The organism is Nonomuraea sp. B19D2 (assembly GCF_040137845.1).
In the GTDB taxonomy this organism is placed as follows: domain Bacteria; phylum Actinomycetota; class Actinomycetes; order Streptosporangiales; family Streptosporangiaceae; genus Nonomuraea.
The window spans coordinates 1-53,964 of record NZ_JBEFAK010000061.1 but is presented as its reverse complement, the minus strand read 5'-3'; the positions used below and the strand labels follow the sequence as shown (position 1 = coordinate 53,964).

Here is a 53,964-nt window from a genome sequence, read left to right as displayed (position 1 = left end):
CACCGGGTCCAAGACCACCGTCAGCCGCCCTCCATCGACTCCGAACAGAGGACAGTAGCTTTGCAGTAACGCTGTGTTACCGCATCAAGAACGGTGCATTCTCATCCGTACGCGCTGGCGCACGTTCACTTGTACGCCGACACCGCGCCGTTCGCCAAGCTCCAGGAGCACCTGGAGGCCGCGGTCAAGCTCACCTTCGAGGTCGCGGCCCAGCACCGGCGGCAGCGTCACGAGCTGCCCGCCGCCCGCAAGGCCGCCGCTGAGGCCAGGCAGGAGGCTGCCGCGCTCAGCCGTGGAACCGCCACCCCCCGCCGGTTGAGCGGCGGGGGGCAGCCGTACCCGAAGCCCCGCCCGGCGGCCCCGGCCGCTGACGAGGACGGCAGCTTCCTGGACATGGTCCGCCGTGACCGGCCGGCATGACCGCACGATCCGCCGCCGTCCTGGCCCCCGCCGGGGCGGCGGCACCCGGCCCCGACCCGATGCGAGCTCCAGGAGGCGTAGTGAACCGGCCGATGACCAAGGAAGAGCGACGCGCCTACAACCAGCGGCGGCACGCCGAAGAGCGCCAGGCGTGGCTCGGCGGGCGTGGCCCTCAGGGGACCGCCGAGCTGTGGTGGGACCAGGCCCGAAGGGTGGCCCGGGAGCGGGCCGCCGCCGGCGACGACCTGGCGTGGGCCGATCTTGCTCGGACGCTCAGCAACTTCTGCGACCGCTACAGCCAGTGACGACTCGGAGGTTCATCTTCATGTTCATCTTCACCCCGAGCGTGCGGTCGACGGCCCCCTATGCGGACGCGTGGACGCGCGGACGCGCGGGCGCGCGAGAGTACGCCATCCCGTCACTGTCCGTCAACGCCTGAAAGGAGCGCACACCGTGGCTGACGACCCCACCAAGGACGGCACGGACGCCAAGATCGTGTCCTTCCGGCCGCGGTCCGACAGCTCCGTTTCGCCGCCGCCGCTGCCGCCTCTGCCTCCCGCGCCCAAGCCGTCGGTCCTGGCGGACGCTCCCGCCCGCGACACGTCGGTCCCGGCCGCCTTCCTGTCCGAGGGCCTGCCGCGCGCTGGGACGATGGGCCCGCCGCTGGCCCTGATGATGCCGCCGCCTCCGGCCCTCCCGGACGCCAAGACCGGCGACGACCCTGGCGGCGATGAGGATGGCGAGGGCGAGTTCGCGCCGCTGGCCCCGGCCGACCCGGACAACCCCACCGCCCAGGAGATCCTGCAGACCTGCATGACGCTGGTGACCGCGCTGGGCGTGGCCGCCGCCAAGGGCATGTGGCACCGGGCCCGGCACCGCCAGGCGCTCGCGGACCAGGCCCGCGCCGACGCCGACAAGGCCAAGGCCAAGGCGGCGGCCAACGGCCACCATGGCGGCCACGGGGGCGGCCATGGCGGCTCTCGGGGGGCCGCCGGCAAGGGCGGCGGTCTGCTGACCGGCTCCCGCCAGGAGGGCACGCACCGAAAGCACCGTGGTGGCCACGGTCCCGGAGGTGGGCCGGGCGGCGGCAGGAAGGACCCCCACGGCGGGGACCGCAAGTCCCGGCCCCACAGCAAGGGCCCTGGCGGCCCACACGGCGACTCGCACAAGGCGCCCAAGACCAAGAACGGTAAGCACCGCGGCGGCGCCGACACGGGCGGACTCGGCACGAAGTCCTGCATCAAGAACCGCAAGCCGCGCAAAGCGATCGACGACAAGACGACCAAGGACGGCAAGGCGCCCAAGGCGACCAAGGACGGCAAGAAGCAGCACGACAAGGACACCCCGAAGCCGAAGGGGCCAGCGCCGCTGAAGTGGAAGGCACCGCGCAAGTCCCGTCCGGGACCGGGCGGGGACAAGGCGCTGCCGCCCGGCCGCAAGCGCTGGGCCCGTCCCCCGGCCGGCTCCGGGGCGGGCAAGCAGGACGGCAAGACCACCAAGACCACCAAGGGCGGCACGAAGCGCACGCGCCGGACCTGGAAGGCCACCACCAGGTGGCTCAAGCGCTGGCGCACGCGCCACGCGGCCGCCACCGCGGCGCCCGGCGCGACCACAACCGGCGCGACGGGCACGTCAGGCGCGGGCGGCGGGCAGCAGGCAGGCCGGGCGCGCCGGGAATCGTGGAAGCGGCCGACGCCGCCCCCGCCTCCTCCTCGGGGAGCCGAGTGGATGCGGCCGCCGCCCGGGGCCGACCGCTCCCCCCGGATCACCGTCGAGCGCGTCGACACCCAGCCCCGGCCGCGCCGACGGAGCGCACTCGCCCCGGTGGCGGGCGCACCGGCCGCCGGGCGGCCCGCGCTGGCCCTGGCCGCCGCCGCCAGCTCGACCACCACCCCGACCACCGCGACCACGAGCGACGAAAGCCCGACCGTCCAGGCCGCTGCAAGCCAGGCCACTGGAGGCCAGATGAACCGACCCGCGATCCCGGCCAGGGCCGTGCCCGCACCGCGCCCGGCCGCCGTAGCGGCCGCCGTGGCGGCCATGCCGACCCACGGCGTGCAGTACGACGACGACGCCGAGCTGACCATCCGGGACGTGATCGAGGCCGCCGAGGACGCGGCAGAGGAGATCACCGAGGGCGTGGACGCGGCTCGCGCCACCGCGATCGGCGCCGAGCGCATGGCGGGCCGGCTGGATGCCCTGCACGCCGAGATCGTCGAGTTGAAGGTGCCCGGCTGGCTGGCGGCCATCTGGGTCCGGCTGGTCGACAAGGCCCTGCATGTCAAGGCGTGCGCTGAGGGCCTGGCCGAAGCGTTGCCCGCCGCGTCCGAGGCGATCGCCACGGCGGCCGGCAATGCCGCCGCCCGCCACGTGATCGTGGCCGACACGACCCGCGACTACGGCCACATCCGGCCCGCCGAGCGCGAATACCACGACGAGTAGGGAGACCCCGGTGAACGAACTGACCAGCAGCTCGACCGGCGAGGCGCTGGAGGAGGGCGGCAGCGTCCTGCCCCGGTTGGTCCGGTACGGCGTCCTCCTGGTCCAGCTCGGCTACGCCGCCGTGCGGCTGAGCGGCCTGAGTGAGCGGATCCGCGCCACCTACGCCTACGTGGAGGGGTGCGCGGCGAGCGTCGACCAGACGGCTGACCAGATGGCGGGCCTGGACGTCGACGTCGACACCGTGGGCGAGTTCCGCGACGCGGCTGCGGTCATGCGCGGCGCGCTGGACGACGCCGCCGCGATGGCGGAGGCGACGCAGGAGATGGCGGTCCTGTTCGAGGAGGTCCGCGACGCCCACCAGAGCGACTACGGCGGCGTGGTCGAGGCCGTCCACTCGATGCCCGTCCCGATGGCTCAGGCCAGCTTCTACAGCAACCGCTGACCCTGCGAGAGGAGAGCACGCCCATGGCCACGACCAAGACGACCAGCCGGGCCGCGAAGGTGCCCGCCCTGCCGCCCGTCGATGTCGAGCTGCCGCGCTGGCCCGCCCTGGACCGGGCGCGTCGCCGCCTGCAGGTCGTGCGCAGCGCGACGGGCCGCGTGGCCACCCTTGCCGGGGCGTGCGCGGGCGCGTGCGGCCTGTTCACCGGCACCCTGACCGGGGCGGGCCTGCTGGCCGACGCCGCGCTCACGCTCGGCGGCCTGGCCACGCTGCGGCTGTGGAAGCCGGAAGGGCAGCAGCGGGCGGTCGCCACGGCGCTGTATCTGACGCCCGGCGTCAGCCTGGCCGCCCTGCTGATCGGTGAGCAGCTGACGCCCGGCATCCACCCCGTGGCCACGACCTTCGAGGCCGCCGCGCTGACGGCCTGGACGGTCGGGGTGTGGGTGGCGCGCCCGGCCGAAGTCGGCCGGCGCATGCTCACGCCGCCGCTGCCCGAGCCTGCCGCCGCCGAGCTGGTCCCGGCCGGGCCGCTCGTGAGCGACCACCCGGCCGCCCAATGGTGGGCGGCCAAGGCCGCCGTCAAGGGCGGGCCGGCCCCGGACACCGTCCTGGACGACGTCGAGCCGACCGGACCGAAGTCCATGCGGGCCATCATCCGGGCCGCCGCCCCGGGCGAGCCGGTCCCGGACATCTCCATCCGCCGTCTGTCGGCGCTCATGGACGTGCCCGAGGACGAAATCGCGGTTGACCCGGTGCCCGGACGGGGCGCGGGCGTGCGCCTGCTCAAGGTCGGCAACCCCGACGAGACCGACGACCTGGCGACCCGGTGGGTCAAGCACGTCGCCCCCAAGGGCATGCCCGGCACGGTGCTGACGGAGATTCAGGTCGGCACCCCGGGCGGCCCGGTCCGCACCATCCCCGTCACCAGCACCAGCATCACGAAGAGCGCCGCCAGGGAGGACACGTGAGCGCCACCATCACCCGCCCCGCCGCGGCGGCGGGCGACGAGCTGACCGTCTTCAAGGTCGAGCACCCCGAGGGCACGGCCATCTCCTATGACCTGGAGGTGCTGTGCAAGAAGCTCGGTGTCGACGACCCGGGCCGCCTGGTCGTGGAGACGCAGGGCCGTCACGGGCTGATCATGGTCTACCCGCGCAACCCGCTCGCCGAGATCCGGGCCGTGACCCGCGCAGATCTGGTGATGGACCAGCACGGGCGGTTCATCACCGGGCTCTTCCACAACGGGCAGCCGGTCAGAAAGCGGCTGTTCGACCCCACGACTGGTAGCGCCCAGCGGTTCGCGCTGTTCGGCACGACCGGCGCCGGCAAGAGCAAGGCGTTGCAGCTCCAGCTGATCGCCGAGAAGGTCAACAAGATCTGCACATGGCTGGCCGACCTGAAGGAAGGCCAGTCCGTCCCCGAGGCCGAGGGCAACGTGGACTGGCGGGCCACCACCCAGGAGGGCGCCCTCCTCGTGCTGATCGCGGCGGTGAAGGTGGCCCTGGCCCGCATGCGCCGCTACAGCGCCATGGGCCGCAACGCGTTCGTGCTCGGCGAGGACCCGCTGCTGCATGTGTGGATTGACGAGGCGAACCGGTTGCTGGAGCGCGGGGCACCCTATCGAGCGCTGGCCACGCGGTTGATCAAGGAGCTGGGGCGGACCGGCCGGTCCGTGGGCGTGGGCATCGGCATCGCCGCCCAGGCGTCCCACCTGGAAGAGCTCGGCGGCAGCGACACCCTGCGGGCGATGATCAAGGAAGGGGAGGTGACCCTGCTCCGCTGGACGGCGTCGATGATGCGTCAGCTGGTCGCCGACGGCATCCTGCCGGTTGGGGCGCAACTCGTGCCCATCCCCAAGACGCTGGCCCCGACCGTGTTGCGCTCGCCCTTCGATGTCGCCGAGGACGACGGCGACGCCCCGGGCACGCAGGGCATGGCCTACTACCTGTCCGGGGCGCGGCCGACCGCCCTCATGCGCCACCTGCGGCTGGGGTCCATCGCCCCGTTGAAGGGCAAGGACCCGGAGATCTTGGCCCTGTACGGCGATGAGGAGCCCCGCCGCCTGGAGGACGCGTCGGTGCAGGCGATCGGCGGCGAGGACGCGATCGAACACATCGCGTACGCGCTGCGCGACGACGGCCCCGCCTTCGACGCCCTGTGCGAGCAGTTCCGCAAGACGCAGCAGCAGCGCAGCGCGGCCAAGACCGGACGGCGGGGCGCGGCGGCCCCGGCCGACGCCGACGACCACGCCGGCGACGACTACGACGACGGCGAGGACGGCGAGGACGGCGAGGAAGACGACGTCACCCTGCCGCCCGCGTCCCTGGAGGACCGCATCCTGGCCGTCCTGGAGGACGCCGAGGCCCCGATGACCGCCGGCGCCATCTGGGAGGCCGTCAACGCCGACGGCGGCCGCCAGATCAAGGCGCTCAACTCCGTCCGCAACGCCCTCAAGCGGCTCTCGACCGAGGACGGCCCGGTCGCCAAGCACGAGCGTGGCCAGTACGCCCTCGCCACGTAGACGCCCGCCTGAACTCCCCCGCGAACACCCGGTTCGTCAAGCCCACCACCAAGGAGGACCCGCTCATGCCCCAGCCCACCGCCGTCGAGATCACCTCGTTTGGCTACGGCCACGCCGCCCCGCCGGAGGCCGACATCGTCGTCGACGCCCGCCGCCGCTTCCGCAACCCGCACGCCGACCCGGCGATGCGCGAGCTGACCGGCCTGCAGGAGAGCGTGCGCTCGCACGTCCTGGCCACCCCTGGTGTGGCCGCCGTCGTCCGCCACACCGCCCAGCTCGCCGCCGAGCTGACCAACGCCACCGCCGCAGGCGGGCTGGTGACCATCGCGGTCGGGTGCGTCGGCGGCCGCCACCGCTCGGTGGCCATAGCCCAGGCGATCGCTGCCGAGCTCGCCGACGTCGGCCTGCCCGTCGCCCTGGTCCACCGCGACGTCGACCGGCCCGTTATCCAGCGCTGACCCACAAGCAGACGGGCGCGCATCACCGCGGTCTTTCCGCCAAGACCGGCCGCGGCGGGCGCGCCCGCACAACCCCATCCATCCCAGACAGATCAGAAAGGGCTGATCTCCATCATGACGCAAACCACCGACACCGCGGAGCCCCAGGTCATCCTCTACGAGGCGTGGGACGCCGGTTTGGATTGGGAGCTGGAGCTTGCGGAGGCCGTGCTCGGTAACGAGCGCAACAGCCTCACGCGTGAGCAGGCCGCCCACATCCTGGCCGAGGCCGATCGCCTGGTCGCCCGGGTCGACGAGGGCCTGGCCGCCATGCGCGCCATCCTCAACCAGACGCCGTGGGGGCGCAGCTGATGAGCGGCATGACCATGAACTCCGCCGCCCCAGCTCCGGCCGCTGCCAGCGAGCAAGCCGTGACGGTGCTGCTGGCCGAGTACGACGCCCTCAAGGCCGAACAACGCTCGCGGATCGGCACCCGAGACAACCTGCTGTACGCCGTGCTCACCGCGGCGGCCGCGATCGCCGCCGTCACCGCCACGGCCGGGCGGCTGGAGCTGCTGCTGGTGCTCCCCCTGGCGGGGGTGGTGTTGGGCTGGACGCACCTGCACAACGACCACATGATCACGGCAATCGGCACCTACCTGCGCGACCGGCTGGGGCCGCGCCTGCACGCGCTGGTCGACGACGCCACCGACATCCCGATGTTCGAGTGGGAAACCGAGCGCCCCAGCGACCGCCTCCGCCTCTCGCGCAAGTGGCTGCAGCTGGCCGTGAACCTGGCCGCGTTCTGCGTGCCGCCGCTGGCCGCCCTGATCGTCGTGTGGGCCGTCGGCCCGCACACGCCGGCGGTGCTGGCCGTCTCCGCCCTGGAGGCGGCCGCGCTGGCGGTCCTGGCCACGCAGACCACCCGCAACGCCGACCTGGCCAGCGTGCGGCAGGTGACGCGATGACCGCCTTCCCCGGCGCGCTGGCGGTGCTGGCGCGCGAAACCGACGCGGTGCGCGCCGAGCTCGCCCGCATCGACGCCAAGGCCAACACGCTGCTGGCCTTCACGCTCGGCTGGCTGACGGCCATCGTCGCGCTGGCCGCCACCGGCCCGCGCACGACGCCGTTGGGCGCGATCGCGCTGTGGCTGGCCGGGCTGGTCCTGGCCGTGGTCGCGGTCGTGCTGCTGCTCACCGTGCGGCCGCGCCTGCCCCGCATCGGCGGGACCGGCTTTGTCGCCCACGCCCGCGCCCACGACGGCGCCGACCTGCTGGCCGTCCTGGCCGGCCAGGGCACCGGCGCTCTGGAGGCCGCCGACAACCTGCACCTGCTGTCGACGATCGCCCGGGCCAAGAACGGCCTGATCCGCGTGGCCGTCGACCTCATGCTCGCCGACCTGGTCCTCCTGGTCGTCACGCTGCCCTTGATCCTCACCGGGAGGACCGCATGACCGAGCACGTTCACCACGCCAGCCGAGAGTTGGACGGCCGCGTCTGGGATCAGCTCCCTGCCCGGGAGGTGATCCTGGCCGGCACCATGTCCGCGCCCTGCTGGGTGCTGACCAACAGCGACGGCGAAGACTTCGACGACGCCGACGGCGTGCCGCACTTCCCGACCATGGAGAAAGCGGCCGACCGGGCGGCGATCCTCGCCGATGCCTGGAAGCCGCGCCAGCTCGACCACGGGTGTGTGACGGTCACCTGCATCTGCTGCGCGTACACCTACGACGAGGAGGAAGACGGGCTGACGCACTTCGCCGACGTGGCGGAGGCGGAGAAGCTGCTGGCCAACTTCTGGAGTTTCGCCAGCGGTCAGGCGAAGTGCGACGCGTGCACGGCCGGGCCGTGCGACCCGGAGCGAGGCGACCATGGCTGAGACCCCCACCATGGCCGCGACGCTCAGCGAGGTTGAGGCGATCGGCGCGCTGCTGGAGCGCCTGCCCCACGCCAGCGCGGCGGAGGTGCTGGAGCTGGGCCGCAGCTGCCCGCACCGCCACGTCGCTCACCAGGCCGACCGCCTCCACACCCGTCTCGGGGCGGTCAGCGGGCAACGGCCCGCCGACCGGTGGATGGCCGACCTGGAGAAGCTACGCACCCGCCTGGTCGGCCTGATCACCGCCGCGTATGAGCAGGCGGCCGCCGCCGAGGCGTGGCTGCGCGACCTCGAAGAGGCCGTGGCCGCGGATGACGAAGCGCCCACCCCGCAGGCCGCCCAACCGTCCTCGACGGGTGCGCCGGCGAGGCCTCGCGGCCGCCGCGACGCCACCGGCCCGAACGAGCCGGCCCGACCGCGCCGGGCACCGCGACATGTGCAGTTCGAGATCGGGTCCACGCAGCCCGTCCCGGCCGATGAGGAGGCGCTCGTCCGGCGGCTGTGCCACCGCATGGCCACCAGCCCGGCGGAGGCGGATGAGCTGATCGCCATGCTCGGGGTGGGCTGATGGGGCGCCGCGTTTTCTGGGATCCCACAGGGCGTCGCTTTGGCGGTCTGCCGACCTACCCATGGCGGATGGCGCCCGACGGGCTGGCCACGCGCCGGCAGCTGCGCGCGGCCGGGCTGCGGCCCGGCGGCCAGCCGCCGGTCGCTCAGCTCATGTGGCGCTCGCGCCGCTACTGGTCGCGCTACCGCGGGGTGCGGGTGGCCTACCTGTACGAGATCGCCAAGGCCAAAGCGCGCCGCACCCCCTCCGCCGCCCAGCTGCAGGCCCTGGACAAGGCGCTGGCCGCCCGCCGCATCTGCCCCGAGTGCGGCATCGAACAGCCGTACTGCATCCCCACCCGCTACGGCGCCTGCCTGCCTTGCCACGGCTGGGAGCTGGCCACATAGCCCGGCGCTGGCGTTGCGGATGCCGCCCGGCCCTTCACCCGGGCCGGGCGGATGTCCGGAGCCGCCAACTCCAACCGCACACAACCCGACGAAAAGGAGCACCACGTGTCCGACAAGCAGACGGACGACGTCCCCGCCACCCTCAAGGCCGACATCGAGGACTCCCTCGCCACCGGCGAGGACATCCACAGCATGGCCAACTCCGTCAAGAATGCCTACGCGGCCTGGCCTGCCGGGACCCGGATGTTCGACCACATCCCAGGCTTTCTCGCCGGTGTCTTCATGGCCGGCGTCGAGGAGGAATTCCTGGAGATGGAGGAGCTTCCGGCGTTCGTCCACGACGTGTTCGAGGAAGCCGGTCTGGCCGGTCACCTGCACGTCGCCGAGATCCTCTACATCGCCGCCGAGGCGGCCGACTTGGACAACGCGGCATGACCGCTGAGCCGGTGCCGCCGTTGCGGGTCCTCGCCTGGCCGTGTGCCGGGCGGGGTGCCCGGGGCGTCCGCCCCGACACGACAAAGCCCCAGGCGTTCATCCGACCAAGAACGCACGCCCGGGGCCCCTCGATGAGGAGTTCCCACGATGCCACTCACTGTCCGCCGTGGCCAGCCCCGGCCCACCGACGCCAGCAGCACCCCGAGCAAGCCGCTGAACTGGTGCTCTGTTCATTCGGTGCAGTACAGCAGCGCCTCCTGCCCGCGCTGCAGCAAGTAGCCGGCACCGGCCCGACACTTACGGGGCCACGGGTCGTCCGTGGCCCTGTAGGTCGCCCGTCCGCCGGGATCTCGGTCGCTCCGCCCGCCTCCTCGTGCGCCGAGCTTGGCGCAGTTTGGACTGTCAAGCCCGTAAAGGGGCCCCTTAGCAGGGTTTCTGACAAGAAATCACGACGAATTGTCAGAAAGTCTGGTAGAGATCTCCTCATATCGGTGCCGTGCGTGGCCGACCAGGTCGACCGTCCCGTGGCGGTGCCCGGTCTGCGCCTCTCACGTCCGGTTTGCGCTTGCGATGTGCGACACGCCGGGCGAGGCCTTGCCGCGTACGGTGCCGCGCACGGCGTGTTCATGGAAGGATGCGGACTTGACTACTCACTGTCGATCTTCACAGGAGTCGCCCTAGGCAAAGAAAAACGCCCCGCGGTTGCGGGGCGTGGACAACAACTTCATCTTGATCACGTTTCGGAACGATCAGCTCAGAAGCTTTGGCGGGCAGAAAAGCGGATCGATCTCGACGGGATTTCGCACGTCTGGAGACGACCATAGCAGGCAGCCAGGCGGTTGTCCCACTGCGCCCTGAAGACACGCCGGGGCGCGGGGACACCCCCTTCCCGATCCACCCCGCAGCCGACGAGGCCGACGTGGTCGGCGGCCCGTTCCGCCGCCCCGGCGAGCGCGTCTACCGCGCACCGGGACCCTCGCGGCCGCCGTGCCCAGAGCATGGGGCCGGCCACGACGCGGCCTGCACGGCATGCCGGTTGTACAAGCGCGAGCTCATCGCGATCGCGATTGAGGTGACGGCGTGGGCCGTTGGCGGCGCTGTTTCGGCGCGTTCCCAGGCGGGATGGATGCGCGCGGTGCGCACCCATCCCGACGTCGACGAGCTGCGCTGCGACGCCTACACCAACCTGCTTTCGGTGGCCCGGGTGGCCATGTGGCGGGCGAGCCGATCGACGGTCGACCCGTCCGTGTGGACCTCGATCCCGACCCGCAAACTCATCATGGAGCGCACCGGCCTGCGCCTCAGCGCGGTCAAAAAGTGGATCCGCTGGCTGCGCGAGCGCGGCTTCCTGGCCACCGTGGTCGAGGGCTCCACACCGCGGTTTAGGCCCGGCACCCGATGCGGGACCGACGACGACGGCGCCGCGAACCTGGGCGCTGAGTACGCGCTCCTCATCCCCCTGGCGACCACCCAGACCCCCGCCAAGGACACCACCGGGGCATCCGCCTGCCCTTCGCCTGTGGAGGAAACGCGACCCCCCTCGGTTGTTCTCTCTGATGAGAGAACAACCGAGGACGGAACCCCTAACGCAGGCGCGCGAACAAACGCCCAAACCGGGCAAAGCGCCCACAGCAGCGACACCGCCCGGACGTGGCCGCTGTCCGCAACGCCGGGCACCAAAGTCGAGATGCTCCAAGCCGCCCAGGCGCTGCGCGCCCACAGCCCAATCCTGCGCAAGATCACCGCCAAGCACCTGCGCTCCCTGCTGCGGGAGTACTTCCGCGCCGGCTGGACCGCCGGTGACGTCCTGCACGGCCTGGACCACACCCCCTACGGCACCAGCTGGACCTACACCCACCCACCCCAGTGGATCCCCGGCTGGATCCGCCACCGCCTGATCCTCTGGCACACCCCCGACGGCACCATCCGCCCCTCACCGTCCCAGCAAGCCGCCGCCCGCCAGCAAGTGGCCGCCCAAGCCCGCCAGGCCGCCCGCGCCGAACACGAACGCCGCCTCGCCCACAGCGTCGACGCCGCCGCCCCCGCGGCCGCCGCCCGCGCCGCCCTGGCCGCCGCCAGCCCCACCGCCGCCAAGCGGATACACCGCCGCGACGCGGACTCGCCACAGCCGAGCGGATCCACCGGCCATGATCTTTACATTGTAAAGATCATGGCTCCGGACGCCACACCGGCCACTTCCACCCCAACCGGAGAACCCAACGAGCGGCGCAAGCCCACAGGGGGCCACAGGACGCCCGTAGCCCCCTCCCGAGCCCCTGATGCCAGCCGAGACGCGTTCGCGGCCCTGGAGGCCACACGGCGGCTCGTCGAGCCGGAAGCGATCTTCCAGCGTGAGGTCATCGACCGCCACCGCCTCCCCGGCGAACCCGGCGAGGACGCGGGCGCCATGCCGAACACCCAACGGGCCTGGCTGGCCCGGGTGTTCGCGGCTCAGCGCATGACCGACAACAGCTGAGGCCGGGCTAGCGTCGGACGATCAAGAACGGCGGTCACTTGTGTACACAAAGGAACTCCGCGAGGCGCGCTGGGGCAGTCCGGCCGGAGCTCCAGGCGGTACGAGGGTTCCCGTCCGGTCCGCGCCGGGTTGTGTACACAATGTGGATCATGAAGAAGATCGGGATCCGGGACGCCCGCGCCCGCCTGGCCGGACTCATCGAAGCGGCCGGCGGCGGCGACCCGGTCGTGTTGACCCGGCGCGGCCCCGGCCGCAACGAGGCCGTGCTGCTGCCGGTCGAGGCGGCCGCGGTGTGGCAGCGCCACCTCGCCGAGCAGGAAGCCGAGCGCGAGCGGCGCGCGCAGGAGAAGGCCTTGGGCGAGCGGTTGCCGGCGACCAAGCGGGTGCCGGTCTGCCCGTACTGCAGGTCGTCCTTCCTGCAGGTCGCCTACACCGGCCCGGTGGTCAACGCCCTGGTCAACACCGCCGACCCCGGCAGCGGCGTGCAGGACGTCGTCGTCGACACCGACGTCGGCCAGCTCGACAAGGTCGCGTGGGTGAAGTGCGCCTCCTGCTGGGAACCCCTGGCCGACGGCCCCCGCCAGCACGGCTCCCCCGCCCACCGTGCGGCCGTCGAGATCGCCGAGAACGCCTCCTGGGCCGACGTTCCCTGGGAAGCGACCGACCCGTGGGTGGTCAAAGAGGAGGAGATGGGCCGCTCGTCGCGGATCGTGCTGCAGCACGATCTGGCCCGGGGCAAGGTCCAGCGGGTCAGCCTGTGGGAGTACATCACCGGCATCACCGACGCCGAACGCGAACAGATGCGCGCCGAACGGCTGGCTCGTGGCGAGCCCTACGACTACGACCTGTGGGACGACGACGAAGCAGGCGAAACACACGCTTAGTAATCGCTTGACCACTAGCATGCGGATGGGGGCCTGGCCTTTTGGAGGGGGCGCCAGGCCCACTTTGACCGAGGCGGCGGACGGCCTTAATCGGGGTGCCGGTAAGAAACGTGTCATGAGCCCCAAACGAGCGGCTTCTCAGGCCGACGCCCCATTTGATCTTGTGCGAAATCGATCATTTCTGAGACACGGAGTGACCGCCGCCCCGTTCCCGACGTTCACGCTCGTGAGCATGTCTCAAAATCCGCGTACGAAAACTATGTTTCACTACTCCTCGATTCAGCCGTTTATGAGACACTGACGCGATGAGCAGGATTGGCTATGGACGCGTTTCCACCCGCGACCAGAACCCCGATAGCCAGCGCGACGCCCTGACAGCGGCCGGATGCGATCGGATCTTCATCGACAAGGCGTCCGGAAAGATCGACCACCGCCCTGAGCTCAACAAGGCGCTGGACTACCTCCGGCCCGGCGACACCTTCGTCATCACTCGCCTGTCACGCGCCGCACGATCCCTGCGGCATCTGCTCGACCTGGCCGCGCAACTCCGTGAGCGCGACGTCGACCTGCTGGTGCTCAAGCAGGGCATCGACACTTCCACACCCTCCGGGCGCCTGCAGTTCCACATGTTCGGCGCCTTCGACGAGTTCCTGCGCGAGCTCATCGTCGAGGGCACGCTCGAAGGTCTTGCGTCAGCCCGCGCGCGGGGCCGCGTCGGCGGGCGGCCTCCCTCGTTGGACCCGCACGGGGTGGAGATGGCCCGCGCGCTGTACGACATGAAGGGATCGGACGGTAAGCGACGCTACACCGTCCAGCAGATTGCTGATCGGCTCGGCGTCAGCCGCGCCACGATCTATCGGCACCTGGATCGTAGCCTGCGGTGAGCATGCTCCATAGGTGATCCGGGAACCGTGAACCTTCTTGGCTTCTCGCCCGACTGTGCAAGATGACGGGAGGACGAGATGACCGATGAGCTGCTGGTGCTGCGTGCTCAGCTGGGAGAGCGCGCGGCGCTGGCCGAGTTGCTGGCTCGGTGGCGGATGCCGGTGTGGATCTATGTGCGCCGCATGCTGGATGCTGACCGGGCCGACGACGTGACGCAGGAGATCTGGCTGGCCGTCGTCCGCGGCTTGCCCCGGCTGAGGGACCCGGGCCGGTTCGCGCCGTGGCTGTTCACGATCGCCCGGAGGTCGGTCACCGACCGGCTGCGCGGCGAGTACGCCCGCGAGCAGGAGACGCTCGCGGCCGACGACGTGGCCACCGAAGACCCGGTTGAGGCCATGGTGGATCGCGCCGCGCTCGTGAGCGTGCTGTCGGCTCTACCGGTGCTGGAACGGGAGATCCTTGTCCTGTTCTACCTGGAGGACCTGCCGGTGGAGGAGTGCGCGTACATCTGCCAGATCCCGGCCGGAACGGTCAAGTCCCGGCTCAGCCGCGCCCGTCGTCTGCTGCGTGAACACCTGGAGGAGAAGGGATACCGGCCATGACAGACGAACCGCGCCTGTCGGCGCAGGACATCATTGAGCACCTGACGCCGGTGCTGTCGCTGAGAGTCCGGATCCGGGCGGTGACGACACTGCTGGCCGGTGTGGCCGGCGCGGTGTTCGTGGGAACGTTGTGGTGGTCCGAGCCCGGGCCGCTGCCCGGCCGCACGCATCTGGCGTTCGCGTTGTTCGCCGTGTTCTGCCTGGCCTGGGCAGCCTACGGCGGGTGGCTGCTGACGCGCCGGGTTCCGCTGTTCGCCACCGATCGGGTGATCGCCGCCTGGATTGGCCTGGCCGCCTCGCTGGCCACCATGGCGGTCGTGACCGTTGTGGTCGTGCAGCGCGGCACGGGGGTGGGGCTTGCCCTGGTGGTCGGGGGCCTGTTCGTCGCGATGACTCTGGCGTTGGTGGTGCGCGCCCATGCCCGGCGCGCAGCGCTGCTGCGCCGCATGCACGAGCTGACTGGCAGGGAGGAGCGGTGAACGCGCTGGAGACCAGTGGGCTGGGCAAGCGGTACCGGCAGCGGTGGGCGCTGCGCGAGGCCACCATCGCGGTGCCCGCCGGGGCCAGGGCCGCGTTGGTCGGGCCGAACGGGGCAGGCAAGTCCACGCTGCTGAACCTGATATCAGGCCTGCTGGCGCCCACCACGGGACATGCGGAGGTCTTCGGCTGTCCGCTGGAGAGGGCCGCGGTCGCGTTCGTCGCCCAGGACAAGCCGCTGTATCGCCGGTGGAGCGTCGCCGACCTGCTGCGCTTCGGCTCCGCGACCAACCCCCGATGGGATCGCGCGGCCGCGCAGTCTCTGCTGTCCGGGCACGACATCGGCCCGCGCGAGCGGGTGGACCGATTGTCCGGCGGCCAGCGCACGCTGGTCGCGCTCGCGCTTGCCGTCGGCAAGCGCGCCGACCTGGTGGTGCTGGACGAGCCGCTGGCCGAGCTCGATCCGCTGGCCCGCCTGCAGGTGATGGACGTGGTACGCGAGTTGGAAGCCACCGTGCTGCTGTCCTCCCACATCCTGGCCGACCTGGCCGAGGTGTGCGATCACCTGATCCTGCTCGGCGCCGGCCGGGTCCGGCTGTGCGGCAGCTTCGCCGACCTGCTGAGCAGCCACCCCGCCACCGATCTGGAGGATCTCGTTCTGCACTACCTGCGCAATCCCGAGGCGGTTCGATGAGCGGCCCGCTGTGGGTGGCCTGGCGCGGACAGCGCGCCCAGGCCGCCGCCATCGCCGCGCTGCTCCTGCTGTACGGTGCCACCGCCGCGGTCGAGCGGCTGGAGCCGGACTTGAGCGGACTCACCTTCCAGCTGGCCGGTTTCCTGGCCGGCGCAATCTGCCTGATCTGGGGCGCTCCCCTCATTGCCCGGGAGTTCGAGGCCGGCACTCACAAACTTGCCTGGGCCCAGAGCCTGTCGCGGGGCCGCTGGCTGGTCGCTGTCCTCGCCGTCGCGGCGGCCGGCGCCCTGACCGCGACCGCCGCCCTCGCCGCGGTGCTGACCTGGTTCCTGCCGGACACTGGGGGTAATCCGATGGCTTGGCCGTACTACGAAAGCCACGGCCCGGTCCCCTATGGCAGGTCGCTATTCGCACTGGCACTCGGCGTCGCGCTCGGCGCGGTCACCCGGCACACCCGCATCGCCATGCCGCTGTCGGTGCTCCTGGTCGGTGCCGGCCAACTCGCCGGCCGGGCCCTGCGCGGGCGATTCGATCTGTCCTTTTGGGCCATGCAGTGGACCGAAACGGCCGCCTACCTGGCACTCACCCTCGCCCTGACCGGTATCGCCTACCTGGCGATCCGACACCGAGCCTAGCCATGAAGGAGATCACGATGGCCCACAACCCGAAATTCGTCCGCCGCCGCCTTGGCACGACGGTCCTGGTCGTGGTGGCCGTGCTCGTCGCCGCGATACTCCTGGCTGGTGTGATTACGCTGCTGGGCTGAAGCGCCTGCGTGGTGAGCTGGCCTCAGTTACGGTCTGAAGAACCCAGAGCCAGACGTTTGGCCACGTCCAGCCGTACCTCGCCGTATGGCTGGACGTGCTGCCAGAACAGCGGGGTCAGTCCGCGCCGGTCGGCGGGGTTGAGCAGCTTGGCCCACTCCGGATCGGCGAGGACGTCCTGCAGCATCAGGGTGTTGATGTACACGAGCGCGGCCTGCAGGATGCGCAGGCACAACACGCTCATCTCCAGCTCCTCGCGCCGGTTGGTGGAGATGTCGCCGCCCTTGCCGTAGAAGATCACCGAGTTTGCTCCGTTGGACGACTCCACCACGTTGAGCCCTTCCTGGATCTCCCGCTGCAGCTCGCGCAGGCGCAGGTAGCGGGCCACAAAGATGGTCTTCTGCGCACGGCCGACCTCCAGCATGGCCTGGTAGGTCGGGTGGGAGGCGGACTCGGTGAAGCGGCGCAGGATCGCCTCGGTGGAGGCGGTGCCCTGCTTGATCGCCGTCGCATATTTGATCATCTGGTCGTAGTTCTGCTCGATCAGATCCCAGCGGATCGGCCGGGTCATCGCCGACGTCAGCTGCGGGTACAGGTCGCTCTCACCGCTCTCGACCCGATACAGCTTGACCTTGTTGATCTGCTTGATGCGCGGCAGCAGGTCAAAGCCCAAGAGCCTGGTCACGCCGAACCCGATTTCCGTCTGGCCATGGGAGTCGACATAGTTCCCTTCGACCTTCATGGTGGTGCCGTGCCGGACCGCGCCCTCGATCATCGCGTGCACCTCCGAGGCCGAGGCGCGCAAGGTCTGGGAGTGCACGACCATGGAGCCGCGCTCGATGTGCCAGTAGATGAGGATGCCGCGACCTCCATACCTGGAGTGCCACTCGGTGAAAATATTCTGATCGTAGGCACGCACGTGCGTGGAGTCGGAGGCGACGGTGGTTGTGCCCTCGCCCCACAACTCCACGTCCCGGGCGGTGAAGGTCGCGTTCGCGATGGCGATCGCGATGTCGGTGGCGACCTGCGGGGTCAGGTAGCGGCGCCGGACGTAGCGGATGTCATCCTCGCTGTGGGCGTGGCCACCGGAGGCGACCGCCCGGATCCCGGTGTTGGTGCCGTACCCGAAGATCGCGAGCATCAGGCGTTCGGCCAGGACCTCGGGCTTGAGGCTGGAGCTGCCCGCCACCGAGGTGACGGCGTTCAGGCAGCCGGTGCGTAGCACCGCCTCCTTGAGCATGTCGATCAAGGGGACCGAGCCCCAGCGTCGGCTCACCTCGTTCTTGATCTTGCGCAAGTTTCGCGGCTCCTCCGCCGGGCCGAGCTTCGTCAGCTTGATCGCGCCGGACTTGCGCTCGGAGATTGCCACCCAGTCCAGCTTGGGCAGCGCGGTGTCGAGCGCCTCCAGTTCCGCGCGCATCTCGGCCTTCAACTGGGCGATGAAGTCCTGGGGGTCCAGCGGTTTGCGCAGCTCGGCGTAGTTCTCCACGCGGCGGGCGGCAAAATCCTTGGGCAGGTCCTCCTCCGGGTCGCGGAAGGAGTGGGCGCCGGCCACCCAGATCTCCTTGCATCGCAGGGCGTCGCGCAGCGCCTGGAAGGTGACGATCTCGTACACCATCCGTACCACCCGCCGACGGCCGCGCTTGTCGTTCCTGAACACCAGGTTCTCCCAGTCGCCGGCGGTGCCGCGGTGCTCGGGTACCACCTCGCCGCGCGGGTAGTAGGTGGTGTTGCCCGCCTTGGCGCAGCGGCGGATCAGCTTCAGCGCCTCGATCACCGGCTGGTAGGCAGTGTTGTTGCTCTTGAACTCCAGGGTGTCCAGCAGCGCGATCAGGCCGCGCCGGTAGTGATTGGTGTAGGAGGCACGCAGCGTGGTCTGCACCGTGGTGCGGTAGGCCGGGCCCTTGGTCTTGAACTCGTGCACCAGATCGCGCAGCGTCTGCTTGTGACGTGCCACGGTTAGCGTCGCTATTCCTGCCACGCTTTCGTCGTGTTGGGTGCCCGTGCTTTGGCGGGCGTTGCCGGGCTGGTTACGGCGCGACGCGGTGTTCTACAGCGCGGCATGCGGCACTGGCGGTGGGTGCGGCGCAGCAGGATCCGGGCGGCTTCGATCCTGGCTGGCTGGCGGCCCGGTCGCGGTGCGCCGAGTGCGGGACGGCGGGGAGGTGGGCGTTGAGTTATCCGGCCGGGGCGATCTACTCCCCCGCCGGTGCGGCCCGGGTCACGGCCGGAGGACTCGGCCGTCCACACCTGAACCCGCGCTGCGGCCGGGTTGAGGGTTCGCCCGACCCGACGACGATCAGACGCTGCGGGTGTGGCTGGATGTTCCTCGGGGTTGAAGAACCCAGGAACAGCCGTTGGCGATGAGAATGATCTTGCACGAAGAGTGACGCCCAACGCCGGTGTTTGATCGCTTGGAGCGGGGCGAAGATCCTGCGTTCTACGTGGAGGTTTCTGGCCCGTGGATGATGCGGTGGATGGTGGAGCGTCCGACGCTGTACTCGGTGGCCAGGTCGGCCAGGGACACCTCGCCCTCGGCGTATCGCCGGCGGATGGAGCGCCGGGCGGGTTCGGGCAGTTTGGGCTGCTTGCCCTTGAGCTTGCCGTTCTTCTTGGCCAGGGCCATGCCTTCGCGGGTGCGCATGTGTCCGAGGTTGGCTTCGAATTCGGCGACCATGGCGAGGGTCTGGAGGAACAGGCGGCCGAAGGGGTCGTTCCAGTCGTAGACGGATGCGCCCAGGCCGAACAGGACGCCGCGTTCGGACAGGTCGGTGAGGATCTGGTTGGCCTCGGCCATGTTGCGGGCGAACCGGTCGAACTTGGTCACGGTGAAGACGCTGCCGTCCCAGACTGCGGCGAGGGCCTGGTCGAGGCCGGCGCGGTTGCGGCGGGTGGTGCCGGAGAAGCCGCGGTCGACGTAGATCCGGTCTTCGGGGACGCCGAGGGTCAGGAGTCGCTCGGTCTGGATGGTCACGTCTTGCTCATCGGTCGAGCAGCGGGCGTAGCCGACGCGGGTTCCGTTCACGCGCTCAAGTGTTCCGGATAGGGGGCCTTCACCGGAACAGTTCGCGGAACACCTATACGGAACGCCTTGACCTGGGGGGCTGTCTCGGCTGGTGGGTGTTCCGGTTGAGGATCCCCTTACGGAACAGCCGAGGGTGACCATCACAACACGCGCCAGAGGAAGGCACTGCAGGCAAAGTCCCGCCACCTGCATCTGGCCAGGCCTCGGACGCTACGTCCGCCTTGGCCAGGAGACCTCCGCGCGCCTGACCGCCGATCGCAGGAATATCGGCGAGTCCCCCTGTAGCTGGGAGTTCGGCCCTGGCTGAGCGAAGCAGGCGGCGAAGGTCGCCGTCAGAGTGTCCAAGGCCGAGATGTAGGCGTGGTCGGGGGGACGGCCGTAGCCGATGATGACGCCCTGGCGGGTGGAGGGCAGTTCGCTGCGCTCCGACAGGTATCCGAGGGCGAGTCCGTGGGCCTGCGCGGCGGTTCGGATGTCGGTCTCGGTGGGGCCGTCCGGGGGGAGGAGGGCCAGGGCGTGCAGGCCGGCGGCGATGCCGGTCAGCGCAATCGGAAGGCCTGCGAGGTGGTGGCGGAGTTGGTCGCGGCGGCGGAGGTATCGCTGGCGGGACGTGCGGATGTGGCGGTCGTAGCCGTGGCGGGTGATCAGGTCGGTCAGGGTCAGTTGACCGAGGTGCTCGGTGTGGTGGTCGGTGTGCAGTCTGGCGTCGGCGACTGGGGCGATCAGGCGGGGCGGCAGGACCATCCAGCCGATCCGCAGCGCCGGGCCGAGTGTCTTGGACGTTGTGCCCAGATAGGCCACGTGGTCGGGGGCGGCGCCCTGCAGCGCGCCGACAGGCTTGCGGTCGTAGCGGAATTCGGCGTCGTAGTCGTTCTCGACGATCAGGCCACCGGACGAGCGCGCCCAGTCCAGCAAGGCACGCCGCCGGTCGGGGTGGAGGGTCCGCCCGGTCGGGTACTGGTGAGCCGGGGTGACCTCCACCGCGTCCGCGCCGAGGCCGCCGAGGAGATCGGTACGGGCGCCGAGATCGTCGACCGGTAGCGGGATCACCCGTGCGCCGGTGCGGCGAACCGCCTCGCGGTGCATCGGGACACCTGGGTCCTCCATCGCGAACGTCCCGCCGATGACCGCGGCGAGCAGCGTCAGTCCCTGCAGGTACCCGTTGGTGATCAAGATCGAGTCTGGGTGGGCCGACACGCCGCGGACCCGTCCCAGGTATCCGGCGAGCGCGGCCCGCAGCTCCGGGCGGCCCCGCGGATCGCCGTAGCCGAAGGCGTCAGCCGGAGCCGATCCCAGGGCGCGCCGCGATGACTCGAGCCACGTCGCCACCGGGAACGCCGATGCGTCCGCGCTCCCTGGACGCAGATCGTGCCGCGGCTGCTCTGCCGCCGGCGTGGCGGAGGGCACCGGCGCGATCTGCGGTTGCAGCGCCACCACGGTGCCCGAACCCTGCCGCGCGGCCAGGTACCCCTCGGCGATCAGCTGGTCGTAGGCCGCTCGCACCGTGCCTCGCGCCAGCCCCAGATCCTCCGCGAGCCGGCGGGTCGCCGGCAGCCGTGTTCCGGTCGCCAGGCGCCCCGACCGCACCGCCTCCCGCAGCGCCCGCTCCAGCCCTGTCCGCCGCCCCTCGGCGACGTCCAATTCCAGATGCAGATCCATCCCCGGATTGGGCCACTCATCCGCCATAAAATTGGATCTTACCAGCGGCCCAATCGTGTCCTTAGGGTCGTCCGAGTGACCACGGTTCGACCTCCGCGGGCCGTCTCCCGCAAGACCGTCCGGCTACTCGCGACGGCCTATGGGCTGACGATCGCGAACCTCTACTACTGCCAGCCCTTACTGCCGGAGATAACCCGATCCCTCGGCCCGCACGCCGCGGACCACTTGGTCGCCGTCGGCCAGCTCGGCTACGCCCTCGCCCTGATCCTCATCGTCCCACTCGGTGACATCGTCCCCCGCCGTCCCTTCTTGGCGGTCCTGCTCTGCTGCGACGCCGCGGCCCTGGCCCTGACCGCCACCGCCCCCACCGCCGGCCTCCTCCTGGCAGCCGGGGCACTCATCGGGCTCACCGCTGCCGCCGTCGTCAACACCCTCATCCCCTACGCCGCCGCCCTGGCCGCACCCGACGAACGCGGACGCGCCATAGGGACGATGCTCACCGGCGGCCTCACCGGCATTCTGCTGTCCCGTACGGTCGCGGGTCTGGTCTCGCAGGTCGCCGGCTGGAGGGCCCTGTTCGCGGGGGCGGCGGTCGTCACCCTGCTCCTGGCCGTCGTCCTCACCCGCGTCATGCCGCTCGCCCCGCCCGACCTGGCTCTCCCTTACCGGGCCCAGCTACGCGCCACCGTCCGGCTGGCGGCCACCCACCGTCTGCTGCGACGGCGCTCCTTCATCGGGGCCTGTTCCTTCGCCGCCTTCGGCGTGTTCTGGTCGACGGCCGCCTTCCGCCTCACCGAGCCTCCCTACGAGTACGGCCCTGCCCAGATCGGATTGCTGGCCCTGGCCGGCGCCGCCGGAGCAGTCGTAGCCCGCCCGCTCGGCCGCATCGCCGACCGAGCGGACCGCGTTCGGCTCACTAGGGCGACGCTGGCCCTCGGCGCCGTGTCCTTCGCCGCCCTGTGGGCTGGCGGACACCACGTCGCCTGGCTCCTTGTCGGGCTCGTGGCCATGGACACCGCCGTCAACGCCGTCCACCTGCTGAACATGAGCGTCGTCTACAGCATCGACGACGCCCGCGCCCGCCTCGCCTCGGTCTACATGACCGTCTACACCCTCGGCGGCGTCGCCGGCGCGGCCATCGGCCCCTCCGCCTACGCGGTCGGCGGCTGGAGCGCGACCTGCCTCCTCGGCGCCGCATTCCTCGCGATCGCCCTCGTCCTGACGTTCACCCGAACGGAGAACCCATGAAACCCAAGCTGGTCATCTTCGACAACGACGGCGTCCTCGTCGACAGCGAACCCACCGCACACCGCGTACTGTCCGAATACCTAACGGAACTGGGCTTCCCCTTCACCCTGGAAGAGTCCTACCGGTACTTCCTCGGCAACGCCGCCCGCAACATCGACACGGTCGTCGCCGACCGATACGGCGGCACGCTCCCCGCCGACTTCACCGCACGCTGCCACGAGCGGGTCTTCACCGCCTTCAAGCAAGGACTGGACGCCGTCCAGGGCGCTTCCACCGTCCTGACCGACCTGCGGCGCCGTGGCATCCCCTACTGCCTGGCATCCTCCTCCGATCACGCCTGGATCGACCTCACCCTTGACCGGACGGGCCTGCGCCCCCTGCTGCCGCCCGGCGTGGTCTTTAGCGCCCAGGACGTCGGCGGCGTCGGCAAACCCGCCCCCGACCTTTTCCTCCATGCCGCCGCCGCGTTCGGTACCGACCCGCGCGACTGCCTGGTCGTCGAGGACAGCCCCAGCGGCGTCCGCGCCGCGAAGGCCGCCGGCATGCCCGTCGTCGGCTACACCGCCCTGACCCCTGCGAGCAGGCTCACCGGAGCCACATCCCTTATCACGCACCTGACTGAAATCCTCGACCGCCTCGACCACGACCGTTGAACTGGGGCCACAGACATCCGCACCAGTCAGCAACTGAACACCCCCGCTGAGCCTCGAGGGAGCTATCTGGCGGCTTTCCACGTCTACCGCGGCGATCCCGAGATCGAGACGCGACTCCATATCGAGCATGACCCCGACGCGATCCGAAAGGAAGATCGTGATACCTGCCTTCTGACGTCAGGGACAGGCACCACGAGATAATCACCCCTATGGCGGATGTGGTTTTCTTCGATCTGGACGGCACCCTGGTCGATCATCGAAGCGCGGTCTGGGAAGCGATCGGCCAGATCGTCCAGGCCGCGCCGAACGCGACGGCTGCGCCGGAGGAACTGGTGACGTTGTGGTGGACGCTGGAGGGGCGCCACATGCGGGAATACCTGGCCGGTCAGTGCTCCTTCGCTGAGCACCACCGACGCAGGCTCCGTTCCTTCCTGCCGATGCTCGGCGAGCCGGTTCCGGAAAGTCCCGGCCTTCTGGATGCCTGGATCGCCGAGCGCTACCTCACCGTGTTCGAGGAGTGTTGGCGGTGCTATCCCGATGTCCAGCCCTGCCTGGAGAACCTGAAACGGCTTCCCCGAGGACCGCGTCTGGCCGTTCTCACCAACGGGGACCCCGAGCAGCAGCGCGCCAAGCTCGCCCGCTTCGGCCTCCTGGAATACTTCGAAGCCGTCCTGACCCCGACCGAGCTCGGTGTGGCCAAGCCCGTCGCCTACGCCACCGCCTGCCGGTGGATGCGGACGGACCCCGCGCAGGCGGTCAACGTGGGCGACATGCTGGAAAGCGACGTGAACGCGGCCGCCCTCGCCGGGCTCACCGGCATCTGGCTGGACCGCGGCGTCGACTTCATCACCGGTGGACCATCGCCGACGGCAGACGAGACGGTGTTCCGCATCGAACGGCTCACCGACCTCCCCGACCACCTATCACGCACGAACGCCTGACCGGCTCTCCCGGCCGTCGTAAGTGAGCGACCCGGGTACCGCTGCCCGCAACGGCGACCTCATCTAGTACGTCCCGTGGGGCAACCTCGGTTTCTTCTACAACGCCGACCCCAACGGCGGCACCAGTGACGACGTCTGAGCGCGGCGGCTGGCATCTTCTGGGCCAGACGACGGGTCTACGGGTGATCGAAGACTGGCCGATTGCCGGCTGCGGTCCTCTTTTTCCGTGCCGCCTGCTGGTGACGTGCCGTTCCTGACATGGCTCTGGCTCGGCTCGGGCCCTTGCCGGTTAGACGCCACCACCTACCACGCGGAGGTTGGCGTGAGCGTGGCCTTCACCGGTGTGGTGGGCGCCCATTGTGGGGACGGACGATAACAGGGTGAGTACTGCCAGCGAACAACACGCACAGGCCCGGCTGGGCAGCGGGCGCTCCGGCGGCGCGCCCGGCCACGCTGCCGGGCGTGCCTTGGCCATGAGCCGGTACGAGATGCTCGCGCCGCACCTGCACGAGGGAGTACCGCTGGCGCAGCTGGCCGCTGCTCAGGACGAGGGTGGCGTCTGCTATCGGACGCTGCAGCGGTGGCTGGCCGACTACCGGCGAGGCGGTCTTGACGCATTGACCCGGCCGGGCCGCCGCGACAAGGGGCTGCGTCGGTTCCCCGACGAGCTCGTGGTGTTCATCGAGGGGCTCGCGTTGCGCAGGCCTCGCCCCAGCGCGGCCGCCATCCACCGGCAGGCCGTAAGCATCGCCAAGGCGCGCGGCTGGCCGTCGCCCGCCTACCGGACCGTGGCCCGCATCGTCGCGGACCTGGACCCCGCGCTGGTCACTCTCGGCCTTGAGGGCACCAAGAAGTACCGGGAGACCTACGATCTGGTCTACCGGCGCGAAGCCAAGGCTCCGAACGAGATCTGGCAGGCCGACCACACCGAGCTCGACATCTGGGTGCTCGACGACAAAGGGAAACCGGCCCGGCCGTGGCTGACCGCCATCGAGGACGACCACTCCCGCGCCATCGCCGGATACGCCGTCAACCTGGAAGCGCCCTCGGCGTTGACCACCGCGCTGGCCTTCCGGCACGCGATCTGGCGCAAGGTCGAACCGGACTGGCACGTGTGCGGCATCCCGTCGGTCTTCCACCTCGACCACGGATCCGACTTCACCTCGGCGCATCTGGAACAGGTCATGGCAGATCTGAGGGTCCAGCCCGTCTTCTCGCTCAAGGGCCAGCCGCACGGCCACGGGAAAATCGAGCGACTGATCGAGACGATCAACCAGATGTGTCTGGCCCACCTGCCCGGCTACGCGCCCCGCGGCACCCCTGAGCGCGCCGGCCAGGCCAAACTGACCCTGGCCGAACTCGATGCCGCGGTCGGCCGGTTCATCCGCGAGGTCTACAACCTGCGCACCCACAGCGAGACCAAGACGCCCCCGCAGGCCCGCTGGGAGGCCGGCGGGTTCATCCCGCGCATGCCCGACTCCCTCGAACAACTCGACCTGCTGCTGCTCACCGTCGCCAAACCCCGCGTCATCCACACCGACGGGATCCACTTCCTGAACCTGCGCTATCTCGACCCCGTCCTGGCCTTCTACACCCGTGAACAGGCCACCATCCGCTACGACCCCCGAGACATCACCGAGATCCGCGTCTACCTCCGATTGTCCGACGGCGTCGAGGAATTCCTGTGCCGGGCGATCTGCCCCGAACTCTCGGGCACCACCATCAGCCTCAAAGAGATCACCGCCGCCCGCAATGCCCGCCGCAAACAGCTACGCGGACACCTGACCAGCCGCGACTCCGTGGTCGACCGGCTGCTGGCCGCCCACAGCGAACCCCTGCCCGCCTCTCTGGCCGGCACCGATCTGGCCAACTGGGCAACCCTCACCCGACCCAACGGTGACGGCGATGGTGACGGCGTCATCACCCAGGACAACTCCGGCCCCAGCACCGGACCGCTGACCGGCACGGACAGCTCCACTACCCACAGTGACAGTCCGCCACTCAAACGCTACTGGAATGAGTGAGCCGTCCGAGCCCCGGATAGACACCCGGCGTGGCGAAAGCAGACGACACCCCCGAGCCAGCCCCCGAGCCAGCAACGCCCTCCGACGCCCCGAGCGACGACACCCCCGATCCCGAGGGTGGCCCGATCGCCGAGGCCCGCCCTGACGATCCCGACGGCCAAGGCCGCCTCCACGGTCGTCCCGACGTTAACGACCGGCCTGCACCCCCCGGCCATGGCTCTTTGCCCGGCCAGCTGGCGGGCGGCAACGGGCACAGGCCCGTCGCCACCCCCATCGTGATCACCAAAGAGCACCGGCTCTTCATCGAATTCGCCGACGCCGTACGGCGCGAACGCTACGTCGGCCTCTGCTTCGGCGCCCCGGGTGTGGGCAAGACCCAGTCAGCCCGCTACTACTCCCAATGGGACCAGCTCGCCGGCCACCTCGACGGCACCCGCCCCGTCGGCTCCGACGGTGAGGCCTCGGCCGGGCAGATCCTGGCCGCCCGCGCCGTCATGTACACCCCCAAGGTCCACAACACCCCGCACAATCTAGACAAAGAGATCTCGTTCCTGTGCGATCGGCTCGGCTGGAACGTCGAACTCATGCTCAACCCCGGCCGCGGCGTCGACGAACACGGCAGGCTCAACACCAGCACCCACGCCGAACTTCTCATCGTGGACGAAGCCGACAGACCGAAAGTCGGGGCACTGGAACAGCTGCGCGACCACCACGACCGCACCGGCATCGGCCTCATCCTGATCGGCATGCCCGGCATCGAAAAGCGCCTCGCCCGCTACCCCCAGCTCTACTCCCGCGTCGGGTTCGTCCACCACTACAAACCGATGTCCGCCGACGAACAAGCCTTCGTCCTGGCCAGATCCTGGCCCCCATCTCAGCCTCGGCGACGCCGACGACTACGCCAACCCGCGCCTCCCGACTTCACCAGCGCCGCCATCTCATCACTTCTGTGACAGAAGCTTCACGGAGAGTGAAGCTACTTCAGGGCGTGCTGATCGATCTGGCAAACGGGAGAAGACGCAGTTCGCACGCAGTGAGCGTGCAGGGTGAGGAGGATTCGGCGCCCTCAACTCAAGAACTGTTGCTTACCCTAATCGACTCGCCAGGCCAGACGCCCGCAGCAGCCTCTGCGGGCGTCCACATCGAGCATTTACAGGTTGAATGAGCCGCTCTCGACCACGACCCGCCCCTTCGATACCTCCAGCTTGCAATTGATCTTGTAACGGTCGCCGTTCGTGCCGCTCTTCGTGGCCGGCCCCACCGACAAGCCCCTCGTGGTCCGCGGGCCGTTTTGGATGATGTCGCCGGTGTGAGAGTGCCAGCTGAAACTGTGACGATGCACCGGGAAGCACCACAGCTTCATGCTGCGCCGGGCACCGCATGAGGCCCTGCCGGTATAGGTGTAGGTGTTGGCGCTGCTGTTCCAGCTCACCTTGGCGGTGACGGTACAGCCGTAGCCGCTCTTGCTTTCCGTGCTGGTGCCCGCCCAGGCAGGCGAAGCGAGCAGGGCCAGCGTTGCTACTGCACCGCCTGCGAGGGCGAGGGTTGCGCGTAAGGGCTTCACGGAAGGACCCCCCATTGGTTGTCGGCGTACAGAGGTAGAACTGCTACACCTCTATGACGAAACAGCCCGGCAAGATGTGACAGCGCCTCATGACGAAGCGTCAGAAGCCGCGGGAAGTCCACCCGGTCGCACCAGGGGTCCCCCCTTTCAGGGTCCGATATGGGCGAGCAGCTGGAGCAGGCCGTAGGCGGCCGTCATGTCCTCAGCAGCGAACGTCACGGTGCGTCCGGTCCTGGCGATGCCGGGAATGAGGGCGGCCAGATCGGCCGTGCGCGGCTGATGCAGGTCGACCTCGATGTCGAGCGGGCGCGAGGCGGCAACAGGCCGATGCTCGTCACGCCTACTGACTGCCTGGCTGGCGCCCTGCCGCAGGCGATCGCAGGCCTCCTGCGGGTGCAGGGTGTCGGCCGCGTATTGGCCGAGCCCTCGTTTGACCGGCACGGTGAGGCCGTCGGGCACCAGGGCGGTGAACTCTTCGCACGCGGCATCGTCGCCGCTGGCCAGCACGACGGGCACGCCGTAGGAGCCCGCCAACAGGGTGTTGATCCCGATCTCACCGTGGGAACGGCCGGCGATGCGCACGTCGAGGATGGCGTCGGCGATGGTGTGGGCGAGCACGGCGCCGCTCGCGCCGGCGCGGGCGTGGTACCCCACGAACATCGCCGCCTGGGCGCCAGCCTGCAGGCCGGCGAGCATGCCGAGCTCGCGGGGTTTGCCGCGGATCAGCCGGGCTCGCCGGTCGAGGTCCTCGGGCAGGATGTTGCGGTAGGGGCCGTGGGAGTCGGCCACCAGCACCTCGGCCGCCGGCGCGGCATCGAGCACGCCCGCCACCACGGCGTTGGCCGCCGCGGTCATCAGGGCTCGGCCGCGTTCGTAGTCGCCGCCCGTGGGGGTGGTCTCGGCGGGATGCACGATGCCGGCGATGCCCTCCATGTCCACCGAGATCAGGACCTTGATGGCAGCCATGGGCGTCACCGGGCCTGGCGCATGCGCACGGCGATGCCGCGGCCGCCGAAGAAGGCCTCGAAGGTGTCGATGGGCAGGCTGGCCCGGCGTGTGTCGGGGGTGTGGCCGGAGGGGTTGTGGAAGTGGATCAGGCCGTGGTCGTGGCCGGTGAGCAGGACCAGGTGTCCGCCGCGGCCGGGGGCGGGCAGGTCCGGGCGGCGGATTTCCCGATGGACCGAGGCCATGACTAGGTTCCCGTCGGCGAGCAGGCCGGGGAGCTCAGCGGCGGCCAGGTGCGGGTGCACGTCGGCGTGCAGGCCGTGCTCGGCGCGTACGTAGTCGGCGAACGGGGCGTAGTACAGGCCCTTGATCTGGCCGTCGTCGGTTTCGACGTAGCCGCCGTGGGCGCGGCAGCCGCGCAGGAGCTCCAGGAGTGGTGGGGCGTGTCCGTCGCGGTGATCGAGCACCATCTGCAGGCACGCCATGCCGCAGCAGTGCCGGCACCAGCGGCCGTACTCGGCCCGCGTGCGCGCCCCCGAGACGTGCCATCGTGGATCGTCGGCGGGATCGGCGCCGTCGTAGACGATGGCGCCGATCCGCTCTGTGCTCATGTACTGGGTGAACAAGGCGACACTGTCATGCAGTGCCTGCTGGCTGCTGCCCGCCCCGGGCGTGCAGGCCAGGCACCCCACCATCTCCCCCAGCAGCGGCTGTGCGGTCGATCAGCGACCGGAACGTGGTCCAGGAGATGTTGCCCCCGGAAAGGATCACGCCCATTGTGCCGGATGTGATCTCGATTCGCCCGCATATCGCCGCGGCGAGGGCGCACGCGCCGCTGGGTTCGATGACGGCTTTCAGGTCGGTGAAGCCGATCGCCATGGCTTCGGTGATCTCGGTGTCGCTGACGGTGACCACCTGGTCGAGCAGGGCCCGGTTGATGGCGAACGGTAGCGGCGCCGGCGTGCGGTGGGTGAGCCCGTCGGCGATCGTGGCCGGCGTCGGGATGCTCACACGGCGGCCCTCGCGCAGCGACAGCGCGGTGTCTGCGCCGTACTCCGGCTCCACGCCGATCACCCGCACGGCGGGGTTGAGGGCCTTGGCCGCCACGGCGCAGCCGGCCGCCAGCCCGCCCCCGCCGACCGGTACCACGAGCGTGCTCACCTGATTGGCCTGGGCGAGGATCTCGGCGGCGACGGTGCCGCCGCCCGCGATCACCTGTTCGGAGTTCGCCGATGGCACGATCGCCAGCCCGCGCTCGCGTGCGATCTCGGTCACGATGGCGTCGCGGTCATCGCCGCCTCGGGCGTAGTGGTACACCTCGGCCCCCAGCGCCCGGGCGGCCTGCACCTTGGCCTGCGGGGCGTCGGCGGGAACCACCACGACCGCGTACGTGCCGACCAGACGGGCGGCCCAGGCGATCGCCTGGGCGTGGTTGCCGGAGGAGGCGGCGATGATTCCTGCGGCGCGTTCGTCCCTGGTGAGGCTGAGCACGTGGTTGAGTGCGCCGCGCACTTTGAACGAGCCGGTCCGCTGGAGGTTTTCGGCCTTGCACAGCACCGGGGCGCCGCACAGGTCGTCCAGCGCGGGCGAGGCCAGCAGCGGCGTGGCGGTGATGTACCCGTACAGGCGGGTGGCGGCGGCGCGCACGTCGTCGATGCCGATCATGACGTTCTCCTGTTGCGGGCTCATGGCCGGTAGCCGTGCGGCGTGAGCGCGGTGGACAGGATGAAGGCGATCAGCGCGTCGTAGCCGATGCCGCCGGCTGCCGCCATGGTGGCCATGTTCCCAGTGGCTGACAGGCCCGGCAGGGTGTTGGTCTCCAGCCACCACACCTGGGGGCCATCACCGGCCAGGTCGGCGCCGACGACGAAGTCGCTGCGCGAGTAGCCCGAGCAGCCCAGCGCGCGGTGCGCGGCCTGGGCGTGCTCGCGCACCAGCGCCTCGGTGGCCGGGGGCAGGATGGTGGGGCAGTGGTTGGTGAAGGCGGCCGGGTCGTTCTTGGTGGCGTAGTCGTAGAAGTCGCCGCCCTTCGGCCGGGTCTCCAGCAGCGGCAGCACCCGCAGCTGCTCGCCGTCGTCGAGCACGGCGGCGGTGATGGAGTGGCCGGGCCAGAACCGTTCGGCGAACAGCGCCTGCCCGCCCTGGCGCAGCTCTTCCACCGCGGCGGCCAGGTCGTGCTCGCCGCGGGCCAGGCGCATGTCGATGGAGCCGCCTTCGGAGACCGGCTTGATGATGACCGGCAGCGGGAGGGCCTTGGCCAGGTCCTTGGCGACCACCTCGGCGGGGGTCTCGCCGTCGATGACGCGGCCGGGCAGGACGTTGACGCCGTGCGCGGCGACCATGGTCTTGGCGGCCGTCTTGTGCATCGCCACGGCGCTGGCCAGCACGCCGGATCCGGTGTAGGGGATGCCGAGATGCTCCAACAGGCCCTGCAGCTTGCCGTCCTCGGCGTACTGCCCGGCAATGGCCAGGAAGGCGACGTCGACCTCGGCCAGCGCCTGCAGCAGGCCGGGCTCGGCGGTGTCGATGAGCACCGCAGACAGGCCTTGGCGCAGCAGCCTGTCGCAGGCGGTGTTGCCGGACAGCAGGGAGCGGGCGCGTTCGCGGGACCGGCCGCCGGTCAGCACGCCGATGCGGCCCTGGCCGGGCAGGGCGAGCTGACGGGCATCGGTGGACAGGGCGTCGATGAGCGGGGTCACGAGGACCTCCACAGAGGTTGGGGAACGACGGTCGCCTGCAGCACACCCCGGCCCCTGCCGATGAGGTCACCGTGAAGGCGGCTCATTCACCTTTCACGCACGTGTTCACGCCCGGCTCAGGAGAAGATAGAGGGCGTGGCGGACACCCCCGAGCGCACCCAGCCCGAGCACAGCCCGCAGCCCTTCGGCGAGGTCTTGACGTTGTGGCGCAAGCGCCGCGGCATGTCGAAGAGAGCGTTGGCCGAAGCGATGCGCTTCGACCCGTCCTACATCAGCCACATCGAATCCGGGCGGCACCAGGCCAGCGAGGACTTCGCCCGCCGCGCCGATGCCGTGCTGTCGGCGGGCGGCGAAATCTGGCGGGCCTGGCAGACCGGCCAGGCGAACAAGGCCGCGCCCGCCGCGTCGGCCCTGGCCACGGTGGATGGCCTGCTGGTCGAAGACGACCACGCCGAACTGAGCTACGTCGATGGCCTCTACACGGCGACCATGCGCCGCCGGCTGCGCAACCTCGGTGCCGACCCGGTTACCCGCTATCTGGTCCGCATCAGCGTGGACCGCTACCCCGGCGAGCCCGCGCGATCCAACGCCCACTACCGGCGCGATCCGCTCACCTGGGCCGAGCTTGGCCTGACGGCCGACTGCGACGGCGAGCCGATGGACGTCGAGCCCAAGCACGATCGGGACTCCTTCAAAGAGGTCTGGTTGTGCTTCGCCAACGACCGCGGCAAATTCCCGCTGTATCCGGGCGAGCGAGCCACGATCACCTACGCCTACACCGTCCCCGACACCAAATGGGGGCCATGGTTCCAGCGCGCGGTCCGGCTGCCCACCCGCCACCTCGGCGTGACGCTGACCTTCCCGGCCGACCTGCAGCCGAAGGTATGGGGTACCGAGACCTCCACCACCGCCGAAGCCGTTCCTCTCCACAACCCCATCACCCGCACTCAGCGCGACGAAGAGACGGTGTTCGCCTGGGGTACCGCCGACCCGCCGATGGGCGCCCGCTACCGGCTGGAATGGCGCTTCCGCGCCCGGCCCGACGCCGCCGACGCGCAGCCGAGCCTGCGCACCAGCAGCGACCGGATGAAGGCCGCCGGGATCGTCCAGGTCGGGGATCCCATCCTGGCCGCCACAGCGGAGCCCTTCGACCTGCCCGACGACGCCGCCCAGGCCGGCGAGGTGATCGACGCGCTGTTCGCCGCGCTGCAGCGGGTCCGCGAACAGCACGTGTTCGGCAAGGGCATGGGCCTGGCCGCGCCGCAGATCGGCATCGGCCGGGCCGCCGCCATCGTCATCCCGCCCGACCCCGACGCCGAGGCGATCGTGCTGCTCAACCCCCGCATCACCGAGGCCTCCACCGAGACCGACGAGCAGTACGAGGGCTGCCTGTCCTTCTTCGATGTGCGCGGCATGGTGCCCCGGCCGCTCACCCTGGAAGTCGAGCACACCACCCTGGGCGGACACACCAAGATCACCGCATTCCCGTACGGGCTGGCCCGCCTGGTCGCCCACGAGATCGACCACCTCGCGGGCCGCCTGTACACCAGCCGCATGAGCGAGGGCGTCACACCCATCCCCGTCGAGGAGTACCGCGGCATCGGCCAGCCCTGGAAGCGTTCCTGACGACGAAAGGCCCCCAGCCCCCGCAGGACTACAGACGATTGATCAGATGGATGGGGCTGACCATCTTCCTTGCGCGTGATGACGATGGCGAGTGTTTGCCCAGGGGAGTGCACCGCGCAGCAGGAGCAGGCGGTCGACGGCAGGCCCTGGCCACGTCCTGGACGGCGGCGTACCGTGACGGGCGTGACCGTCGACAGCGATGCGTGGGATGCCCAGCACCAGCAGAATCTGATCGACCTGGCCGACGACCTGGCCGAGTTGGACGCGGCGCTGCTGGCGCAGCTGGACCCGGTCGACCGGGCCCGCCAGGTGCGCGCCCGGGAGGCGCTGTGGGTCTACGCCGACGCGATGTGGGATGCGGTCAAGGCCACCAAGCCCGGTGAGGGCAGCCCCGCGACGCGTAACCCCTACAACTGCGTGGCCGCGCTGCGCGACTTCGCCGGTGAGCTCCACGCCGCCGCGGTGCAGGCGCAGCAGGCGGCCGGCGATCCGGAGCCCGACGACGATGACCCGGGCGATGTGGACATGTGGGCGGAGTACCAGACTGGCACCGGCTTTGGCCGCCCCCGCTACACCCTGCCGGACCGCGCACCCGACGCCTGAGCTTGCTACTGGCCGGTAACGCTACAGTGCATGCATTCTGCCTGATTACCGATCGGTAACTTATGGCGCGGACAACGCGCTGACCAGCGCAAACGCGAACGCCCGTCGGCGGCGCTCCATGCACCCCCCAAGATGTGCCCGTTTTGTGGCGATTTGTCGCCCGGTTATGCGGCCTGCCTGCATGATCATGCAGGCAGGCCCGGGCGTTTTAGGCATGGATCGAGACGCTGTCCGAAGCATCCTCCGCGCGGACCCTCAGCCGACCATCCGGCAGTTGCTCGGAGGCCGCTCGCAGGCGCGCCTCCCACTCACCTGTGGGCCACAGGGTCCCCTCACTCCAGACCACACCGACGAAATTGGTGCGATAAAGATCCGCGCGGGTGAGGTCCGCTTCGGTCAGGTTCGCGCGGGTCAGGTTCGCGTCGGTCAGGTTCGCTCGGGTCAGGTCCGCGCGGGTGAGGTCCGCTTCGGTCAGGTCCGCTCGGGTCAGGTTCGCGCCGGCCGAGTCCGCGCCGGTCAGGTTCGCGCCGATCAGGCCCGCGTTGATTAGGGTCGCGCCCATCAGGGTCGCGTCGGTCAGGTCCGCACCGAACAGGGTCGCGCTGGTCAGGACCGCGTCGTCCAGGTTCGCGCAGAACAGGGTTGCGCGGGTCAGGTCCGCGCCGGTTAGATTGGCGCCGGTCGCGTACGCTTCGTCCAGGTTCGCGCTGGGCAACTGCGCTTCGGTCAGGTTCGCGCGGGTGAGCTCCGCGCCGGTCAGGTTCGCGCGGGTGAGGTTCGCGCGGGTGAGGTTCGCTTCGGTCAGGTCCGCTCGAGTCAGGTTCGCGCTGGCCAAGTCCGCGTCGACCAGGTTCGCGTCGGTCAGGTTCACGTGGGTCAAGCCCGCGTTGATCAGGTCCGCGCCGCCCAGGTTCGCACGGGTCAGGTTCGCGCGGGTGAGGTTCACGTAGGCCAGGCTCGCTTCGCTCAGGTCCGCGCGGGTCAGGTCCACGCCGAACATGAGCGCGCCGGGCCACATCGGGGGCCACGAGGGTGCGAATGCCGGGGTGGTGCGGGTCCAGGCTCGCCACCACGACCGTCCGGGCTTTCGGTCGCCGGTCGGGCGGAAAACGGGCGAGGTGCGGGCGAAGGCCGTGATGATCCGGCCCGCGAGCGAGTCAGCGCGCAGCATCGCTTTCTCCTACCTGCCTGGTGACCGGATCGGCCGATGACTCAGGCCCAGACTCGGCAATGATGCCCGGCCTAGACTGATCGGGCTGACCGGGAGCCGCAGCGGCCGGATCTTGAACCTCTGCCGGCCTCGTCACACCGCCGACGGTGGGGAGGTCGGCCTGCACAGGGATCTGCTGGCTGAGCTTTTCCAGGATGAGCGGTGCGGCCGCCCCCAGCGCCAGGGCGATGAGGGGCGTCATGCCGTTGACCGACGCGCCGGCGGCGCCGGCCACCACCGCGCTGGCGGCCGCGCGGCCCAGCACCGAGACCAGATAGGGGCCGCCGCCCGGTCCGTACGGATAGCGCCAGGGCCAGCCGTGGCCCACCCGCCGCACCGCCTTGATGAAGTCGAGCGCCTCGATGGCCAGCCCACCGCCCAGCCCCCACAGCGCGAACATCCAGCCCATGCTCTCGACCGTAGACGTGTCGTTCGGGAACGCCCACCTTCTCGGGCATCTCCATCGTTTCTATCCGCATACCCGCTGAGTGGGGACGCGTTGTCGTCGTCATCGTGATCGTCGTGGCGATCGCGCTGGGTGCGGACGTGGCTGGCCTGCCGTTCCGCGTCTGACGCTGGACAACGTAACGCCCCGCTAGAAGGGAGGGCCTCCTGGTCAGCGGGGCGTTCTCCTGCTGGTCCCGAAGACGGTTCCTGGTGATCGCTCGTTGTGATCGGCTGGCCAGCCTCCGCGGCCTCAGAGCTCGTTCTGCATCCAGTACTCGATGGTGTGCTTGCGCCCCTTGAGACTGAAGTTGACCCTGTAGTTCGTGCCCCTCTTGGCCTTGATCTTCAGGTAGTGCTTCCGGCCGTTGCCGCAGGAGCGCCAGCCCGAACTCCCCGCTGGCCAGCTTATGTCGCCTTTGATGACCCGTCGCAGCTCGGCCGAAATCTTGGTTTTGTCGCCGCCGTCCCAGCAGCGGAAGACAACCTGCAGAGTCTTGGACCGGGACTTGTACTTCCGCTTGACCGACCAGAACTTGGTAGGGGTGTGAGAGTCGTGGCCAATAGTGATCCAGCGGCCCTGGGCCTGGGCCGGTGCCAGCAGACCGACCGTGGCAGCCGCGTCGATGGAATGGGCGCCCACTGTCGCTTGGGCCGCGCTCGCGGGCGTCGGGAAGGAGACGAGACCCAGCGTGAGTGCTGCCGCACAGGCCAGGCCCGGTAGCGGGACCTTGATCGCGTGGGTGATGCGCATAGCCGCTCTCCTCAGTGGATCGAAGTTGTAACGCGTCGAACGTCGCACCGAGTCTGGGGCCCGCCATGTTGAAGATTCGTTGAGGACTTGTTGGGGCGGCCTGCCACTTTTTCAAGGCCGTTTGAGGTGCCGTGAGCACCGTCCCGAAAACGGTCGTTAGAGGGACGGTCGTGCAGGGGCTTCGGACGCCTGCGTTCCCGCAGGAACGACCGTCCCGAAACCCGTCCCGAAACATCAGGTGGAGGGATTGAGTTTCGGGACCGTTTTCGGGACGATCAGGGGATGGACAACTCCACCACAGCCGCCGTCGCGTCGACCGGGTCCTCGCCCGTGGCGCCGGCCAACGCCATCCGCGTTGGCTACGCCCGCATCTCCACCCGGGCCCAGGACCACCTGTCGCAGATGGAGGCCCTGGCCGCGGCGCACTGCCGCGAGATCGTGGAGGAGACCGCCAGCACCCGAAAAGACCGGCCCAAGCTCCAGGCGGCCGTGGCGGCGATGAAGGCTGGCGACACCCTGGTCATCTACAAGCCCGACCGCGTCGCCCGCTCCGTCAAGGAGCTGCTGGTCTTCCTCGAAGACGGGCTCGCCCCGCGCGGCATCAACCTGGAGATCCTGTCCGGCATCTGCGCCGGCCTGCACCGACCCAACGGGCAGACCATCGCCGACAAGATGCTGTTCCTGGTTGCCGCCATGGCCGCTGAGATGGAGCGCGACCTGATCTCCGAGCGCACCCTGGACGGCCTGGCCGCCGCCCGCGCCCAGGGCCGCGTCGGCGGGCGTCCCGCCGCCGTCACCGACGACCTGCTTGCCGCCGCCCGGGCCCGCCGCGGACGCGGGCAGTCCGTCACCCAGATCGCCCGCGAGCTCGGCATCGGCCGCTCCACGCTGTATCGCGCCCTGGAAGACGACGAACCACCTGTCGGCCAGCCCGAGGCCGCGGCCCCCGTCACGTCCACCGCCGCCGCCGCGCCGAGCTCGGCACACCCAGAGCCGAGCCAACCGGCGGCCGTCCAGCAGGACGACACCGACGCCAGACGGCACAGCCGACCCGGCGCCGAATGGGACGACACGGACGTGTGCCTGGCCCGCGCCGACGGCCAATGGCACCTGTACGGCCCGGACGGTGAGATCGACGTGGACGGGTTCGGCTTCGCCGGCGCCATCGGACCGAAGAACGAGAAGTGGGCGAAGGAAGCGGCGTCCGACGCCGTTGCCGCGTTGACCGGCCGCGCCGTCACCGGATGGGACCGCGATGCCTGGAGCCGCTCCATCTACGGCGAATCCACCTGGTACGCCTGCCTGTCCGAACCGTCCGCCCGGCCTGCCATCCCAGGTCAGGACAGCCACGACGACAGCCACCAGGATCACGGCCACGAGGACCAGGAGGCCGCACGCGTGCCGCAGTTGCGTGCTGCCCCCCAGCTCGGCGAGGACTACCAGACCGCCCGCTGGCCCTACCAGAGCGACCGGCTCCACCTCCTCCACCACGGCCAGCCCATCGGCTACGTCACCGGCTACACCGGCCGCTGGCGTGCTCTGACCCCCGGCCACGACCCGATCACCCTGGACGCGGTTGGCCCCGACGCCACCCACCGCACCCAAGCCCAGGCCCTGGCCGCCATCGCCCTGCACGCCCGCTACCAGGAGACCCGGCACACCGCACCGGCAGGCATGGCGGTCGTCGACGACGGGCAGGCCCTCACCGAGGCGTCCGGCGAAGGCCCCGCCGGGCAGGGCGCGTCAGCCGTACCAGCAGCCCCTGAGCAGGCCCAACCGGTCGACCAGCAGGCCCCGGCCACGCCAGCGGCGGAGCTGTACCTGGTCCGGCTTGATGGCGAGAACGTCGTCGTCCTGGCCGACGGGCAGCGGGTGGGATGGCTGCAGGCTGCACCCGACGGCTGGCACGTTCACGGCAGCGACGGCCAGCTCGTCACCACGCTGCCCGCCGACGACACGCACGGGCGCGACGTGCTGCACGTCGCCCGGATCGCGGCGGCCGCGCTGGGCATCCCCGGCGCCGAGCTCGCGGCGGTGACGGTCGGCCCGCTCACCGACCGCCGCGGCCGAATCATCGACACCTCGCCGACGAGCCTGGCGTCCTGGAGCCTGCTCAAAGGCCGCGAGCCCGGCCGCACCGACGTGATTGTGCGAGGCCGCTGCGTCGGCTGGCTCCAACGCGACGATCGCGGCCGTGACGTCGCCTGCACGCTGGACGGGCCCGTGCCCGGATCGGCCAGCACCAACCGCGTGCAGGCCGTGACCGCGCTGCTGGCCGCGCAGGTTGCCCCCGCGCCCCTGCCCGACCTCGGGCCCGAGGCCCGTACTCCCCGCAGGCCGCGCGCTCGCTCGCCGCGGGAACGGCCGATCTGTCCCTTCACTCCGGCGCAACTTGCCGCTGCCGCGCTGGCCGACAACCTGCCGCGCCTGCCCGATGGCTCCTACCGCGTGCACATCCACGACGGCTACGACGACACCGAGCTGGGCCGCGTCTTCCGATCCGGCCGCCGCTGGCAGGCCCTCACGCCCGACGGGCGCGTCGTCGTGCACCGCGCCGCGTCCCGTACCGAGGCCGTCGACCGGTTGCTCGCCACTCCCGGCCCGCTCTTCGGCGACCCTGCCGACACCGTCCTGCACGATCTATAACCCAAACACGGCACAACTAGTCAGCCGGTATGGGCCTGCGGCACAGCTCGCCACACGCGTGGAAGACGAGCCGCCCTCAGCCCTTGCCCTCCCGCCTCGGGCCGTTCGGCCTCACTCAAGCAACCTCTTCCTGTCGCAAAGTGTATGAGTGATTACCGAGAGCGTTCGAGGGTGTGGTGTCGGTGGCTGCCGGCCGTCCGGTCCCGGCCGTCCGGTGGTCGAGTCTGGACGAGCCTGTCCGAGTCACTGTTGGACACCTCGGCTTCATGGCTTTGCTGACTCGCATGGCGGCCAACCGGGCCCGATACCAGTCATGGTTCCAGAAGCTCAGCCGCTGGATGCCAGCGGATGGAGAGAGGGGTTCATGTGCGTTCCCACCTACGCGCGACCATAGTCGTGGCGGCTTTCGCCGCGCTAGCCACGGGCGTCTTGGCGGCTCCGGCCGCCGCTGACGGTGTGCGGACCGATCGGGCGGGTGACTCCGGTGCGGCCCGCATGGTCGGTGAGTGCACCGATCCGGGATTCGTCGGCGCCATCCGCTTCCGCAACCCGCTGGGACTGTACGAAGTGGACTGCATCCGTCCCGAGAGCGTCCGCTATCCCGGGCCGGTCTTCGTCACCCACTGCAAGCCCACCAACGGCGGGCGGCTCAACCTGCACATGCCCGGCGGCGAGGTGCTCGAATGCCCCGCCACCGTCTACCGGGACGCCATCGGGTACAGCGCCTGGGCCTGACCGGGCTCCATACCGCCCGGCCCCTCTGGGCCGGACTCTCGGCTGTGCCGTTCGAGGCGTGTAAATCCCAGGGCGGAAGCCAGCCACCGCAACCGAAGCGAGCCAACGCAGACCCAAGCGGAAAGCATGCCGACCAGAACAGCCAGCACATCGAATGATCGTGACAAACCGAAGGAGCAAGAGGGTAGATCAGAGGCCGTGATCGACCATGATCCACCAACCCGAGATCAACATGGGCAGTGCTAAGGTATCGTCACCGATACGCGGGCAACCCCGGCCATAACGCCGGGGTTTTTTCGTGCCCTGCGACGCCGTACTCCCTGCTCATGAACGCCTTGCCGCGCCTGCCTTGGCGACGGAGCAAGATAGTGTTTTGGGTTCCCCAAACCGTTGGAAGGGCGCGTGACGGACACCGAGCAACTGCCACCAGCACGCCGCCGGCGGCCCCGCGAGCGCGGCCAGGGACAGCGCGGCAAACGGGTCAACCTCCGCCTGTCCGATGCCGAGCACGACGCGCTGGAGGCGGCCGCCGCGCGGCACGGGCAAAGCCTCGCCGGGTACGTGGGTGCGGCCGCGCTGTCGGCCGCGCGTGACGAACTGCCCGCCGATGCCCGCGAGGCAGTGGTCCGGGTGTTCGCCATGCAGCGCGACGTGGTCCGGCTCTACAAGGCGCTGAAGGAGACCCAGCCGGGCGAGCTGGCCGATGCCGTCTTATCCATGCGCCAGACGCTGGAGGAGGCCGCGGAAGGGTTCGCCAACCTGTCCCGCAAGGCCCGCGGGATGCGCGCAATCCGCTCCCGGCCGCGCGTTCCCCGGCCGGTTCCGGAGGCCGCCGAACCGGCTCCTCCCGTGCCGCAGACGTCGGCGACGGCGCGCGAGTGGACCGCGCAACTCGCCGAGCTCGCCCGCCAGCTGGAGGCCGGCGGCAAGCTCACGAACGAGCATTGGCACCACCGCCACCTGTACGACGCCCTCATGAATGCCTTCGTCGCCCTCGGCCACGCCCACCCCGGAGGCATCGAACGGCTACAACCGCGCCGCTGAATGCCAGGTGACCATCTGGCCTCAAAGGATTAGGTTCGTCTGCGTGACCCCGACACCCGACGGCCATAACGGCGATGAGGAGATCCCGGCCCGGCGCCTGGAGGTCGTGGCCGTGATCGTTGGGGTCATCTTCATCGGGATCGTGCTCTACTCCCTGCAACCGTGGGCGTCGGGAGAACCCGACCCGAGCCCGTCGGCGGCCGCGGTGGCCAGCGCGTCGCCGTCGCAGGTCCCGACCGAATCTCTCCCGCCCTCACCGACCGCACCGGCATCGCAGCAGCAGCCACAGTCGTCGACGTCGACGTCGACGTCGACGGCGGCCAGCGCCCCGCCCTCCCCCTCCCCCTCGGTCTCACCGTCGCCGTCGCCGTCGTCGTCGCGGCCGGTGGTGCGGTGGCGGGGCACGATCACCGTGAACGGCCTCTACGACCACACCGATCTCGACAAGGTCCCGCCGCGGATCGCCCGCGATGAGCCGGACGCCGACATCGTCGGGGACTGGCTGAAGACCTCGATCAAGGCGGCCGCTCCCGGGGTGCGGGTGGCCCTGCTGCCGAGCGGGACGAAGCCGGGAATGCGGGCCTGCCGGGACGCGGCCGCCGCAGGCAGTGATCAGATCGAACAGGTCCAGGCCGGTGATGTGCTGTGCGCCGTCACCTCCCAAGGCCGCACGGCGCAGCTGCGGGTGACCTATGCGACGCAGCTCAGCAGCCGGCCGACCGTGCGGCTCGCGGTCACGGTGTGGGATCCGCCGGCGTCGTAGCGAGCGCAGACAAGAGGGGCGTGATGGGCACGATGACAAGCGCGGTGACTGGCGCGGCGGCCGGTGCGGTGGCCGGTGCGGTGGCGGTGCTGGGCATCGACCCGGGCCGGCGGTGGACGGCCGGGGTGCTGCGCCAGGAGGCCGAGGCGGTGCACGGCTGGACGATCGGCCCGGTCGATGCGAGCGGCCGGCCGTCGGCGGCGGCCGCCGACAACGTGCACGACCTGGCGGCGTGGGCGCGCTACATGGCCCGGCTGATCGACGTCGTGGAGGCCACCCTGCAGCAGCACCGCGATGCCGGCGGCGGCCCGGTACGCCTGGCGTGCGAGGTGGTGCTGCCGCCGGGCGGGCGGATCGCCCTGGCCGACTGGCTCATCCCCCGCCAGATCGTGGCCGGCCTGCTGGCCTACGACCCGAACCTGCTGCTCATCCGCCCCGACGGGCACGGCAAACGCCACTACGACCGCGACGGCTCGGGCCGGCTGGTGCGGGCCCGGCCGGTCAACGCGAACTACCCGCCCGCGTTCTGGCCCGCCAAAGGCGAGCGTGGCGGCCGGCCGGCGAGCTGGGGGCCGTGCGAGGCCCGCCGCGGCGAACGCGACCACGAACGGGCCGCCTACGACATCGCCGGCGCCGCGCTGGCCCAGCTGCAGCCGGCGCAGTGAGGGCGGCACCGGTGAGGGCGGCGCTGTGAGGACGATGGTCGAGCTGGCGGCCTGGGCCGAGCGCAACCCCTGGGCGCGCGAGGCGGGGCACGCGGTCCGGGACGCCGCCCACGGGGCCTGGCTGGTCGCGGCCGTCGCCGCGGTCATGGTGTGGATCGCCCGGGGCATGCCCTCACCGTGGAGCGCCGCCGCCCTGGCGGTGGTCGCGCCGCTCGGGGCCGGGGCGGGCGCCTGGCGCGCCGTCCGCCGCTCGACCGGCAGCGAGGCTGAGCGGCGGGCGGCCGCGGCGGGTGCGTTTCGCCGGTGGCTGACCCTGTATGCGTCGCTCGCCGCCCTCATCCCGGCCGTCTGGGTGGGCGCGGTGGTGCCGGTGCTGCTGGCCGTGGTCGCGCTGGTCTGGCTGGCGGTCGTCACCATCCCGGTGCGGGGTCGGCGCCGGCTGCTGGCCCGGTTGCGGATCGGCGCGGCCGCCGTCGCCGGGACCGAGGAGGTCCGCCTGAGCCGGGCGCTGTGGTCACGCGACGGGCGCACCCTGCGCCAGGTGCTGGTGAGCTATCCGGCCGACTGGGCCGCGCACAAGACGACCCGACGCGATGAGCTGGTCGAACGCATGATGTGGGAGCTGTGCGGGCCGCCACCGGCCACCCCGGAGCAGGCGCGCCGCCGCCCGGACTACCTGACCACCTGGGATCACATTCACACCCGGCTGGAAATCGAGCGGGTGCCGTCCCTGCCGCGTCTGCTGCCCGCCCGCGACTGGCCGCGCCCGGCCGGCGCCCTGGTGCTCGGCCAGACCACCCCGGAGCTGGCCGACCTGATCGACGACGACGGCTGGCCGCTGGCGCTGTATCGGCCTGCCGCGCACGCCCTCATCGTGGGCGCCACCCAGCACGGCAAAAGCTCCGGAGTGCGGGCCTGGGCCGTCGACGGCCTGACCCACGAGGTGTTCCCCGGCGGGCTGTGGGGCATCGACGGCAAAGGCTCGGGCTCGCTGGCGCCGCTGATCGGCCGCCTCGGCGTGCACGCGATCGCGCACAGCCCCGACGAATGGCGCGAGGTGATCAGCGGCGCGGTGGCGCCGGAGGTGGCCCGCCGATATGAGCAGATGCTCGCCTGGCGCTCCGGCCAAGCATCCGCCCGCCCGCACCATCCCCGCGCCCTGCTGATCCTGGACGAGATTCAGCAGGTGCTGCTGGCCTGCCCGGACCTGGCCGACCCGCTCAACACCCTCGCCCGCCAGGCCCTGGAAGCGAACGTCATCATGTGGGTCGCCACCCAACGGCCCGACGCCAAAGACGCCGTGCCCGGCGCCCTGCGCGACCAGCTGGTCGACCGCATCACCTTCGGCCCGCTGTCCAGCGCGGGCGCGAAGATGGCCTTCGACATCGGCGAGGACTGGCACCGCGCTCTCGGGGTCGCGCCGATCCAAGGCCGCGCCCTGACATGGCTCAGCGGCGCCTGGAGGCCGCTGCAGGCGCCCTGGCTGCCCTTCCCGGCCGATGATCCCGACGCCGAGCCGTTGTACCCGCCACGGGCCCCTCAGCGCCCCACCCGGCTCGCACGGCGCGACGACAACGACCCGCCGCCGTCCGACGATCCGCCCTCTGACGACCCGCCGTCCGGGCCGGCCGCACCCCGTGGTCCCAGCGAGAACCCCAGCGATGACCCCGGTGATGGCGGGGGAACACCGGAGGCCGGTGCGGTCTACGACCCGACCGACCCCTACGCCAGCCGTCGCCGGCGCCGCCGGACCACATGACGATGGATGACCAGCAGTAACCGCGTTGGGTGTGATCATGGCCAGGGAGCCGACCCGCTGGTTTACGCCGGAGTCCCAAAGGGACTCCGGCGATCTTATCACGCGGTTCGCTCACCGCCTGGCGGCTGCGCCGCCCTCCCTCCTCCTTCCGGTCGATCACGTCCCGTGACCGACCGGAAGGAGGAGTCCGGGCCGCCCACGCGCAGCACAGCGCGCACAGGCGCCCCGGGCGGATGATGGGGGAGTGGACGTGTGGGGATGGGTCTCGGCCGCCGCGGTGGCCGGCGCGATCCTGTTCGGGCTCCCGATCCTGGTGCGCGGCGGCCGGCGGGCCGAGCGTCGTGGCGGCGGCCGCCGCTACCAGGTGCGTGTCGGTCCGAGTCTGCCCGCGCTCGTGGGCCTGGGCCTGGCACGCCGTCTTGACGGCCTGGCCCTGGCCGCCGCCACCATCGCGGTCGTGGTCCTGGCGGTGATCAACGCCCGCGGCTAGCCACTAACTGCGTTTGATCCCCAGCGCGGCAGCGACGCCGTCGGCGATGGCCGTGATGATGCCGGGGAAGTAGAAGATCAGCGCGACGACGACGGCCAGCAAGATGAACTGGACGAACCGCGTGATCTCCTTGGTGAACAAGAAGAAGAGCGCGACGATGCTGACGACGACCAACAGCAGCGGCCCGAACAAATCCCGCAGCCAATTGGCCAACCCCGCAGTGTCAGGGCCACCACCCGCTGGAGGCGTGCTCTCAGGAGTGACGACCGCCAGCACAGTCGTCACCAGGTGAGCCAAGTCATGCATCGTCGTGTGCCTTCCTCTTGCGCGTCACCAGGACGAGCTCGGTAATCGCCAGAATGCTCGCCCCCAGGCCGAACGCCACGGCCGCCGCGCTACGCACGACGGTGCCCGCGCCGACGACGAGCGAGATGATCAGGGCCAGCGCCCCCGCCACCGCCAACAGCCGTCCCAGCGCCTTGCCTCGCGCCATCGGGGCGCTCCTCTCATCGTCGGAGGTGGGGGGCAGGGTTATGCGGGCACTTGCCCGCTTGTGCGGCGGCCGGTCTTGTCCGCCCATTCCAAGACATCAGCGAGCCACCACCAGTCCCGGCCGGAGATCCTGCCCTCGGCCTCGGGGAACTTGGCGACCTTGACCCACTCGGCTGACCTGCGCCGCCAAGCGATCACGGTGTTCTCCGACACGCCGAGATGAGCAGCGATGCCGTCGATGCCGACGGGGATCCACGGATGTGCCGGTCGTGACATGGGATCAGCGTATTGATCACCAAGGCGCATGGCTAGAAACCATGCCCAGATTCATCAGGCGCATGGGATGAACAGGCGCATCGTCAAGCCATGCAGTCACCGGAATGGACAAAGGTATCTGCGACACCGGCCCCGCCGCCCCCTTCCCCAAGCGGGGATTGCAGCCTTCCCTTGACGCCAGTCAGCCATGCCTGGCAGACCGGCCCGACTTGTTCGTACCTTCCGCTCAAACGGCACAAGTCTCAGCACCATGGCGAGGGGCATACATGAGACTTCCGGCATGGCTCACGACGCGCAGAAGCAGCGTCAACGGCGACTCCCCTGACCCACCACCAGACATCCCACGCACCGAACGACGCATGGCAACCGACCTCGGCGACGCGCTGACGGCCTACTGGCGCAACGGACGATGGTTCGGCAGTGACGCCATCATCACGTGGATGATCGATCACGGTCACCTGTCTGAGGCCGCGTACGCGCTCGACCAAGTGATGAAGGTGCCTGGCCTTAAACCCAAGGTGATGCAGCGGCTGAAGAAATGCGTCAAGGACCTGGACGCCGCCAGGCACGCGGCCGACGCTCCCCCAGCAGAGGGGGCACGCGAAGCCATCTGAGGCCCTCACGATCGCCCCACTTCGGTGTCGGCCTGTAGGGCTGGGGGCGATCGCCGGCCGTGGGATCTCCCTTCGTCGGCCCCCACGGTCCTGGAGCACCTGGGTGGCGCGTCTGGTTTCTACCGGAGGCGGTGGCAGAGTGTCCGCTGTCAACCCCCTCCCTACCTCTGGCACTCTTGGTGAGCATCCGAGTACCAGACAATGGGAAGCCACGGAGGAATGATGTCTGCTGCCCTGCAGCAAGCCGCCGATGCCACACGCCAGGCCGTCAACGATGCTGAAGAGGCCAAGGCGCGCGGCGCCATCGTCGACGCCGTAATCAGCCAAAAGGGTGGCGTCGGCAAGTCCACCATCACCGTTAACCTGGCGGCCGTCGTCGGGGAGAACACCCGCCCTAATTCTGAGGGTGAAGACGCCCCGGTCGTTGCCGCAGGGATCGACCCCCAGGGGTCGATGGAGAAGTGGGCCGACCGCGTCGCCGAAGATCGCCTGCCGTTCGACTATCTGTCCACGCGGGGCAACAACGATCTACTTCCTGAGCTGAAGCAGGATCCACTCGTACGCCGCATCATCGTGGACTGCCCCGGCTTCATGGACGTCGATCCCAACGCCACCCGCAGCAGAGACCCGCTTGGCCATGGCGCCGCAGCAGACGCCCTGCGCGCCTTGCTAGCCATCACCGACCGCGCCATTGTGCCGATGAACCCTGAATGGCTCACCTACGACCCAACCGAATACACCATTGAGCGCGTCCTCCGCCCCCGCGGCATCCCCTTCCTGGTCGTGGTCAATCGATGGGATGCACGCGACGGCGAGGAAGACCTGCTGAAGGTCAACGCCTGGATCGACAACCACGGCTACCCTCGCGCTCCGAAACCGATCCGCAAATACAAGATCCACACCAACGCGGCAGAGAAGGGCCTGGTTGTGACCCAATACCAGCCGTCAGGAACTGCTCTGCGCGCCAAGGAAGACTTCTACAAGCTGGCCCTAGCAGTGGACGGGGTGAGCATCTGATGGGCCGCCGTCGAGGAGAGGACCCTGTCCCCCACCAGCATGGGCCCAAGCTGGTCATCGAGATGGCCAAGGCGTTGCCGGCACCGTACGAGGCCCTTGGCGACAGTCCCAACCTGATCGACGTTGAACGGGACGACCTGGCAGCTTGCGAAGCCGCCATCAACAACCTGCGGATCGCCTACTGGGCGGCGGGAAAAGCCTTGCAGGTGATCAGGGACGCCCGCCTGTACCGGGCCGACTATCCCACCTTCGAGGAGTACTGCGAGCAGCGCTGGGACATGAGTCGCAGCTACGCCAACCGGCTCATCCGAGCGTGGCCCCTCACCGAGCGACTGGTGCCAATTGGCACCAAGGACCCGAGCGAAGGCCAAGTCCGGGAGCTGCTGCCGTTGGCGGCGCATCACGGTGAGGACGCGGCCGTCACCGTCTACCAGACCGTCATAGAAACCGACGGTGTCCGGGTCACCGCAGCGGTCCTGAAAGGGGCAGTCGACGCTATTCCAGAGGGAGACTTCGATGCCACCGAGGCTGTCAAGCACATCCGCGCCTACCTTGCTCAACTCGGCGCCTCGGAGAACACCACCCCCGAGATCGACGCGGTAGAGAGCTTCACCGCCGAGACCGGCCGGCTCCGCACCATTCTGCAGCGAGTGGTCAAGCGTGACATCCTCCGCGGCGCCGCCAGGGATCACCCGGAGGAAGTGCGCCAAACCCTCACCGAATTGCGAACGCTGCTGGACGAGATCGAACGCAGCGCGTTCCAAGAGCACCGTTGACATTGCGAAGGGGGGCTCGACTTCGGTCGAGGCCTCCCCTTCGCGCGGGAAACGAGTTCAGGCCGACGATGCCGATGACTGGTACCGAGCTGGGAAGTTCCGAGCTCATATGCCACGGGACCACGGATAAACCCGTGGTCCCGTGTTCGGCTGGCCCCGTGGGGCGAGAGGGCAGGACCCTTCGTGGGCCGGGAGAATCGCCCGGCCCCGGGCCCCACGAGCCCGGCATCGAGCTGCTGAGCTGGTATACAGGTACACCACGCTCAGATATTGGTACACGTGCCTCATAGCTAAGTCCACATGCCGCATACACACGTTGAAGCGATCGTCGCGACCGCAGAGCGGGCCGGTGACGGCGAGTCTGAGGACCGGATATTCCTGCTGCCCCAGGCGGTGATCGTCCTGGACGGCGCCACAAGCGTGGAGTTGGGGCCAGGGAGTGGCGGCTGGTACGCCGACATACTTGGGCGGCAACTGGCCCGCCAACTCGCCTCATCTGACGGCCCTGACCTACGCGATACGCTTGCCGAAGCGATCGCCAGCCTGGCCGTCACTCACGACCTCCGGCCGGGCCGGGCCCCATCCGCCGCGGTGACAATCCTGCGCTGGACGACACAGGTGGTCGAGGGCTTGGTGCTCTGCGACACCAGCCTCGCCCTCCAGAGCCCCGGTAAACAGACCACCGTCCTGCATGATGATCGGCTCCACAAGCTCGACCACCCCCACCGGGCTGCCTATCTCGAAGCCATCCGGACCGGCAGCGCCTTCGACCGCGAGCGGCTCCGGCACATGCAGGCGTTCACCCGCGAGTACCGCAACCAGCCTGGCGGCTACTGGGTAGCCGAAGCTGTACCAGAGGCCGCGAATGAGGCTGTACGAGGTATCTGGCCGCGCGAAGAAGTAGCCGCAGCGCTGCTGGCCACTGACGGTGCCGCCGCCGGTGTCGACACCTATCGAGTACTCGACGACTGGGCCGCCGGATTCGCCATGGCGAAGGACCGCGGAGTGGAAGCGATGCTCGATCGCGTCCACCAGGCCGAGCTCAGCGACCCACAAGCACGGCGCTGGCCACGCTTTAAGACCCATGATGACAAGGCGCTTGCCTTCGTCCAGTTCCTGCTGGAGGCGTGGTGACCACAGACGAGCGGCCTTTGCACTCCGTCAGCGTCGGAGCAGCTGTGGTCGGCGAGGGAAGCCGACTGCTGGCCATCTGCCGGCGCGACACCGGCGCCTGGCAACTGCCGGGCGGCATCCTGGAACGGGATGAGGGCCCGCTTCAGGCTGTGCGGCGCGAAGTGCTGGAGGAGACCGGCGTGTTGGTCGAGCCCGGGCCGTTGACCGGCGTGTACAAGAACATGGCCCTGGGCGTCGTCTCGCTCGTCTTCCGCTGCCACGTGATTGAGGGCGAGCCACGCCCCACCGAGGAGGCCACTCAGGTGGCTTGGCTCACGCTTGAGGAGATCGCGCACCGGATGGTCGAGGCGTTCGCCATCCGCCTGCAGGACGCTGTGACAGCGGAGCCGACGCCACAGGTACGGCTCCATGACGGGACCAACTTGATCGTCTAAGGCTCGGGGGTAGCAACCGCTCGGCGCCTCAGCGGCCCCAGTTCCTTCTAGATGGTCTTCCACCCGTAGTCGAGTGTCCAAGCGTGGGTGGGCATCACATGGATGCAGACCTCCACGGCCCGGTCTTCCCCGGTCCAGCCTGTGTGAACGATCTCGAAGACACGCTGATCCTCCGTCATCGCCAAGTAGGAGACCTCCTCAGTGGTGGGTGGGCGTGCGGTGATGCGCTCGGTGATCCTGACCTGCTTGTACCCGAGCTCGGCGAAGCGCGAGATGATCCCGCCAGGGCCGGTGTCCTCCTGTTCGATCGCCGTACCGGTAGCGATGTCCACCGGGATGTAGGACGTGGCGATCTGCAGCGGAATGTCATCGGCACCCATGTGACGAATCCGTGCAACAGCGCTCGGCTCATCAGTGGGGATATTGAGAATCTCGGCGACCCTGGCCGGCGGGACAACCCGTTCGATGCGGACGTTGACACGGGGTGTGCGGCCGAGGGCCTTCACCTCGACATCGAAGGCGCCACGGCCACGCTCGCGCGCATCGGTGCTGTAGCGGGCTTCGGCGTTGCGGACGATCGGTGGAAGCTCGCTCACGAACATCCCCTTTCCGCGATGTATGCGCACCAGGCCCTCAGCAACGAGCACCCGGATTGCGTCATTGACGGTGGCCCGGGAGACGCCCAGTTCATCGGCCAGCAGGTCCTCCCTTGGCAAAGCGCCACCTCGGGGGTAATCGCCATTGGCGATGGCCTGGCGAATCACGTCCGCCACATGCCGGTACACGCTTCGCTTCGGGATGCTGCTCATGGGCCCCACTGTACCCGGTACGCGGTACCTGCTATAGAAGGTACGTACCGCCTACTTGACAGCTGGTGGGCGAGAGCGGTCTACTCGAGTCAGTGACTACACGGTACGTACCGTGTAGAGCTGAACGGTAAAGGTGCCCCGAGTCGGACTGAATGTCCGATTCGGGGCCCAAGTAGGCAAAACGGCCCCGGTGCTGGTCAAGAGCACCGAGGCCGCCAATCGAGTCGCTCACCTGTCGAGAGGATCAGCAACTCATGTCGTCCATTGTGGCGGATCACGACGCCCTGCTCACCCCTGGTGAGGTGGCCGCGAAGTTCCGCGTCGACCCGAAGACCGTCAGCCGCTGGGGCCGGACCGGTGCGCTGACCAGCGTTAAGACCCCCGGCGGACACCGCCGGTTCCCCGAGTCCGCCGTCAGGGCGTTCCTCGCCGCTGAAATGCCCGAGGCGGTGGCCTGAATGGGGAAGCGAACGAGCATCGCCGGAGCTGCTGCGTCGAGCGCGGTCAAGTGTGCGGCACTCGCGTTGGTCCTGATCACCGCGACGCCCGCAGAGGTCATGGAGCACAAGGCCTCCTGCCCCCAGTGTCAGGAGGCGGCCCGATGACCGTCACCCGACTGTCCCCCGCGCGCTACCCGGCGTTGGTCGAGCTGGCTGCTGCCCGGCCTCTGGCTGACGTTGAGGTGGTCATCAAGCTGACTTACCCCAGCCTCCATGGTCAGAAGGAGTTCCGGCTGCGCCCGGGCGTGGTCGACGCCGACGCCGTCGAGTTGTTCGGGTTCGCCCAGAGCCACCGTCTGGCTGCAGCGATGCATGAGCGGACTGGTTGGCCGTTCGCGCTGGTCGAACAGCACGTTAACGGCGTCTGGAAGTGGGCGCACGTCGGCGTGGTCACCCCGGCCGGACGGATGCTCGACATCCACGGCCTGCGCGAGGTGGCCGAGGTCGAGCGGCAGACGAGCGACACCTACGGTCCCTTGGCCCGGGTGCGTCAGCTGAGCACGCTCGACGACCTACGCGACGTCACCGCCCCCAACCCCCATCTGGCGGACTGGACGGCCGACGTCAACGGCGAAGCCGGAGTCGAGATCATCGCACTGCTGGCCGACACACTCATCGCCAAGGCGAACGCGGAGAGCCGGGCAGAGAGCAGGCCGGTCACGACCACCATGCCTGCCAAGGATGCCGCTGGCCACGAGGCCCGTGCCCTGCTGGTCGCAGCGGCTGACGAGCGCAATTTCCGCAACCCCTACCTCGACCGCAGCAGGTCGGTTCTGTGCGACTCGTACGCTCAGACCGCGGTCTACCAAGCGCAGGCCGCGACCGCGAACGCGCTGCTGGCCGTCGCCGGCGAGCTCGCCGAGCTGCGCGCCGAGGTGCGCCAGGCGGCCTCCGTCCGCGAGGACCTGGCCGACATCGCCGACGCGGTGCGCCACTTGGCCGCCGAGATTGTGGAGACGTCCGCCGGTCAGTCGGCCGACCTCGGCAAGCAGCTGGCGGAGCTGACCACGGCCGTCGACCACGGCCTGGCCGACGTGGCCAGGGAGGTCGCCGACGTGGCGGCCGCCGTCGAAGAACACCGCGGCCGCCGGTCGTGGCGCTCCCTGTTCCGGCGTCGCCGACCTGCCGAGAAGGCTCCGGTCGACGCCGTTCCGGAGGCCGAGCCTGGCCGTGACCTGGGGGTGTGCGCCTGATGACCGCCTACTGGGACACCAAGGCCGCCCGGACGGTGGCGGCCGCCGACGCCGAGACGCGTCTGGCGGAGGCTGAGGCGACGCGTGCTGAGACGATGCTGCGCGTCGAGGCGCAGCGCATGGAGCTGCAGGCGCGCCAGGCTGAGCAGGCCGAACAGGCGCGTGTCGAGCGCCAGGAGCGCAAGGCCCAGGCCCGGCGGGCCCGCCGCGCCGCGCGGCGCGCTCGGCGCCAGGAGCGGCGGGCCCTGCTGGGCAAGGCCACCAGGGCGGCGGCCGGAGCGGTCAGCGAGCGCGCGCCGCTGCTGGTCGGCGCTGTCGCGATGGGCGCGCCGATCGCGATCGCGTGGGACGGTCAGCTGGAGTTCGGCGAGCAGGTCATGAAGCTGGGCCCGCTGGCCGCTACCGTGCCGGTGGCGTTGGAGGGCAGCGCCTGGTATCTGGCGTGGCTGACGCACCAGGCGCTGGAGGCTGAGAAGCCGACCGCGCGGCTGCGTGTCTGGACGTGGCTGCTGGCGCTGACCGCCGCGGCGATGAACGTCTGGCACGGCGTGGCTACTCAGGCGTTCGGCGATGACGGGCTGCAGGTCGGCATCGTGCGTGGCCTGGCCTCCCTGCTGGGGGTCGGGCTGTGGGAGCTGACCGTGATGGCTCGCCGGCAGCGTAAGAGCGGCCGGTCGCTGGCCGAGCTGCGGACCGCGCTGTGGCGGCGGGTGCGATACCCGCGCCTGTCGTGGCAGGCCGCCAGCATTGCCGCCGCGCGGGGCAGTGCGTGCTCGCCTGATCAGGCGTGGGAGGCCGCGTGGATCGACCGCTACGGCGTGGGCCCGGACGCCAGCCACCGCGATCGTCGGCTGGCTCGCCGGATCCAGAACCGTCAGGCCCGCGCCGATCGTCAGGCGGCCAAGAAGGGTCAGCTGTCGATGGTCGGCGGTCTGGTGATCGGTCGGCCGATCCCGATCGTGCCGGTCAATCGACCCGAGCCGATGCCCGTCGTGCCGATGCCCGCCGCTTCGATCGAGTCGCTTGAGGCGCGTGTCGATCGACCGGACCCCCTGCCGATCGAGGCGGGTCCGGCCGATCGAGTTCCGGCACGCCGGTCGATCGAGTCCCCGGCGGCCGAGTCCGCACAGCCCCGATCGATCGAGGGCACCCCGACTGAGGGCACCTCGATCGAAGCGCTGGCCGCCCCGGCTGTGCCCGTGATCGGCAAGCCCGCCGTATCGGGTGGATCGAGTGCGGCCCGATCGGCGCAGGCCGTGCGCCGCCAGATCGAGGCGCCTGCTGCCCGTCGATCGATCGATGAGCACCGCGCCGTCCTGGCCGTCGCGATCGAGGCGGGAAGGATCGACCCTCGGCCGTCGGCCGAGGCGATCCGTAAGGCGCTGCGTTGCGCTCCGAGCATCGCCCGCCAGCTCCGTGACGAGATCGCCGAGGGGGTGGCGGCATGAAGCGCGCCCCGGTGATGCAGGGACTGCTGCTGTGGTCGGTCGATCGTCAGCCGATCAACGCGATGGTCAGCTACAGCGTCGACGACCCGTTCGCCGTGACACTGACGTTCCTCGACGACTCTGGCCGCCAGACGGTGTCCTACGTGTTCGGCCGGGCGCTGCTGATTGACGGGCTGGAGGGCCCGGCGGGTGAGGACCTGATCCTGGTCGGCCCGCACGAGACGGCGGCCGGGTTCACCGTGCTCACCCTGACGCCCGAGCACGGTGCCATCCCGATGGCGTTCTACGTGGCCACCGCGGTGCTGCGCAAGTTCGTCGACAAGACGTGTGCGCTGGTCCCGCTGGGCCGCGAGATCGACCACCTGGACCTGGACGCGCTGATCGCGCAGCTGCTGGGGGTGGTGTCATGACCGCCGTGCTGGCGCCGACGTGCGCCCTGACACGCGAGGAGCTGGTCATGCTGGCGGCCGTCTACAGCGAGCTGCTGGCCGCGGCGCGGGCGAGCGTGGCGGCCGCCACGCTGGGCGAGGCCGACCCGCTGGTCTACCTGCGTGAACACCTCGCCGAGCACGGTCAGCTGCCGCTGGTCGGGGCGCGGCCGGTGGTGTTGCTGGCCCAGGCCGCCGTCCCGTCGAGGCACCGGGCGGGGGTGGCGTAGATGGCGACCACCACGATCAGCGTGCCGACCGCGTGTGCCCGTTCGTTCGAGGGCACGGCGGACTCCGTCGGCGTGGCCCGCGCGTGGGTGCGTGAGGTGCTGCCCACGGGGTGCGGCCGGGTCGATGACGTGCTGCTGGTGGTGTCCGAGCTGGCCACCAACGCGGTGCTCCACTCCGCGAGCGGGGGGCCGGGCGGCCGGTACGCCGTGCAGCTGGAGGTGGACCCGGGCGCCCGGTCGGTGGGGGTGACCTGCATCGACCTGGGGCCCGCGCTGGTGCCGGCGGCCCGCCTGGTGGGCGAGGGCGGTTACGGCCTGGCCCTGGTCAAGCAGCTGGCTGACACCTACGAGGTCCGCGCCGAGCCGACCAGCCGCACCGTGTGCTGCTGGCTCGACTGGCGGCCCGCCGGCGACGACCGCACTGGTTCTCACGGCCCGACCGGGCCGTGACCTGCTGAAAGGAAATGTTCTGATGACCAACTCGACCGGCCCCTGGTCGGGGGACATGCTGGACCGCCCGGAGATGGTGGAGGCGTTCTCCGGCCAGCTCCGGGTGGCGCTGGCCGAGTACGTCGACTACGTGGCCCGCATCCGCCGGGACGCGGAGGCGATGTGGCGGGCCAACCCTCCCGCCGAGTTCGGCAGCTTCGAGGCGTGGTGGCGCCACCACAAGGTCACCGCGTGTCCGCGTACTCCTTTGAGTGCTCCATGAAGTACGGAGATATGTGCACCAGCTCAGGCGACCTCAGTGGTTTTTTCGATGTTCCTGAGCCGGTTCTTGAGCCGGTAGCTGGGGCCGTTGATGGAG

The 53,964-nt window shown here is 70.1% G+C and carries 62 protein-coding genes and 1 pseudogene; 48 read left to right on the top strand and 15 right to left on the bottom strand.

Annotated elements, in window-relative coordinates:
* The first annotated feature begins 93 nt into the window (after positions 1-93).
* The 22 genes from ABN273_RS52730 (at position 94) to ABN273_RS52625 (ending at position 16,310) form a co-directional block, all read left to right on the top strand.
* Positions 94-420: a hypothetical protein gene (locus ABN273_RS52730; protein WP_349457297.1), complete on the top strand. Its 327-nt coding sequence runs from the start codon at positions 94-96 to the stop codon at positions 418-420.
* Positions 417-725, top strand: a complete 309-nt coding sequence (locus ABN273_RS52725; protein WP_349457296.1) for a hypothetical protein — start codon at positions 417-419, stop codon at positions 723-725. The genes ABN273_RS52730 and ABN273_RS52725 overlap by 4 nt, the downstream gene beginning before the upstream one ends.
* 148 nt (positions 726-873) lie before the next feature.
* A complete protein-coding gene (locus tag ABN273_RS52720) occupies positions 874-2,862 on the top strand; it encodes a hypothetical protein (RefSeq protein WP_349457295.1) in 1,989 nt (662 codons plus the stop codon).
* 10 nt (positions 2,863-2,872) lie between these two features.
* Positions 2,873-3,304, top strand: coding sequence for a hypothetical protein (locus ABN273_RS52715; protein WP_349457294.1), 432 nt, complete (start codon positions 2,873-2,875; stop codon positions 3,302-3,304).
* Positions 3,305-3,327: 23 nt separating this feature from the next.
* Positions 3,328-4,272, top strand: coding sequence for a hypothetical protein (locus ABN273_RS52710; protein WP_349457293.1), 945 nt, complete (start codon positions 3,328-3,330; stop codon positions 4,270-4,272).
* Positions 4,269-5,825 carry a hypothetical protein gene (locus ABN273_RS52705; RefSeq protein ID WP_349457292.1) on the top strand — a complete coding sequence of 519 codons (1,557 nt, stop codon included), beginning with the start codon at positions 4,269-4,271 and terminating at the stop codon, positions 5,823-5,825. The genes ABN273_RS52710 and ABN273_RS52705 overlap by 4 nt, the downstream gene beginning before the upstream one ends.
* A 65-nt stretch (positions 5,826-5,890) precedes the next feature.
* Positions 5,891-6,283, top strand: coding sequence for a RapZ C-terminal domain-containing protein (locus tag ABN273_RS52700; RefSeq protein ID WP_349457291.1), 393 nt, complete (start codon positions 5,891-5,893; stop codon positions 6,281-6,283).
* A 114-nt stretch (positions 6,284-6,397) separates the two neighbouring features.
* On the top strand, positions 6,398-6,634 hold the full coding sequence (locus ABN273_RS52695) for a hypothetical protein (RefSeq protein ID WP_349457290.1): 237 nt from the start codon (positions 6,398-6,400) through the stop codon (positions 6,632-6,634).
* An 8-nt stretch (positions 6,635-6,642) separates the two neighbouring features.
* The gene (locus ABN273_RS52690; RefSeq protein WP_349457289.1) at positions 6,643-7,230 is read left to right on the top strand and encodes a hypothetical protein; all 588 of its coding nucleotides are present in this window, start codon (positions 6,643-6,645) and stop codon (positions 7,228-7,230) included.
* Positions 7,227-7,715 (top strand): Pycsar system effector family protein, encoded by a 489-nt coding sequence (locus ABN273_RS52685; protein ID WP_349457288.1) that lies wholly within the window; start codon positions 7,227-7,229, stop codon positions 7,713-7,715. The genes ABN273_RS52690 and ABN273_RS52685 overlap by 4 nt, the downstream gene beginning before the upstream one ends.
* Positions 7,712-8,140 (top strand): hypothetical protein, encoded by a 429-nt coding sequence (locus ABN273_RS52680; protein WP_349457287.1) that lies wholly within the window; start codon positions 7,712-7,714, stop codon positions 8,138-8,140. Before ABN273_RS52685 ends, ABN273_RS52680 begins: the two co-directional genes overlap by 4 nt.
* Positions 8,133-8,705 (top strand): hypothetical protein, encoded by a 573-nt coding sequence (locus ABN273_RS52675; protein WP_349457286.1) that lies wholly within the window; start codon positions 8,133-8,135, stop codon positions 8,703-8,705. The genes ABN273_RS52680 and ABN273_RS52675 overlap by 8 nt, the downstream gene beginning before the upstream one ends.
* On the top strand, positions 8,705-9,091 hold the full coding sequence (locus ABN273_RS52670; RefSeq protein WP_349457285.1) for an RRQRL motif-containing zinc-binding protein: 387 nt from the start codon (positions 8,705-8,707) through the stop codon (positions 9,089-9,091). The genes ABN273_RS52675 and ABN273_RS52670 overlap by 1 nt, the downstream gene beginning before the upstream one ends.
* 105 nt (positions 9,092-9,196) lie before the next feature.
* On the top strand, positions 9,197-9,526 hold the full coding sequence (locus ABN273_RS52665) for a hypothetical protein (RefSeq protein WP_349457284.1): 330 nt from the start codon (positions 9,197-9,199) through the stop codon (positions 9,524-9,526).
* A gap of 1,135 nt (positions 9,527-10,661) precedes the next feature.
* On the top strand, positions 10,662-12,002 hold the full coding sequence (locus ABN273_RS52660; RefSeq protein WP_349457283.1) for a hypothetical protein: 1,341 nt from the start codon (positions 10,662-10,664) through the stop codon (positions 12,000-12,002).
* A 149-nt stretch (positions 12,003-12,151) separates the two neighbouring features.
* Positions 12,152-12,886: a type II toxin-antitoxin system Phd/YefM family antitoxin gene (locus ABN273_RS52655; RefSeq protein WP_349457282.1), complete on the top strand. Its 735-nt coding sequence runs from the start codon at positions 12,152-12,154 to the stop codon at positions 12,884-12,886.
* Positions 12,887-13,191: 305 nt separating this feature from the next.
* Positions 13,192-13,770 carry a recombinase family protein gene (locus ABN273_RS52650; RefSeq protein WP_349457281.1) on the top strand — a complete coding sequence of 193 codons (579 nt, stop codon included), beginning with the start codon at positions 13,192-13,194 and terminating at the stop codon, positions 13,768-13,770.
* A 78-nt stretch (positions 13,771-13,848) separates the two neighbouring features.
* Positions 13,849-14,373 carry an RNA polymerase sigma factor gene (locus tag ABN273_RS52645; protein WP_349457280.1) on the top strand — a complete coding sequence of 175 codons (525 nt, stop codon included), beginning with the start codon at positions 13,849-13,851 and terminating at the stop codon, positions 14,371-14,373.
* On the top strand, positions 14,370-14,852 hold the full coding sequence (locus ABN273_RS52640) for a hypothetical protein (RefSeq protein ID WP_349457279.1): 483 nt from the start codon (positions 14,370-14,372) through the stop codon (positions 14,850-14,852). Before ABN273_RS52645 ends, ABN273_RS52640 begins: the two co-directional genes overlap by 4 nt.
* Positions 14,849-15,544, top strand: coding sequence for an ABC transporter ATP-binding protein (locus ABN273_RS52635; RefSeq protein ID WP_349457278.1), 696 nt, complete (start codon positions 14,849-14,851; stop codon positions 15,542-15,544). The genes ABN273_RS52640 and ABN273_RS52635 overlap by 4 nt, the downstream gene beginning before the upstream one ends.
* On the top strand, positions 15,541-16,179 hold the full coding sequence (locus ABN273_RS52630) for an ABC-2 membrane transporter-related protein (RefSeq protein ID WP_349457277.1): 639 nt from the start codon (positions 15,541-15,543) through the stop codon (positions 16,177-16,179). Before ABN273_RS52635 ends, ABN273_RS52630 begins: the two co-directional genes overlap by 4 nt.
* A 2-nt stretch (positions 16,180-16,181) precedes the next feature.
* The gene (locus ABN273_RS52625) at positions 16,182-16,310 is read left to right on the top strand and encodes a hypothetical protein (RefSeq protein WP_349457276.1); all 129 of its coding nucleotides are present in this window, start codon (positions 16,182-16,184) and stop codon (positions 16,308-16,310) included.
* Positions 16,311-16,333: 23 nt separating this feature from the next.
* Here ABN273_RS52625 and ABN273_RS52620 read toward each other — a convergent pair.
* From ABN273_RS52620 to pdxR, 3 genes and pseudogenes are all read right to left on the bottom strand, one after another.
* Positions 16,334-18,295 (bottom strand): annotated as a pseudogene (locus ABN273_RS52620) (Tn3 family transposase); the annotation flags it as partial.
* Positions 18,296-18,748: 453 nt separating this feature from the next.
* Entirely contained in the window at positions 18,749-19,333 is a 585-nt protein-coding gene (locus ABN273_RS52615) for a recombinase family protein (RefSeq protein WP_349457274.1), read from the bottom strand.
* A 210-nt stretch (positions 19,334-19,543) separates the two neighbouring features.
* Positions 19,544-20,992, bottom strand: coding sequence for a MocR-like pyridoxine biosynthesis transcription factor PdxR (gene pdxR / locus ABN273_RS52610; RefSeq protein WP_349457273.1), 1,449 nt, complete (start codon positions 20,990-20,992; stop codon positions 19,544-19,546).
* A gap of 75 nt (positions 20,993-21,067) precedes the next feature.
* On the opposite strand from pdxR, the gene ABN273_RS52605 reads away from it, so the two are divergent.
* From ABN273_RS52605 to ABN273_RS52585, 5 genes are all read left to right on the top strand, one after another.
* Positions 21,068-22,240 carry an MFS transporter gene (locus ABN273_RS52605; RefSeq protein WP_349457272.1) on the top strand — a complete coding sequence of 391 codons (1,173 nt, stop codon included), beginning with the start codon at positions 21,068-21,070 and terminating at the stop codon, positions 22,238-22,240.
* Positions 22,237-22,893: an HAD family hydrolase gene (locus ABN273_RS52600; protein ID WP_349457270.1), complete on the top strand. Its 657-nt coding sequence runs from the start codon at positions 22,237-22,239 to the stop codon at positions 22,891-22,893. The genes ABN273_RS52605 and ABN273_RS52600 overlap by 4 nt, the downstream gene beginning before the upstream one ends.
* A gap of 209 nt (positions 22,894-23,102) precedes the next feature.
* Complete coding sequence (locus tag ABN273_RS52595; RefSeq protein ID WP_349457269.1) at positions 23,103-23,834, top strand: HAD family hydrolase; 732 nt, start codon at positions 23,103-23,105, stop codon at positions 23,832-23,834.
* A gap of 380 nt (positions 23,835-24,214) precedes the next feature.
* A complete protein-coding gene (locus ABN273_RS52590) occupies positions 24,215-25,858 on the top strand; it encodes a TnsB C-terminal domain-containing protein (RefSeq protein ID WP_349457268.1) in 1,644 nt (547 codons plus the stop codon).
* Positions 25,859-25,887: 29 nt separating this feature from the next.
* Entirely contained in the window at positions 25,888-26,811 is a 924-nt protein-coding gene (locus ABN273_RS52585) for an AAA family ATPase (RefSeq protein ID WP_349457267.1), read from the top strand.
* A 197-nt stretch (positions 26,812-27,008) separates the two neighbouring features.
* On the opposite strand, the gene ABN273_RS52580 is transcribed toward ABN273_RS52585, so the two are convergent.
* The 5 genes from ABN273_RS52580 to ABN273_RS52560 form a co-directional block, all read right to left on the bottom strand.
* Positions 27,009-27,422 carry a hypothetical protein gene (locus ABN273_RS52580; RefSeq protein WP_349457266.1) on the bottom strand — a complete coding sequence of 138 codons (414 nt, stop codon included), beginning with the start codon at positions 27,420-27,422 and terminating at the stop codon, positions 27,009-27,011.
* Between the two features lie 147 nt (positions 27,423-27,569).
* A complete protein-coding gene (locus ABN273_RS52575) occupies positions 27,570-28,388 on the bottom strand; it encodes a M55 family metallopeptidase (RefSeq protein ID WP_349457264.1) in 819 nt (272 codons plus the stop codon).
* 5 nt (positions 28,389-28,393) lie between these two features.
* Positions 28,394-28,978, bottom strand: coding sequence for a cysteine peptidase family C39 domain-containing protein (locus ABN273_RS52570; RefSeq protein WP_349457263.1), 585 nt, complete (start codon positions 28,976-28,978; stop codon positions 28,394-28,396).
* A gap of 25 nt (positions 28,979-29,003) precedes the next feature.
* Positions 29,004-30,032, bottom strand: coding sequence for a threonine ammonia-lyase (locus tag ABN273_RS52565; protein WP_349457262.1), 1,029 nt, complete (start codon positions 30,030-30,032; stop codon positions 29,004-29,006).
* A gap of 20 nt (positions 30,033-30,052) precedes the next feature.
* Positions 30,053-31,066: a D-alanine--D-alanine ligase family protein gene (locus ABN273_RS52560; protein WP_349457261.1), complete on the bottom strand. Its 1,014-nt coding sequence runs from the start codon at positions 31,064-31,066 to the stop codon at positions 30,053-30,055.
* A gap of 135 nt (positions 31,067-31,201) precedes the next feature.
* Here ABN273_RS52560 and ABN273_RS52555 point away from each other — a divergent pair, with 135 nt between their 5' ends.
* Together ABN273_RS52555 and ABN273_RS52550 are read left to right on the top strand one after the other, a co-directional pair.
* Positions 31,202-32,692 carry a peptide deformylase gene (locus ABN273_RS52555; RefSeq protein WP_349457259.1) on the top strand — a complete coding sequence of 497 codons (1,491 nt, stop codon included), beginning with the start codon at positions 31,202-31,204 and terminating at the stop codon, positions 32,690-32,692.
* Positions 32,693-32,875: 183 nt separating this feature from the next.
* On the top strand, positions 32,876-33,295 hold the full coding sequence (locus ABN273_RS52550) for a hypothetical protein (RefSeq protein ID WP_349457258.1): 420 nt from the start codon (positions 32,876-32,878) through the stop codon (positions 33,293-33,295).
* Positions 33,296-33,503: 208 nt separating this feature from the next.
* Here the strand turns inward: ABN273_RS52550 and ABN273_RS52545 are convergent, their stop codons facing one another.
* From ABN273_RS52545 to ABN273_RS52535, 3 genes are all read right to left on the bottom strand, one after another.
* On the bottom strand, positions 33,504-34,466 hold the full coding sequence (locus tag ABN273_RS52545) for a pentapeptide repeat-containing protein (protein WP_349457257.1): 963 nt from the start codon (positions 34,464-34,466) through the stop codon (positions 33,504-33,506).
* The gene (locus ABN273_RS52540) at positions 34,453-34,914 is read right to left on the bottom strand and encodes a hypothetical protein (protein WP_349457256.1); all 462 of its coding nucleotides are present in this window, start codon (positions 34,912-34,914) and stop codon (positions 34,453-34,455) included. Before ABN273_RS52540 ends, ABN273_RS52545 begins: the two co-directional genes overlap by 14 nt.
* A 288-nt stretch (positions 34,915-35,202) precedes the next feature.
* Positions 35,203-35,703, bottom strand: coding sequence for a hypothetical protein (locus tag ABN273_RS52535; protein WP_349457255.1), 501 nt, complete (start codon positions 35,701-35,703; stop codon positions 35,203-35,205).
* Between the two features lie 282 nt (positions 35,704-35,985).
* Here ABN273_RS52535 and ABN273_RS52530 point away from each other — a divergent pair, with 282 nt between their 5' ends.
* The 7 genes from ABN273_RS52530 to ABN273_RS52500 all read left to right on the top strand — a co-directional run bounded on the left by ABN273_RS52530 (position 35,986) and on the right by ABN273_RS52500 (position 43,805).
* The gene (locus ABN273_RS52530; RefSeq protein WP_349457254.1) at positions 35,986-38,349 is read left to right on the top strand and encodes a recombinase family protein; all 2,364 of its coding nucleotides are present in this window, start codon (positions 35,986-35,988) and stop codon (positions 38,347-38,349) included.
* Between the two features lie 366 nt (positions 38,350-38,715).
* Complete coding sequence (locus ABN273_RS52525; RefSeq protein WP_349457253.1) at positions 38,716-39,084, top strand: hypothetical protein; 369 nt, start codon at positions 38,716-38,718, stop codon at positions 39,082-39,084.
* A gap of 402 nt (positions 39,085-39,486) precedes the next feature.
* A complete protein-coding gene (locus tag ABN273_RS52520) occupies positions 39,487-40,128 on the top strand; it encodes a type II toxin -antitoxin system TacA 1-like antitoxin (RefSeq protein ID WP_349457252.1) in 642 nt (213 codons plus the stop codon).
* A 43-nt stretch (positions 40,129-40,171) separates the two neighbouring features.
* Entirely contained in the window at positions 40,172-40,891 is a 720-nt protein-coding gene (locus ABN273_RS52515; protein ID WP_349457251.1) for a hypothetical protein, read from the top strand.
* A 23-nt stretch (positions 40,892-40,914) separates the two neighbouring features.
* Positions 40,915-41,556: a hypothetical protein gene (locus ABN273_RS52510; protein WP_349457250.1), complete on the top strand. Its 642-nt coding sequence runs from the start codon at positions 40,915-40,917 to the stop codon at positions 41,554-41,556.
* 25 nt (positions 41,557-41,581) lie between these two features.
* On the top strand, positions 41,582-43,315 hold the full coding sequence (locus ABN273_RS52505; RefSeq protein WP_349457249.1) for a hypothetical protein: 1,734 nt from the start codon (positions 41,582-41,584) through the stop codon (positions 43,313-43,315).
* A gap of 250 nt (positions 43,316-43,565) precedes the next feature.
* On the top strand, positions 43,566-43,805 hold the full coding sequence (locus ABN273_RS52500) for a hypothetical protein (RefSeq protein ID WP_349457248.1): 240 nt from the start codon (positions 43,566-43,568) through the stop codon (positions 43,803-43,805).
* Positions 43,806-43,808: 3 nt separating this feature from the next.
* Here the strand turns inward: ABN273_RS52500 and ABN273_RS52495 are convergent, their stop codons facing one another.
* From ABN273_RS52495 to ABN273_RS52485, 3 genes are read right to left on the bottom strand one after another with little or no spacing between them, the layout of a single operon-like run.
* Positions 43,809-44,081 carry a hypothetical protein gene (locus tag ABN273_RS52495; protein ID WP_349457247.1) on the bottom strand — a complete coding sequence of 91 codons (273 nt, stop codon included), beginning with the start codon at positions 44,079-44,081 and terminating at the stop codon, positions 43,809-43,811.
* Between the two features lie 22 nt (positions 44,082-44,103).
* Entirely contained in the window at positions 44,104-44,298 is a 195-nt protein-coding gene (locus ABN273_RS52490) for a hypothetical protein (protein WP_349457246.1), read from the bottom strand.
* A gap of 38 nt (positions 44,299-44,336) precedes the next feature.
* Entirely contained in the window at positions 44,337-44,573 is a 237-nt protein-coding gene (locus ABN273_RS52485; RefSeq protein WP_349457245.1) for a hypothetical protein, read from the bottom strand.
* Positions 44,574-44,932: 359 nt separating this feature from the next.
* Between ABN273_RS52485 and ABN273_RS52480 the strand changes: the two genes are divergently transcribed.
* The 5 genes from ABN273_RS52480 (at position 44,933) to ABN273_RS52460 (ending at position 48,548) form a co-directional block, all read left to right on the top strand.
* Complete coding sequence (locus ABN273_RS52480; RefSeq protein ID WP_349457244.1) at positions 44,933-45,187, top strand: hypothetical protein; 255 nt, start codon at positions 44,933-44,935, stop codon at positions 45,185-45,187.
* A gap of 222 nt (positions 45,188-45,409) precedes the next feature.
* Positions 45,410-46,204, top strand: a complete 795-nt coding sequence (locus ABN273_RS52475; RefSeq protein WP_349457243.1) for a ParA family protein — start codon at positions 45,410-45,412, stop codon at positions 46,202-46,204.
* Between the two features lie 62 nt (positions 46,205-46,266).
* Positions 46,267-46,980 (top strand): hypothetical protein, encoded by a 714-nt coding sequence (locus ABN273_RS52470; RefSeq protein WP_349457242.1) that lies wholly within the window; start codon positions 46,267-46,269, stop codon positions 46,978-46,980.
* 300 nt (positions 46,981-47,280) lie between these two features.
* Positions 47,281-48,114: a hypothetical protein gene (locus tag ABN273_RS52465; RefSeq protein ID WP_349457241.1), complete on the top strand. Its 834-nt coding sequence runs from the start codon at positions 47,281-47,283 to the stop codon at positions 48,112-48,114.
* Positions 48,111-48,548 carry an NUDIX hydrolase gene (locus ABN273_RS52460; protein ID WP_349457240.1) on the top strand — a complete coding sequence of 146 codons (438 nt, stop codon included), beginning with the start codon at positions 48,111-48,113 and terminating at the stop codon, positions 48,546-48,548. The genes ABN273_RS52465 and ABN273_RS52460 overlap by 4 nt, the downstream gene beginning before the upstream one ends.
* A 47-nt stretch (positions 48,549-48,595) precedes the next feature.
* Here ABN273_RS52460 and ABN273_RS52455 read toward each other — a convergent pair whose 3' ends face one another.
* A complete protein-coding gene (locus tag ABN273_RS52455; protein WP_349457239.1) occupies positions 48,596-49,357 on the bottom strand; it encodes a GntR family transcriptional regulator in 762 nt (253 codons plus the stop codon).
* 254 nt (positions 49,358-49,611) lie between these two features.
* Between ABN273_RS52455 and ABN273_RS52450 the strand changes: the two genes are divergently transcribed.
* From ABN273_RS52450 to ABN273_RS52420, 7 genes are all read left to right on the top strand, one after another.
* Entirely contained in the window at positions 49,612-49,815 is a 204-nt protein-coding gene (locus ABN273_RS52450) for a BldC family transcriptional regulator (RefSeq protein ID WP_349457238.1), read from the top strand.
* Positions 49,816-49,958: 143 nt separating this feature from the next.
* Positions 49,959-51,050 (top strand): hypothetical protein, encoded by a 1,092-nt coding sequence (locus tag ABN273_RS52445; protein WP_349457237.1) that lies wholly within the window; start codon positions 49,959-49,961, stop codon positions 51,048-51,050.
* Positions 51,050-52,498, top strand: a complete 1,449-nt coding sequence (locus ABN273_RS52440) for a DUF2637 domain-containing protein (protein WP_349457236.1) — start codon at positions 51,050-51,052, stop codon at positions 52,496-52,498. The genes ABN273_RS52445 and ABN273_RS52440 overlap by 1 nt, the downstream gene beginning before the upstream one ends.
* Positions 52,495-52,908 (top strand): SsgA family sporulation/cell division regulator, encoded by a 414-nt coding sequence (locus tag ABN273_RS52435; protein WP_349457235.1) that lies wholly within the window; start codon positions 52,495-52,497, stop codon positions 52,906-52,908. The genes ABN273_RS52440 and ABN273_RS52435 overlap by 4 nt, the downstream gene beginning before the upstream one ends.
* On the top strand, positions 52,905-53,156 hold the full coding sequence (locus ABN273_RS52430; protein ID WP_349457234.1) for a hypothetical protein: 252 nt from the start codon (positions 52,905-52,907) through the stop codon (positions 53,154-53,156). The genes ABN273_RS52435 and ABN273_RS52430 overlap by 4 nt, the downstream gene beginning before the upstream one ends.
* Positions 53,157-53,606: an ATP-binding protein gene (locus ABN273_RS52425; RefSeq protein ID WP_349457233.1), complete on the top strand. Its 450-nt coding sequence runs from the start codon at positions 53,157-53,159 to the stop codon at positions 53,604-53,606.
* 22 nt (positions 53,607-53,628) lie between these two features.
* Entirely contained in the window at positions 53,629-53,868 is a 240-nt protein-coding gene (locus tag ABN273_RS52420; protein ID WP_349457232.1) for a hypothetical protein, read from the top strand.
* The last annotated feature ends 96 nt before the right edge of the window (positions 53,869-53,964 follow it).

Coding starts and splice junctions, on each gene's coding strand:
- ABN273_RS52725 (WP_349457296.1), top strand. CDS start 417: ATGACCGCACGATCCGCCGCCGTCCTGGCCCCCGCCGGGGCGGCGGCA.
- ABN273_RS52710 (WP_349457293.1), top strand. CDS start 3,328: ATGGCCACGACCAAGACGACCAGCCGGGCCGCGAAGGTGCCCGCCCTG.
- ABN273_RS52700 (WP_349457291.1), top strand. CDS start 5,891: ATGCCCCAGCCCACCGCCGTCGAGATCACCTCGTTTGGCTACGGCCAC.
- ABN273_RS52695 (WP_349457290.1), top strand. CDS start 6,398: ATGACGCAAACCACCGACACCGCGGAGCCCCAGGTCATCCTCTACGAG.
- ABN273_RS52690 (WP_349457289.1), top strand. CDS start 6,643: ATGACCATGAACTCCGCCGCCCCAGCTCCGGCCGCTGCCAGCGAGCAA.
- ABN273_RS52685 (WP_349457288.1), top strand. CDS start 7,227: ATGACCGCCTTCCCCGGCGCGCTGGCGGTGCTGGCGCGCGAAACCGAC.
- ABN273_RS52680 (WP_349457287.1), top strand. CDS start 7,712: ATGACCGAGCACGTTCACCACGCCAGCCGAGAGTTGGACGGCCGCGTC.
- ABN273_RS52675 (WP_349457286.1), top strand. CDS start 8,133: ATGGCTGAGACCCCCACCATGGCCGCGACGCTCAGCGAGGTTGAGGCG.
- ABN273_RS52670 (WP_349457285.1), top strand. CDS start 8,705: ATGGGGCGCCGCGTTTTCTGGGATCCCACAGGGCGTCGCTTTGGCGGT.
- ABN273_RS52655 (WP_349457282.1), top strand. CDS start 12,152: ATGAAGAAGATCGGGATCCGGGACGCCCGCGCCCGCCTGGCCGGACTC.
- ABN273_RS52650 (WP_349457281.1), top strand. CDS start 13,192: ATGAGCAGGATTGGCTATGGACGCGTTTCCACCCGCGACCAGAACCCC.
- ABN273_RS52645 (WP_349457280.1), top strand. CDS start 13,849: ATGACCGATGAGCTGCTGGTGCTGCGTGCTCAGCTGGGAGAGCGCGCG.
- ABN273_RS52640 (WP_349457279.1), top strand. CDS start 14,370: ATGACAGACGAACCGCGCCTGTCGGCGCAGGACATCATTGAGCACCTG.
- ABN273_RS52630 (WP_349457277.1), top strand. CDS start 15,541: ATGAGCGGCCCGCTGTGGGTGGCCTGGCGCGGACAGCGCGCCCAGGCC.
- ABN273_RS52625 (WP_349457276.1), top strand. CDS start 16,182: ATGAAGGAGATCACGATGGCCCACAACCCGAAATTCGTCCGCCGCCGC.
- pdxR (WP_349457273.1), bottom strand. CDS start 20,992: ATGGATCTGCATCTGGAATTGGACGTCGCCGAGGGGCGGCGGACAGGG.
- ABN273_RS52600 (WP_349457270.1), top strand. CDS start 22,237: ATGAAACCCAAGCTGGTCATCTTCGACAACGACGGCGTCCTCGTCGAC.
- ABN273_RS52595 (WP_349457269.1), top strand. CDS start 23,103: ATGGCGGATGTGGTTTTCTTCGATCTGGACGGCACCCTGGTCGATCAT.
- ABN273_RS52575 (WP_349457264.1), bottom strand. CDS start 28,388: ATGGCTGCCATCAAGGTCCTGATCTCGGTGGACATGGAGGGCATCGCC.
- ABN273_RS52570 (WP_349457263.1), bottom strand. CDS start 28,978: ATGAGCACAGAGCGGATCGGCGCCATCGTCTACGACGGCGCCGATCCC.
- ABN273_RS52565 (WP_349457262.1), bottom strand. CDS start 30,032: ATGATCGGCATCGACGACGTGCGCGCCGCCGCCACCCGCCTGTACGGG.
- ABN273_RS52545 (WP_349457257.1), bottom strand. CDS start 34,466: ATGCTGCGCGCTGACTCGCTCGCGGGCCGGATCATCACGGCCTTCGCC.
- ABN273_RS52540 (WP_349457256.1), bottom strand. CDS start 34,914: ATGGGCTGGATGTTCGCGCTGTGGGGGCTGGGCGGTGGGCTGGCCATC.
- ABN273_RS52535 (WP_349457255.1), bottom strand. CDS start 35,703: ATGCGCATCACCCACGCGATCAAGGTCCCGCTACCGGGCCTGGCCTGT.
- ABN273_RS52530 (WP_349457254.1), top strand. CDS start 35,986: ATGGACAACTCCACCACAGCCGCCGTCGCGTCGACCGGGTCCTCGCCC.
- ABN273_RS52510 (WP_349457250.1), top strand. CDS start 40,915: ATGGGCACGATGACAAGCGCGGTGACTGGCGCGGCGGCCGGTGCGGTG.
- ABN273_RS52490 (WP_349457246.1), bottom strand. CDS start 44,298: ATGGCGCGAGGCAAGGCGCTGGGACGGCTGTTGGCGGTGGCGGGGGCG.
- ABN273_RS52485 (WP_349457245.1), bottom strand. CDS start 44,573: ATGTCACGACCGGCACATCCGTGGATCCCCGTCGGCATCGACGGCATC.
- ABN273_RS52480 (WP_349457244.1), top strand. CDS start 44,933: ATGGCAACCGACCTCGGCGACGCGCTGACGGCCTACTGGCGCAACGGA.
- ABN273_RS52475 (WP_349457243.1), top strand. CDS start 45,410: ATGTCTGCTGCCCTGCAGCAAGCCGCCGATGCCACACGCCAGGCCGTC.
- ABN273_RS52470 (WP_349457242.1), top strand. CDS start 46,267: ATGGCCAAGGCGTTGCCGGCACCGTACGAGGCCCTTGGCGACAGTCCC.
- ABN273_RS52465 (WP_349457241.1), top strand. CDS start 47,281: ATGCCGCATACACACGTTGAAGCGATCGTCGCGACCGCAGAGCGGGCC.
- ABN273_RS52455 (WP_349457239.1), bottom strand. CDS start 49,357: ATGAGCAGCATCCCGAAGCGAAGCGTGTACCGGCATGTGGCGGACGTG.
- ABN273_RS52450 (WP_349457238.1), top strand. CDS start 49,612: ATGTCGTCCATTGTGGCGGATCACGACGCCCTGCTCACCCCTGGTGAG.
- ABN273_RS52445 (WP_349457237.1), top strand. CDS start 49,959: ATGACCGTCACCCGACTGTCCCCCGCGCGCTACCCGGCGTTGGTCGAG.
- ABN273_RS52440 (WP_349457236.1), top strand. CDS start 51,050: ATGACCGCCTACTGGGACACCAAGGCCGCCCGGACGGTGGCGGCCGCC.
- ABN273_RS52435 (WP_349457235.1), top strand. CDS start 52,495: ATGAAGCGCGCCCCGGTGATGCAGGGACTGCTGCTGTGGTCGGTCGAT.
- ABN273_RS52430 (WP_349457234.1), top strand. CDS start 52,905: ATGACCGCCGTGCTGGCGCCGACGTGCGCCCTGACACGCGAGGAGCTG.
- ABN273_RS52425 (WP_349457233.1), top strand. CDS start 53,157: ATGGCGACCACCACGATCAGCGTGCCGACCGCGTGTGCCCGTTCGTTC.
- ABN273_RS52420 (WP_349457232.1), top strand. CDS start 53,629: ATGACCAACTCGACCGGCCCCTGGTCGGGGGACATGCTGGACCGCCCG.